This is a genomic window from Bacillus coreaensis (genome assembly GCF_050586445.1).
Classification (GTDB): Bacteria; Bacillota; Bacilli; order Bacillales; family Cytobacillaceae; genus Robertmurraya_A; species Robertmurraya_A coreaensis.
Map to the genome: position 1 here is coordinate 1 of NZ_JBOCCY010000007.1, position 57671 is coordinate 57671.

Annotated in this window: 50 protein-coding genes and 1 riboswitch (1 of these 51 running past the window's edge); of the genes, 42 read left to right on the forward strand and 8 right to left on the reverse strand. The window is 38.8% G+C overall.

From position 1 onward, the window contains the following. Positions 1-386 precede the first annotated feature (386 nt). The 16 genes from ACQ5H4_RS12420 to ACQ5H4_RS12495 all read left to right on the forward strand — a co-directional run bounded on the left by ACQ5H4_RS12420 (position 387) and on the right by ACQ5H4_RS12495 (position 21502). Entirely contained in the window at positions 387-1697 is a 1311-nt protein-coding gene (locus ACQ5H4_RS12420; protein WP_430775236.1) for a Gfo/Idh/MocA family protein, read from the forward strand. Positions 1698-1721: 24 nt separating this feature from the next. Then, on the forward strand, positions 1722-2744 hold the full coding sequence (locus tag ACQ5H4_RS12425; protein WP_430775237.1) for a glycoside hydrolase family 88/105 protein: 1023 nt from the start codon (positions 1722-1724) through the stop codon (positions 2742-2744). Between the two features lie 95 nt (positions 2745-2839). Continuing rightward, positions 2840-4927, forward strand: coding sequence for a glycosyl hydrolase 115 family protein (locus tag ACQ5H4_RS12430; protein ID WP_430775238.1), 2088 nt, complete (start codon positions 2840-2842; stop codon positions 4925-4927). Then, complete coding sequence (locus ACQ5H4_RS12435; RefSeq protein ID WP_430775239.1) at positions 4924-5619, forward strand: rhamnogalacturonan acetylesterase; 696 nt, start codon at positions 4924-4926, stop codon at positions 5617-5619. Before ACQ5H4_RS12430 ends, ACQ5H4_RS12435 begins: the two co-directional genes overlap by 4 nt. Before the next feature lie 31 nt (positions 5620-5650). Next, positions 5651-7648 carry a beta-galactosidase gene (locus ACQ5H4_RS12440; RefSeq protein ID WP_430775240.1) on the forward strand — a complete coding sequence of 666 codons (1998 nt, stop codon included), beginning with the start codon at positions 5651-5653 and terminating at the stop codon, positions 7646-7648. Beyond that, on the forward strand, positions 7645-7959 hold the full coding sequence (gene rhaM / locus ACQ5H4_RS12445; protein WP_430775241.1) for an L-rhamnose mutarotase: 315 nt from the start codon (positions 7645-7647) through the stop codon (positions 7957-7959). The genes ACQ5H4_RS12440 and rhaM overlap by 4 nt, the downstream gene beginning before the upstream one ends. A 102-nt stretch (positions 7960-8061) precedes the next feature. Continuing rightward, positions 8062-9813, forward strand: a complete 1752-nt coding sequence (locus tag ACQ5H4_RS12450; protein WP_430775242.1) for an ABC transporter ATP-binding protein — start codon at positions 8062-8064, stop codon at positions 9811-9813. Position 9814: 1 nt separating this feature from the next. Continuing rightward, entirely contained in the window at positions 9815-11596 is a 1782-nt protein-coding gene (locus ACQ5H4_RS12455; RefSeq protein ID WP_430775243.1) for an ABC transporter ATP-binding protein, read from the forward strand. Between the two features lie 243 nt (positions 11597-11839). Further along, positions 11840-13606, forward strand: coding sequence for a cache domain-containing sensor histidine kinase (locus tag ACQ5H4_RS12460; RefSeq protein ID WP_430775244.1), 1767 nt, complete (start codon positions 11840-11842; stop codon positions 13604-13606). After that, complete coding sequence (locus ACQ5H4_RS12465) at positions 13599-15158, forward strand: response regulator (protein WP_430775245.1); 1560 nt, start codon at positions 13599-13601, stop codon at positions 15156-15158. The genes ACQ5H4_RS12460 and ACQ5H4_RS12465 overlap by 8 nt, the downstream gene beginning before the upstream one ends. Before the next feature lie 25 nt (positions 15159-15183). Beyond that, positions 15184-16479, forward strand: a complete 1296-nt coding sequence (locus ACQ5H4_RS12470) for an ABC transporter substrate-binding protein (protein ID WP_430775246.1) — start codon at positions 15184-15186, stop codon at positions 16477-16479. 193 nt (positions 16480-16672) lie between these two features. After that, positions 16673-17974: an ABC transporter substrate-binding protein gene (locus ACQ5H4_RS12475; protein ID WP_430775247.1), complete on the forward strand. Its 1302-nt coding sequence runs from the start codon at positions 16673-16675 to the stop codon at positions 17972-17974. A gap of 90 nt (positions 17975-18064) precedes the next feature. Continuing rightward, the gene (locus ACQ5H4_RS12480; protein ID WP_430775248.1) at positions 18065-19024 is read left to right on the forward strand and encodes a carbohydrate ABC transporter permease; all 960 of its coding nucleotides are present in this window, start codon (positions 18065-18067) and stop codon (positions 19022-19024) included. Positions 19025-19026: 2 nt separating this feature from the next. Further along, positions 19027-19872 carry a carbohydrate ABC transporter permease gene (locus tag ACQ5H4_RS12485; RefSeq protein ID WP_430775249.1) on the forward strand — a complete coding sequence of 282 codons (846 nt, stop codon included), beginning with the start codon at positions 19027-19029 and terminating at the stop codon, positions 19870-19872. A gap of 117 nt (positions 19873-19989) precedes the next feature. Next, on the forward strand, positions 19990-20628 hold the full coding sequence (locus ACQ5H4_RS12490) for a YesL family protein (RefSeq protein ID WP_430775250.1): 639 nt from the start codon (positions 19990-19992) through the stop codon (positions 20626-20628). Positions 20629-20701: 73 nt separating this feature from the next. Then, a complete protein-coding gene (locus ACQ5H4_RS12495) occupies positions 20702-21502 on the forward strand; it encodes an alpha/beta hydrolase (protein WP_430775251.1) in 801 nt (266 codons plus the stop codon). Positions 21503-21649: 147 nt separating this feature from the next. Here ACQ5H4_RS12495 and ACQ5H4_RS12500 read toward each other — a convergent pair whose 3' ends face one another. Both ACQ5H4_RS12500 and ACQ5H4_RS12505 read right to left on the reverse strand, forming a co-directional pair. After that, positions 21650-23011: a PFL family protein gene (locus ACQ5H4_RS12500; protein WP_430775252.1), complete on the reverse strand. Its 1362-nt coding sequence runs from the start codon at positions 23009-23011 to the stop codon at positions 21650-21652. 17 nt (positions 23012-23028) lie between these two features. Then, a complete protein-coding gene (locus ACQ5H4_RS12505) occupies positions 23029-23304 on the reverse strand; it encodes an ACT domain-containing protein (protein WP_119707683.1) in 276 nt (91 codons plus the stop codon). A 90-nt stretch (positions 23305-23394) separates the two neighbouring features. Next, a riboswitch (glycine riboswitch) is annotated at positions 23395-23472 on the reverse strand. A 520-nt stretch (positions 23473-23992) separates the two neighbouring features. On the opposite strand from ACQ5H4_RS12505, the gene ACQ5H4_RS12510 reads away from it, so the two are divergent. The 3 genes from ACQ5H4_RS12510 (at position 23993) to ACQ5H4_RS12520 (ending at position 27586) form a co-directional block, all read left to right on the forward strand. Then, entirely contained in the window at positions 23993-24964 is a 972-nt protein-coding gene (locus ACQ5H4_RS12510) for an ABC transporter substrate-binding protein (protein ID WP_430775253.1), read from the forward strand. 88 nt (positions 24965-25052) lie between these two features. Then, the gene (locus ACQ5H4_RS12515; protein WP_430775254.1) at positions 25053-26609 is read left to right on the forward strand and encodes a sugar ABC transporter ATP-binding protein; all 1557 of its coding nucleotides are present in this window, start codon (positions 25053-25055) and stop codon (positions 26607-26609) included. Further along, positions 26609-27586, forward strand: coding sequence for an ABC transporter permease (locus ACQ5H4_RS12520; protein ID WP_430775255.1), 978 nt, complete (start codon positions 26609-26611; stop codon positions 27584-27586). The genes ACQ5H4_RS12515 and ACQ5H4_RS12520 overlap by 1 nt, the downstream gene beginning before the upstream one ends. A gap of 500 nt (positions 27587-28086) precedes the next feature. Here the strand turns inward: ACQ5H4_RS12520 and sstT are convergent, their stop codons facing one another. After that, a complete protein-coding gene (gene sstT / locus ACQ5H4_RS12525) occupies positions 28087-29310 on the reverse strand; it encodes a serine/threonine transporter SstT (RefSeq protein ID WP_430775256.1) in 1224 nt (407 codons plus the stop codon). 294 nt (positions 29311-29604) lie between these two features. On the opposite strand from sstT, the gene ACQ5H4_RS12530 reads away from it, so the two are divergent. Further along, entirely contained in the window at positions 29605-29946 is a 342-nt protein-coding gene (locus tag ACQ5H4_RS12530) for a hypothetical protein (protein ID WP_430775257.1), read from the forward strand. 93 nt (positions 29947-30039) lie between these two features. On the opposite strand, the gene brnQ is transcribed toward ACQ5H4_RS12530, so the two are convergent. After that, on the reverse strand, positions 30040-31377 hold the full coding sequence (brnQ, locus tag ACQ5H4_RS12535) for a branched-chain amino acid transport system II carrier protein (RefSeq protein ID WP_430775258.1): 1338 nt from the start codon (positions 31375-31377) through the stop codon (positions 30040-30042). Positions 31378-31592: 215 nt separating this feature from the next. Between brnQ and ACQ5H4_RS12540 the strand changes: the two genes are divergently transcribed. Then, positions 31593-32660 (forward strand): NAD(P)H-dependent flavin oxidoreductase, encoded by a 1068-nt coding sequence (locus ACQ5H4_RS12540; protein ID WP_430775259.1) that lies wholly within the window; start codon positions 31593-31595, stop codon positions 32658-32660. 55 nt (positions 32661-32715) lie between these two features. On the opposite strand, the gene hmpA is transcribed toward ACQ5H4_RS12540, so the two are convergent. After that, positions 32716-33954 (reverse strand): NO-inducible flavohemoprotein, encoded by a 1239-nt coding sequence (gene hmpA / locus ACQ5H4_RS12545; protein WP_430775260.1) that lies wholly within the window; start codon positions 33952-33954, stop codon positions 32716-32718. A gap of 194 nt (positions 33955-34148) precedes the next feature. Between hmpA and ACQ5H4_RS12550 the strand changes: the two genes are divergently transcribed. After that, the gene (locus ACQ5H4_RS12550; protein WP_430775261.1) at positions 34149-34577 is read left to right on the forward strand and encodes an Rrf2 family transcriptional regulator; all 429 of its coding nucleotides are present in this window, start codon (positions 34149-34151) and stop codon (positions 34575-34577) included. Between the two features lie 46 nt (positions 34578-34623). Here ACQ5H4_RS12550 and ACQ5H4_RS12555 read toward each other — a convergent pair whose 3' ends face one another. Next, on the reverse strand, positions 34624-35514 hold the full coding sequence (locus ACQ5H4_RS12555; protein ID WP_430775262.1) for a LysR family transcriptional regulator: 891 nt from the start codon (positions 35512-35514) through the stop codon (positions 34624-34626). 238 nt (positions 35515-35752) lie between these two features. Here ACQ5H4_RS12555 and ACQ5H4_RS12560 point away from each other — a divergent pair, with 238 nt between their 5' ends. The 6 genes from ACQ5H4_RS12560 (at position 35753) to ACQ5H4_RS12585 (ending at position 41472) form a co-directional block, all read left to right on the forward strand. Next, positions 35753-36799, forward strand: a complete 1047-nt coding sequence (locus ACQ5H4_RS12560) for a quercetin 2,3-dioxygenase (RefSeq protein ID WP_430775263.1) — start codon at positions 35753-35755, stop codon at positions 36797-36799. A gap of 2 nt (positions 36800-36801) precedes the next feature. Further along, positions 36802-37752 (forward strand): alpha/beta hydrolase fold domain-containing protein, encoded by a 951-nt coding sequence (locus ACQ5H4_RS12565; RefSeq protein ID WP_430775264.1) that lies wholly within the window; start codon positions 36802-36804, stop codon positions 37750-37752. Between the two features lie 158 nt (positions 37753-37910). Continuing rightward, positions 37911-38849 carry a fumarylacetoacetate hydrolase family protein gene (locus ACQ5H4_RS12570; RefSeq protein ID WP_430775265.1) on the forward strand — a complete coding sequence of 313 codons (939 nt, stop codon included), beginning with the start codon at positions 37911-37913 and terminating at the stop codon, positions 38847-38849. Continuing rightward, positions 38846-39820 (forward strand): VOC family protein, encoded by a 975-nt coding sequence (locus ACQ5H4_RS12575; RefSeq protein WP_430775266.1) that lies wholly within the window; start codon positions 38846-38848, stop codon positions 39818-39820. Before ACQ5H4_RS12570 ends, ACQ5H4_RS12575 begins: the two co-directional genes overlap by 4 nt. A gap of 4 nt (positions 39821-39824) precedes the next feature. After that, a complete protein-coding gene (locus ACQ5H4_RS12580) occupies positions 39825-41009 on the forward strand; it encodes an acyl-CoA dehydrogenase family protein (protein ID WP_430775267.1) in 1185 nt (394 codons plus the stop codon). A 16-nt stretch (positions 41010-41025) separates the two neighbouring features. Beyond that, positions 41026-41472, forward strand: coding sequence for a PNPOx family protein (locus ACQ5H4_RS12585; protein ID WP_430775268.1), 447 nt, complete (start codon positions 41026-41028; stop codon positions 41470-41472). Between the two features lie 643 nt (positions 41473-42115). Here the strand turns inward: ACQ5H4_RS12585 and ACQ5H4_RS12590 are convergent. Then, on the reverse strand, positions 42116-43048 hold the full coding sequence (locus ACQ5H4_RS12590; RefSeq protein WP_430775269.1) for an amidohydrolase family protein: 933 nt from the start codon (positions 43046-43048) through the stop codon (positions 42116-42118). A gap of 34 nt (positions 43049-43082) precedes the next feature. Further along, positions 43083-43856, reverse strand: coding sequence for an IclR family transcriptional regulator (locus tag ACQ5H4_RS12595; RefSeq protein ID WP_430775270.1), 774 nt, complete (start codon positions 43854-43856; stop codon positions 43083-43085). A 299-nt stretch (positions 43857-44155) separates the two neighbouring features. On the opposite strand from ACQ5H4_RS12595, the gene ACQ5H4_RS12600 reads away from it, so the two are divergent. The 14 genes from ACQ5H4_RS12600 to ACQ5H4_RS12665 all read left to right on the forward strand — a co-directional run. Then, positions 44156-45214 (forward strand): TRAP transporter substrate-binding protein, encoded by a 1059-nt coding sequence (locus ACQ5H4_RS12600; protein WP_430775271.1) that lies wholly within the window; start codon positions 44156-44158, stop codon positions 45212-45214. 27 nt (positions 45215-45241) lie between these two features. Then, positions 45242-45805, forward strand: coding sequence for a TRAP transporter small permease (locus tag ACQ5H4_RS12605; protein ID WP_430775272.1), 564 nt, complete (start codon positions 45242-45244; stop codon positions 45803-45805). Next, positions 45802-47106: a TRAP transporter large permease gene (locus ACQ5H4_RS12610; protein WP_430775273.1), complete on the forward strand. Its 1305-nt coding sequence runs from the start codon at positions 45802-45804 to the stop codon at positions 47104-47106. Before ACQ5H4_RS12605 ends, ACQ5H4_RS12610 begins: the two co-directional genes overlap by 4 nt. A gap of 26 nt (positions 47107-47132) precedes the next feature. Further along, complete coding sequence (locus ACQ5H4_RS12615; RefSeq protein WP_430775274.1) at positions 47133-48482, forward strand: aromatic ring-hydroxylating oxygenase subunit alpha; 1350 nt, start codon at positions 47133-47135, stop codon at positions 48480-48482. Continuing rightward, positions 48479-49003, forward strand: coding sequence for a 3-phenylpropionate/cinnamic acid dioxygenase subunit beta (locus tag ACQ5H4_RS12620; protein WP_340903317.1), 525 nt, complete (start codon positions 48479-48481; stop codon positions 49001-49003). The genes ACQ5H4_RS12615 and ACQ5H4_RS12620 overlap by 4 nt, the downstream gene beginning before the upstream one ends. A 169-nt stretch (positions 49004-49172) precedes the next feature. Beyond that, positions 49173-50636 carry an aldehyde dehydrogenase gene (locus tag ACQ5H4_RS12625; RefSeq protein WP_430775275.1) on the forward strand — a complete coding sequence of 488 codons (1464 nt, stop codon included), beginning with the start codon at positions 49173-49175 and terminating at the stop codon, positions 50634-50636. Positions 50637-50654: 18 nt separating this feature from the next. Then, positions 50655-51440: a 2-keto-4-pentenoate hydratase gene (locus ACQ5H4_RS12630; protein WP_430775276.1), complete on the forward strand. Its 786-nt coding sequence runs from the start codon at positions 50655-50657 to the stop codon at positions 51438-51440. A gap of 18 nt (positions 51441-51458) precedes the next feature. Further along, complete coding sequence (locus tag ACQ5H4_RS12635; protein ID WP_430775277.1) at positions 51459-52343, forward strand: acetaldehyde dehydrogenase (acetylating); 885 nt, start codon at positions 51459-51461, stop codon at positions 52341-52343. A gap of 18 nt (positions 52344-52361) precedes the next feature. Continuing rightward, positions 52362-53420: a 4-hydroxy-2-oxovalerate aldolase gene (dmpG, locus tag ACQ5H4_RS12640; protein WP_430775278.1), complete on the forward strand. Its 1059-nt coding sequence runs from the start codon at positions 52362-52364 to the stop codon at positions 53418-53420. Then, positions 53401-54189 carry a 2-keto-4-pentenoate hydratase gene (locus ACQ5H4_RS12645; protein WP_430775279.1) on the forward strand — a complete coding sequence of 263 codons (789 nt, stop codon included), beginning with the start codon at positions 53401-53403 and terminating at the stop codon, positions 54187-54189. The genes dmpG and ACQ5H4_RS12645 overlap by 20 nt, the downstream gene beginning before the upstream one ends. A 28-nt stretch (positions 54190-54217) precedes the next feature. Next, positions 54218-54403, forward strand: a complete 186-nt coding sequence (locus ACQ5H4_RS12650; protein ID WP_430775280.1) for a 4-oxalocrotonate tautomerase — start codon at positions 54218-54220, stop codon at positions 54401-54403. 22 nt (positions 54404-54425) lie between these two features. After that, positions 54426-55277, forward strand: coding sequence for a DODA-type extradiol aromatic ring-opening family dioxygenase (locus ACQ5H4_RS12655; protein ID WP_430775281.1), 852 nt, complete (start codon positions 54426-54428; stop codon positions 55275-55277). Positions 55278-55331: 54 nt separating this feature from the next. After that, entirely contained in the window at positions 55332-56549 is a 1218-nt protein-coding gene (gene pobA, locus ACQ5H4_RS12660) for a 4-hydroxybenzoate 3-monooxygenase (protein WP_430775282.1), read from the forward strand. Between the two features lie 52 nt (positions 56550-56601). Beyond that, a protein-coding gene (locus ACQ5H4_RS12665) for an MFS transporter (RefSeq protein WP_430775283.1) crosses the window boundary here: on the forward strand, positions 56602-57671 show its 5' portion. 190 nt of this gene lie beyond the right edge of the window; the window shows 1070 of its 1260 coding nt (coding positions 1-1070); it begins with the start codon at positions 56602-56604; its stop codon lies off the right edge, out of view.

Below are 57671 nucleotides of genomic sequence, written 5' to 3' on the forward strand. Positions count from 1 at the left end.
AAGTTCATGCGAGTAGGTTTTGAGTCCGAAAGCGTGGCTGATTCGGACAGGAAAGTTCATGCGAGTAGGTTTTGAGTCCGAAAGCGTGGCTGATTCGGACAGGGAAGTTCATGCGAGTAGGTTTTGAGTCCGAAAGCGGGTCTGATTCGGACAGGAAAGTTCATGCGAGTAGGTTTTGAGTCCGAAAGCGGGTCTGATTCGGACAGGGAAGTTCATGCGAGTAAGATTTGAGTCTGAAAGCGGGTCTGATTCGGACAGGAAAATTCATTCGAGTAGGTTTTGAGTCCGAAAGCGTGGCTGATTCGGACAGGAAAGTTCATGCGAGTAAGATTTGAGTCCAGATATTCTTTATAAATAAACTTTGGTTACTAATTGGGGGAAGAACCATGAAGAAAATTGTTGTATGCGGATTAAGTAATCGAGCATTAGGAATGTTCGTTTATTCCATCCTTCAACAATTTGGTTCACATAATCAAATTGTAGGATTACTTGATTCCGATAATCGAAGAATTGAACTTTGCAAAGAGCGCTTTCCGGAATTACTAGCGATTCCCACCTATGAACCCGATCATTTTCAACAAATGATCGACGAAACAAATCCTGATACGGTGATTGTCACAAGTAGAGATGATACCCATATCAATTATATATTGCAAGGATTAGAGAGAAACCTAGACGTTATTACAGAAAAACCAATGGTTACAAATGCTCACGATGCTAGAAGAATCATAGAAGCGGAAAAGATGAGCAAAGGGAAAGTGATTGTTGCCTTCAATTATCGATATAATCCGTTCCATCGAAAAATTAAAGAGTTGATTTTAGAAGGGAAAATCGGAAAAGTCACGTCTGTTGATCTGAATTGGTATATAGATACATACCATGGTGCCAGCTATTTCAAAAGATGGAACCGCAACAGGGAATTTTCAGGCGGATTATCGATTCATAAATCAACTCACCATTTTGACCTCGTCAATTGGTGGCTTGATCAAAAACCCGAAGAAGTGTTTGCCTATGGAGCCCTACATTATTTTGGAAAAGACGGAGAATTTAATCCAAGTCCAACAAACAACCGTTATTGCAGTACATGCGATGAAAAACAGTTGTGTCATTACTATATGCGCTGGTCCGACCGCAGAAATAATGTGAATGCGAAAGATGACCACATTAAAGCAGATAGCATTGAAAAGTCAGCACAAAACTATACGCATTATCGTCCGGATTCGTGTATTTTTGATCATTCTATTGAGATTGAAGATACATATGTAGCGACTGTAAAATATGACAAAGGTGCGTTCTTGAGTTATTCCGTAAACTTCTCTCTTCCGTATGAAGGCTATCGATTAGCGATAAACGGTACGAAAGGAAGAATTGAAACCACTGAATACCATGAGCCAAGCCGAATTCCGTTTGAGGTGCCTGAACAGACGATTGAGTTTTATCCGTTATTTGGCGGGGCCAAGGAGACGATTCATGTTCTCCAAACAGGAGGTGGCCATGGGGGAGGAGATCCAGTATTGTTGGAGGATCTGTTCTTAGGAGTCGATCAAATGCGCCCATATTCGATTTTAGCAGGTGCAGAAGCAGGAGCGTATTCCATTGCAGTTGGTGAAGGGGTTTGGCGTTCGGTAAAAGAAAATAAGCCATATAAGATAGAAGACTTATTACGAAATAATGCAGATGTTTCTTTAACGAAGTAGATAACCAGAAAAAGGAGGATAAGAATGCCACAATTAATTCTTGAGCAAAACAAAGTTTCACAGGCCATTGACCGCGTTGTTGAAAGGACCTTTCAAATGGATTTCGGATGGGATTGGCCAGGTGGAGTTGCTTTATTTGGTGTAGCAGAAGCATTCGAGGTAACCGGTGAGGAGAAGTACTTACAATATATCAAAGATTGGGTCGATGCCGAGTTAGAAGATGGTCTTCCAAGACTGACTGTAAATGCTTCTTCCATTGGTCATATTCTATTAACCTTGTACAAGGAAACGAATGAAGAAAAGTATATCGAATATGCCACTCAAATGGCAGACTATTTACTCCATGATGCCGAGCGCTTTGCAGATGGTGTCCTGCAGCATACCGTTAACGGAAGTAAATATCAATTTCCAGAGCAAGCATGGGTGGATACGATGTTTATGGCTGGGTATTTTCTGTTAAGAATTGGCCATCTGTTAGATAGGGAGGATTATTTCAACTTTGGATTAAAGCAATACCATGGACATGAAACCTTTCTCCAGGATGACATGACAAACCTATACTATCATGGATGGGATAATATTTCACAAAATCATATGTCCTCGATTTTTTGGGCAAGAGGAAATAGCTGGGCAGCTTATACAATGGCAAGAGCACTTGAACTCATTGAGGTTCAGCATCCGTCCTTTATGATTATCCAAGGATCATTACGTGATCAATTAAGTGCTTTGGTGCGCTTACAATCAGAGTCAGGTCTTTGGCATACGATTGTAGACGATCCTACCTCTTATCTTGAAACATCAGGATCAGCAGGGATTGCTGCTGCACTATTAACAAGAGGGAAACTATACAACAAATACATTCAAAAATCGGTTGAGGCAATCCTTGGTCAAATAAGAGAGGACGGTTCGGTGTTGGGAGTATCGGCAGGAACAGCTGTGATGTACGATACCAACGGATACAAAGAAGTTCCTTATAAGCGAGTCCAGGGTTGGGGACAAGGGCTTGTGTTAGCCTTTTTATCACTGCTTCTTAAAAGAGAAGAATAAAGACTTGTAAACATTGAAACCTGTGGTAGTAGAAAGCTTCCACAGGTTCTTTTAAATCAATAGATTCATGGATTGTGTGATAAAGGAGGAAGGAAATGAAACCTTCGTATGTGGTGATTGATGGAAATTCAATGATTTCTATCCCCAAAACCGTCTCAACAGCAGTCAGGCATGCAGTTGAGATGATTAGCCGGGATCATGAAAAGGTACTGGGAACATCACCTTTACTAGAAACAAATTTCACAGAAAAAGCAGATATGGTTATTAGATATTCTGAAACAGTTGATGAATGTCCTCAAAAACCTGAAGCCTTTGGTTTTCGGTTTCTGGAAAAGGACGGTAAAGGGTCCTGTCATATTATCGGGTATGACGATTTAGGAATCATCTACGGTTTGCTGCATTACAGCCAACAATACTTAGAGGTTGATCCTTTTTGGTATTGGGCGGAAATTCCGATAAAACCGAAAACAAACATACATATTCCAACGTCTGATTTTGATTCCCCAGAAAAAGCAGTAACGTACCGAGGCTGGTTTGTGAACGATGAAGTTTGTCTGATTGGTTGGAAGGAGGAATATCCACCTACGAAGGAGGTATGGTATCCCGTTTTTGAAGCGTTATTAAGATGCGGAGGAAATATGGTTATCCCTGGTACCGACCTTCCGAGGCATGGGATTCAAACGAAATTAGCTTCAGAAATGGGATTGTGGGTAACCCATCACCACGCGGAGCCGTTAGGAGCCGAAATGTTTTTAAGAGCATTTCCTGGTGAAAAACCAAGCTATAAGAAACATCCAGCGTTATTTGAGTCGTTATGGGAAGAAGCGATACAGAATCAGAAAGAGGACAAAATTGTCTGGGTGTTATCCTTTCGGGGTCAAGGGGATGCGCCATTTTGGCTGTATGATCCGGAATTCGATACACCTGAAAAACGGGGTAAGATGATATCTAAAGTGGTGCGACGACAGTACGACATGTTATGTGAATCTGTAGAGGAGCCTGTTTGTTCTATGGCTTTATACGGTGAAATTGCAGAGTTATACAAAGAAGGGCATATCGATGTGCCGGAGGGAATTATTAAGATTTGGGCTGATAACGGCTATGGAAAAATGGTGTCGAGAAGACAAGGGAATGAAAACTACCGAATACCGGCTTTGCCGACTGCGGATGATTTCGGTGAACATGGAATTTACTATCATATTACGTTTCATGATCTTCAGGCGTCTAATCATTTGACTATGTTTCCCTCTTCTCCTGAACTCATTAAGGAAGAAGTAGAAAAGGCTTTACATGCGGGCGCTAACTCGTATGTTCTGGTTAATAGCGGCAATATACGTCCTCATCTATACCCATTGGATGTAGTGAAAGAAATATGGACCTATGGCCAAGTAAAACTAGAAGAGCATATACAAACGTTCATGAATCGTCTGTATACATCACATACGAAAGAAATCTCACAGCTTTACAAAAGCTACTTTGAAAAAACAATCTCCTATGGTCCCCATTTAGATGACAAAGCAGGGGAGGAATTTTATCATCATCCAGCAAGAAAAATCATTGGGCATTGGCTAGGAGGAAAAATGAATATTCCTCATCCGAGACTGATCTGGGCAACTGGTGAGATTCCTTTTAAGGAACAAGTTTGCTGGTTTAAAGAAAAATGCGAAAGCGCTGTTGATGGGTGGGAACGGTTATTAGAACAATGTAATGAATTATCCAATCAGCTTTCTGAACAAGATCAAAATCGACTCTATGACCAATTTATCATACATGTTGAACTTCATGTGTCGGGCTGTAAAGGATTTATCGCGTTATGCAATGCCTATCTTTCCTATGTTAAGGAAGAATATCCGGTTGCATTTGTTCAGTTGTATCAGTCCTTGCGGGCTTATAAAAATGGTCAACTTGCTTTAAAACGTGCGGAAGTTGGAAAATGGGAAAATTTTTATCGAGCGGATTGGTTAACCAATATAGAAAGTACGATCTATTCTTTAGATGCAGCTCGGAAATTTGTCCGAATGCATGGAGATAGTCCGGAATTCTTTTTATGGTACAAGGAATATTTAATGCCAGAAACAGAGAAGCATATTTATTTGGAAAATACGCATCGAAATCCATTATCTGATGATGAATTAGCTAAAAGGCTAGAAGAGAAATTTTTCAGTAAGGAGGATAAGAGGTGAAAAGCGATGTAACAACTAATCGAATCAGGCTTTTTTTGGCTGGAGATTCGACCGTAGCAAACTGTCCTCGGAGTGAGGCACCAATGGCTGGTTGGGGCCAAGTGTTTCAGTCTTTTTTTACAGAGGATATTAAAGTTCTTAACTTTGCGAAGGGTGGAGCAAGTACCAATACCTTTATTGAGCAAGGGTATTTAGATATCATATTTGAGTTCATTCAGCCGAACGATTACCTATTTATTCAATTTGGACATAACGACCAGAAATCTTTTGGTACCGAGCCTTTTACAAGTTATCCGTTAAACTTGACGGAATATGTAAATGGGGCACGTGAAAAAGGTGCGATTCCGATTCTCGTTACTTCTGTTCATCGAAGAAATTTTGATGAACAGGGACGATTAGTTAATACTCTCGGGGACTATCCAAGCTCTATGATTCAATTAGCAGAAACTCTCGACGTACAACTGATTAACTTATGGGAAAAGACAAAAAAGCTCTATCAAGCATTGGGTCCGGAAGATTCGAAGAAATTGTTTGTTTGGTTTCATGAAAATGAACATCCCAATTATCCGAATGGACTTCAGGATAACACTCACTTTTGTGAGGCTGGAGCAAAGGAAGTAGGAAAGCTCGTAATAGAAGGAATAAAGGAGTTAAAACTGCCGATCATGTCTTTTATTAAAAAAGTAGATTGATAGACTGACAAAAAAGAAAAAGGTGATATATATGGGGAAAAAGTTATATCATGGAGCAGCCTATTACCCGGAGCTTTGGGATGAGAAGGTGATCGATGAAGATATTAAGCTAATGAAACAGGTAGGCATTAATGTAGTCAGAATGGGAGAGTTTGCTTGGTCAAGTATGGAGCCTGAAGAAGGAAAGTTTGAGCTAAGCTTTTTTGTGAAAATCATCGAAAGACTCTATGAAAATGGCATCGAGTCTGTCATGTGTACACCAACACCCACTCCACCCATCTGGTTCAGCCATGATCACCCAGAGCGTATGTATATGGATCGAGACAGGAAGGTGATGGGGCATGGTTCGAGACAGCATGCTTGTACCAACCATCCTTATTTTCGAGAAAGAGCCGCTATGATTACCGAAAATCTAGCAAAAGCAGTCGGAAACTTGCCTGGGGTAATTGGTTGGCAGATTGATAATGAGTTTAAGTGTCATGTGAGCGAATGCATGTGTCAAACATGTAAGGAACAATGGCATCTGTGGTTAAAGTACCGCTATGTAACAATAGAAAACCTAAATGACGCTTGGGGCACGAAGATTTGGAGTGAATATTACCATAGCTTTGAACAAGTGCCGCAGCCAGGTCCTGCTCCTTTCTTACACAACTCATCATTAAGTACGATGTACCAGATTTTTTCAATGGAGAAAATTGCTGAGTTTTCCGATGAACAGGCAGAAATCATTAGAGAGTATTCTGATGCACCTATTACCCATAATAGCTCTGTTTTTTTTAGTGTAGACAACGAAAGGCTTTACGAAAACTTGGACTTTGCTTCATTTGACACGTATGCCACCATCGATCATGTTGAAAATTATTTGATTAATCATGATTTGTGGAGGAACTTCAAAAAAGGAAAGAATTTTTGGGTCATGGAAACCAGTCCATCCTATGCGGCGTCGTTAGAAAGTCATTCTACTCCTCATCCGAATGGCTATCTAAAAGCAGAAGCAGCTGCTGCCTATGCATTAGGTGCTGGAGCGTTTTGTTATTGGTTATGGAGACAGCAGCGTGCAGGTTGCGAACAGCCGCACGGGTCTGTAATCAGCACATGGGGAAAACCGACCGTTGGATTCTCAAGTGTGTTAGAAGTGGAAGAAATGCGTAAAGAAATCGAACCATTTATTTTATCAACCACACCTTCTCAAGCAGAATTGGCTATTACGTATTCTGACCGGGGCAAGGCCTTCTTAAAGACCGAGCCGCATCGAGAATTGAATCATCGTACGTTAATCACAGATTTCTATAAACGAATCTTATCCATGGGAATTCATCGTGATGTCATTCCAGAAGGAGCGAGTTTAGACGGTTATAAACTGTTGTTCACCCCTTTTATCCCGTATTTATCAGCCGATTATATCGCTCGGGCAATCGAGTTTGTAGAAAAGGGGGGGATTTGGATTGCTGGGCCATTAACAGGTGGCCGGACCGAACATCACACGGTTCATACAGATAGAGCTTTAGGAGAATTAGAAAAGTATGCCGGTGTAGAAGTGCTTTACACCTACCCAATGGATGGTACTGGAAGCATCGGGCGTGCTTTTGATATGGCTGCACCACTAGGGAATTGGAGTTCCGTGTTCGAAGCAAATTCTAAGACTGCCGTTGGAATCATTGAGGAGGGGCTATCTAAAGGGAAAGCCTTCTTAACGGAGCATCAACTTGGAGCAGGAAAAATTATCATGCTTGGATCATTGCCACTAGGAGATGCAGGAGACTTGCTGTTACAGAAATTAGTCGATCACTATGCACAGGTAGCAAATCTTACGATGAGAACCGATGTTTCACAAGGTACCATCGTGGCCCCAAGACAACGAGATGGGTACACCGTTTGGTTTATCATCAATATGGATGGGAAAGGCGGTTCTGTAACAATTCCTAAAACAGGTGTAGATTTGCTGACGAATAGTGCAGTTGAGCCCGGAAAACTAGAGATCAGGAGCTTTGAATATAAGATGATCCAATTTAAGGAGGAGGAACGATGATTCGTAAAGCATCTGTAATGAAAGTGTTTCCTGGCTGTCATGGTGAATACAAAAAACGTCATGATGAATTATGGCCGGAAATGGAGCTTGAATTAAAGAGTCACGGAGCGCATCACTATTCCATTTTTTTAGATGAGAAGACTAATAGTCTTTTCGCATATGTAGAAATTGAGAGTGAAGAAAAGTGGAATCAGATGGCGAAAACGGATATTTGTCAAAAATGGTGGGCGTATATGAAGGACATTATGGAAACAAACCCGGATCACAGTCCCGTTTCAACAGAGTTAAAGCAGGTGTTTTATTTAGACTAGAAAAAAAGAGAGACTATTTACGTAGAGTTAATGGTCTCTCATTTTTAGTTTGAGTCTATTCATACAGATTGAAAGTTTATAACAATAACAGGGGGATAGTTTATGCATAGCTTACATTGGGCATGGAGCTATATCCGTCATTTTAAAGGAAAGTTATGTATTGGTTTATTATTAGCATTAGCTGTGTCAGCCCTTAATATGGTGAATCCATATCTAGCAGGGAGAATGGTTGATGATGTGATGTATGGAAAAAATATAGAAATGCTATGGACCTTGGTAGCGTTAATGGTCGGTACGACGATAGTGAGGACTTCCGTTCGATATGGATATCAGATCATGTTTGAAAAAATATCTCAAAATGTCATTTTTAAAATGAGAGAAAATCTTTATGATCGCCTTCTTCAATTGGATTTTACTTTCTATGATCGTACCAAAACAGGAGATATTATGGCTCGTATGACAGGTGACATGGAGGCCATTCGTCATTTTACCGCTTGGACGATTTATATGATCTTTGAAAATGCAACCATCTTTATATTTGCTATCGTTTTTATGTTTACCATCCACCCACCATTGGCATTCGCCATATTATCGATAGCACCGGTGATCGCATTTTTTGCCTTCCGATTATCGCGCGACGTTAAGCCAACATTTACGGATATTAGAAATCAGTTTGCGAAGCTTAATTCAGTCGTTCAGGAGAATATCAGTGGAAATCGGGTGGTTAAAGCGTTTGCGAAAGAAAGTTATGAAATTGAAAAGTTTTCAGTCGAAAACGAAGCTTTCATGGATCGAAATTTGAAGTCTGCAAAAGTATGGGAGAGATATTTACCTGTTCTTGATTCTCTTGCAGGTGTCTTAACGGTAGTAATGATCTTAGTCGGCGGTATTATGGTTATAAATGATTCACTCACGATTGGAGAACTCGTCATTTTTAATTCTTTGATTTGGGCGTTAAACAACCCCTTACGCATGGCAGGTTGGTTGATGAATGATGTACAAAGATTTATTGCCTCTGCTGAAAAAGTGGAGGAATTGCTACTAACAAAATCAAAGATGAAGAATGGTATGGAAAAAAGTACCACGCAGGAGATTTCAGCTACGGTTGTGTTTGACCGTGTTTATTTTAGCTATGGTGACGGAATGGTTCTAGAGGATGTGACCTTTGAAGCTCATCCCGGGCAAACTGTGGGAATCATTGGCCCAACTGGATCAGGAAAATCAACATTAGTGAATTTGCTTAGCAGATTTTATGATACATCCAACGGAGCCATTAAAGTTGGCGGAAGGAACGTTAAGGAATGGGATATTCATCAACTAAGGTCATCCATGGGAATGGTCATGCAGGATATATTTTTATTCTCTGATACCATTGAAGGAAATATTGCCTATGGCAATCCCAATGCAACACTAGAGGATGTTCAAGCGGCGGCTAGAAAAGCTGAAGCTCATGATTTTATTACAAGTCTCCCAGAAGGCTATGACACGATTGTTGGGGAAAGGGGAGTAGGATTATCAGGAGGACAGAAACAGCGGATCGCACTTGCAAGAGCCCTTTTGAAAGACCCAAGTATTCTCATTTTGGATGATACCACCTCAAGCGTGGATATAGAAACAGAGGAAAAAATTCAACACACTCTTCAAACTATTCAACGAAGCAAAACTTGTTTTATTATCGCCCATCGAATTTCATCTGTAAAAGAGGGCGATATCATTCTTGTAATGAATCATGGCAAAATCATTGAAAAAGGAAATCATGAAGAATTACTGTTAAAAAGAGGCTACTATTACCATGTTTTTCAAAACCAGTATGGAAACTTTGATATTCACCTAAGTGCAGGGAAGGTGAGATAAAGTGGCACGTAATAAGTTTAATGTAGATGAGGAGCTAGAAACACCTTTTAGTATCGTTCACCTAAAAAGATTACTAGTGTATGTGAAACCTCATAAAAGAACTATTCTATTAACTGTACTCATCATGCTTGTAGCAAGTGGTGCGAATTTAATTGGTCCATATCTAATCAAACAGGCAATAGATAAGGAAATTCCAGGTAAGGATATTAATGGGTTAATGATCTTAGCAGGGATTTATTTTGGGGCCTTAATTATTACTGGCATTTGTATGAAATACAGAATCCGAATGATGTCTCGAATTGGTCATGACGTGATAAAACAAATTAGAAAAGATTTATTTACACACTTACAAAGGCTTTCTTTTTCATTTTTTGATAGCCGGCCACATGGCAAAATATTAGTGCGAGTAGTTAATTATGTAAATGGTTTAAGTGATTTATTATCAAACGGGTTAATTAATTTAATTACGGATCTCTTTAGCTTGCTGGTCATTATCGGATTTATGCTTGCAATTGATGTCAAGTTAACCTTAGCTGCGATGGCTGGTTTTCCGATCCTTGCAGCAATTATTTTCTTAATAAAAAATGCTCAGCGGAAAGCGTGGCAAAATTTAAGCAATAAGCAATCGAATATGAATGCTTATATCCATGAAAGCATTAATGGAATTAAAGTAACCCAAGCGTTTGTCCAAGAGGAAGAAAACAGGAAAATCTTTCATGGAGTCTCCAATGGGTATAGAGGAACATGGATGAAAGCAATTAAGGTTCATTTCCTACTATGGCCTGCGATTGAAAATATTTCGGTATTAACCGTTTCTTTGGTTTACGTTATTGGCATCAGTATGATTGGAAACGGTATTACAGTAGGAGCCTTGGTTGCATTTGTCGGATATATTTGGATGTTTTGGACGCCGCTAACTAATATCGGAAACTTTTACAATGCGATTATCAATGCATCTGCTTACTTAGAACGAATTTTTGAGATGATGGATGAAAAACCGACGATCTTGAGTGAACCCGAAGCAACCGAATTAGGTGCTATTAAAGGTAAGGTAGAATTTGAGAATGTCATTTTTGGTTATGAAGAAAACGATAGAAACCTTGATCGTATCAACTTCAAAGTGAACCCGGGAGAAACCATTGCCATTGTTGGTCCAACAGGCTCCGGGAAAACAACGATTGTCAATTTGATTAGCCGTTTTTATGATATTAATAGTGGAGTCATAAAAATAGATGATGTTGATATAAAGTCTGTTAGTATTTCGTCCCTTCGGAAGCAGATGGGGGTAATGCTTCAAGACCCATTTATTTTTTCAGGAACCATTATGGAGAATATCCGTTATGGTAGATTAGAAGCTTCTGATGAAGAGGTCATGCAGGCTGCAAAGGCAGTGCAGGTACACGAATTTATTAGTCAGTTAAAAGAGGGTTATCATACGGAGGTAAATGAAAGAGGAACAAAGCTTTCAAATGGACAAAGGCAGCTGATTTCTTTTGCTAGAGCCTTGCTCGCTGATCCGAAGATCCTTATTTTAGATGAAGCGACATCTTCTATAGATACGGAGACAGAACTTGCTCTGCAAAAGGGACTTGAGGTATTACTTTCCGGAAGAACTTCCTTTATTATTGCTCACCGTCTATCTACGATTCAAAATGCATCCCGAATCTTTTTTATTGAAAAAGGGAAAATTCGTGAAGAAGGGACACACGAGGAATTAATTCAACAAAAAGGACTATACTGGAGTTTATATACTGCACAATATTCCTTATTAGTTGTTGGCTAATGTTTAGCCCCCGAGTTGAGTACTTGGGGGCTATTTTATATGTTTGAATATGGTACAACTATGTTCGGATTATTTAGAAAAATCCAACTCTTTAATTATTTCCTTTGAAAAATACTTTGATAATGGTAAAATTTAATTAACACGTACGTACAAATTTTTATAAGGAGTTCCTTGTGTTAAAATGACGACGCTTACATACGTACCTTTTTACCTACTATAATATGAAAATGGAGAATCACTCTAATGAAAAAGGCTTTTCGTCAATTAAAGAGGCGATATGACAATCTGAAAATAAAATACAAACTTTTTGTACTCGTTTCATGGATTATGGTTCTTTCATTTTCTTTTACATTCTTTGGATTAAGCTATGCCTTTAGAATGTATGATGAACAAATATATAGTAAATCCTCACAAGTGTTAAGTACATCTTCAAATAGTATAGAGAATGAATTAAAGAGGATGGAGGATGTTTCCTATAATATTTTAACGGATCCACAAATTCAACAATACTTATCATTAATTGTGGAAGATGGTACAGAGTATGAGAAATTTCGACTGCGTAACCAAATGAGTGATAAACTTCTTAGCTATGTTAATAAAGAAGCTTACATCCAATCGGTGTATCTGGTTGATGCAAATGGAGAGGAGTACTCTGTTGGACCGAAAAGCGTTAAATTAACCGAGAGACAAAAAAAGTATGTTACCGATATGGCCATAATTGCGGATGGGAGCAATGTTTGGCTTAATCCAAAGGAACATGATTTTACTATCGCAACGGCTCGAGAAATTAGACAATACAGAAACTTAAGTTTTGACACCTTAGGTACTCTCGTCATTTACATAAATATGGATAAGCTTGTAGGGAATATTTTAGAAGGTTCGAAAAGAATGGATGGTGAATTCTTTATTGTTGATAAGACTGACATTATCCTTCCTAAGGAGACCAATTTTCAAAAAGACTCTTTATTAGCATTAGACTCTGGCTATGAAATAAAAGAAATCGACAATAAAAATTACTTTCTAGTTTCTATTAAGTCAAATTACTTTGATTGGGGTTATGTAAACGCGATACCTTTTAATCAAATTTTCAACAATATTAATCTAGTAAAAACATTTTTAATCATTATATTTATTTTAATGTTTGCTGTTGTAACGGTATTAGGGATGAGGTTTGCAAGAAACATAACGATCCCTTTAGAAAATCTTGTAGCTGGAATGCAGCATGTTAAGGTTGGTGATTTTAAAGAGGCCAGAAAGGAAACGCTCAAATTTTCCACGACTCAGGATGATGAAGTAGGAAAATTGCAACAAAACTTTCAAACGATGATCCAACAAATTGACGAGTTGATCCATGAGGTTTTTTCTAAGCAGCTAACAATCAAGGAAACAGAGTTTAAAGCTTTACAGGCTCAGATTAATCCCCATTTTTTATACAATACATTAGAATCTATCAACTGGTTAGCCAAGGGTAATGGACAAACTCAAATTTCGAAAATGGTTGAGGCGTTAGGTTTTTTATTGCGCAATTCTATCTCTTTAAAAAAACCATTGATTACGGTAGAGGAAGAGCTTGATATCGTTAAAAATTATATTATTATTCAGAGTTATCGATTTGAAGAACGCTTGGATTTTGAATTGAATGTGAATACGGATCTTTATGGATATTCTATTCCAAAATTAACGTTACAGCCCCTTGTAGAAAATGCCATTCACTACGCCTTAGAACCAATGATAGATACTTGTAAAATTGAAGTGTATTCAATTGTTGATCGTGACTCTTTCCAACTTATTGTAGAGGACAATGGCCCAGGAATGGAGCCTGCCTTTATTGAAAAGTTAAAAAGGGGAGAAGTGAAAACTAGAGGACAAGGGCTAGGGTTATCAAATATAGATGAAAGAATAAAGCTTTCTTTCGGAGAAGACTATGGAGTAAGGATTGAAAGTATACCAAATGAAGGAACAAAAGTAATCATCGTACTACCGTTCGATAAGGGGGGAAATTATGTATAAGGTTTTATTAGTAGATGATGAAAGAATCATTACTGACGGAATGGCAAAGGTAATTGACTGGGAATCTATAGGTACCACATTAATAGGAACGGCAAGAAATGGCATCGAAGCATTCTGTGTAATTGAACAAAAACAACCAGATATCGTTATTAGTGATATCAAAATGCCTGGGATGAACGGGCTAGAGCTTGTTGAAAAAGTTAACAGCGTGTTTCCACACATACGATTTATTCTCCTATCAGGTTTTAGTGAATTTGATTACGCAAAACAGGCAATGGCGTATGGAGTAAAGCACTATCTATTAAAACCATGTAATGAACACTCGATTATGAATGCAGTTACCGAGCTTTGTGAAGAGTTAACACAAAGACAAAAACGGGAACAATTTGTTCAACAGATGAAAGTCACTCTCGAAAGTGTTATGCCCTATGCAAAGGAACAGATGCTAAAGGAGATTGTGACGAATCAATATGAAAACAAAGATTTAGGTTACTATCATAAACTATTTCAATTAGATTTACATTCTATTAAAGTAAGGCTCGTTTTATTCCAACTGGAGGGAGAATTCCATTTTGAGCATATGTTTGCAATTAAAAATATAGCGGAACATATTTTGGCCTCTTATATTCTCAGCTGTACAGTTGGGCAAAATGTATTGTTATTAATTGAAGATGATGATGACACCCTTAATTTTCATAGACTAATTGAAAACATTAAAAAGACATTTTTTCAATATTATCAATTGGATTGCACGATTGCTATTAGTGACGAAGGAAGCATTAGTCATGCCAATAAATTATACAAGGAAGCACTTGATTGTCTGGCATACCGGTTTTATTTAAATGAAGGAGGGATCATTACAACAAAGGATATCTCCAATCCATTCAATCTAGCAGAAGGAGATTTTTATTTTGATGATCAAAAATATTGTCGTCTAGTAAAATCGGGTTCATGGGAGGATGTTAAAAAAGAAATCAGTGCTTTTATTAATCATCTAATCTATTTAAAACTGGATATTCACACAACTAAGTCTTACGTTATCCAACTGTTTAATTCGATGATTCGTTTGTGTGAAGCAGAACAAATGAATAAGTATTTAGTCCAATTAACCGCCTTGCTAGAAATGGAAACGATACAAACGATGAAAAGCTTTTTTGAAAGCGTTGCCGAAGAAATAACATCTATATTTTATAACCAAAATAAGAAGAAACATTCTGCCATTATAAATAAAGTCATTGAAATTATTGATAAACATATTGGGAATCAACATTTATCCTTACATTGGGTTGCGAATGAGATGCTATATATGAATGCTGATTATTTAGGGAAGTTATTTAAAAAAGAAACTGGAGAAAAGTTTTCAAATTACCTAACCAAACAGAGGATTGAAATGGCCATTAAGCTTATTGAAAAAGAAAACGATGTAAAGGTGTTTGAAATAGCAGAAAAAATTGGGTATGGTGAAAACCCTCAATATTTTAGTCAGGTCTTTAAAAAACACACAGGATTCACTCCATCAGAATATAAAAGAGAATCGTTACAAGGGCTGTAAAAATAATATTAAAGGGGAAATAACAATGAAAAAACTATTATTTTCAACCTTATCCCTAGTAATGGTGCTTTATGCTGGTGGTTGTGGAAAATTCGACTTGCTCCATTCGGCAACAAGTAAAGGTCAGGATAGAGTTACAATCAAAATTGCGTGGTGGGGGGAGCAGCCCAGACACGATTATACAATGGAAGTAATAGAATTGTTTGAAAGAAAATATCCACATATAAATATTGAACCAGAGTACGCGTATTGGGATGATTATTGGAAAAGGCTGGCTCCGTTAGCTGCTGCAAATCAACTGCCAGATATCGTGCAAATGGATCTCCTATATTTGAAAACATACAGCGAGAATAATCTGCTTGAGGACCTGTCACCTTTTATAGAAGAAGGAGTGATTAATACAGAGGATATAAGCGAGGATGTTCTTCTGGGTGGAAAAGTTAGTGGAGCATTGTATGGATTTCCACTAGGCGTGAATGTACCTGCGATTATTGTAGACCGTGAGTTACTGTCATCAGCCATAGATTCATTTCCAGAGTCCAACTGGACATGGGCCGACTATGAAGAAATTGTTTCCAAGGTGCATAATACAAAGGGGATATATGGAACCAATGGAATGAAATCCGTCGACGTGTTTTTTTCGTATTATTTACGAACAAAAGGAATGAATTTATATAATAATAGCGGTACAGGATTAGGCTATGAGGAAGATCAGCTGTTTGTTGACTACTTTGAAATGCAATTAAGATTGCTAGAAAAAGGTGCCTTTCCAAGAGCGGATGAAGAAGATCAAATAAAGGGAATAGAGAATGGATTACTTGTAAATAAATTAGCGCCTATGACCTGGGCGTATTCCAATCAATACATTGGTATTTTAGAAACTGCCAACCGCGAACTTGATCTCATTCCCCCTCCCGGTCCAGGGCAAGGTGAAGGACTTACATTAAGACCAAGCATGCATTTTTCTATTTCTAAGAGTTCAAAAAATAAAGACGCAGCAGCCCTATTTATAAACTTTTTTATCAATAATATTGAAGCCAATCAAATCATAAAAGGAGATAGAGGAGTACCTGTTTCTTCAACAGTTGCCGAGAAAATCGTGACCATACTTTCCGAAGACCAGAAAAAAGTGTTTGATTATGTATATCACGTAAAAAATAATAATCCTAAAGTGGAAAAAGTAGATCCGTTAGGCTCTATCGAGGTAGTCAGTTTATTACAGGATATCTCTGACCAAATTCTATTTAAAAAGATTACCCCAAGTGAAGGGGCGAAAATGTTTAGATCCGAAGCAAATAGTATTCTTTCGAAGAAAAACTAGATCTTTTTCCTGTTGTAAGGACTCTTTTGAACAAGAAATATTACTTGTTCGAGGAGTCTTTTTTTGTTTTCAAATAAATGTCTGATTTTTAAACAAATAGGACGGAAAAATGGATTCAGAATAGTTAGAATTGGTTGCATAATAAAAATGTAAACACTTACATAAAAGTGTGAGAAAAGAAGGGGGAAAAAGAATGAAAAAGTTTTTAGTATTAATCTTTACTTTTGTTTTAGTTTTTTCCTTAGCAGCATGTAACAGTAGTTCACCTAGCAGCAATGAGTCTGAAGAACCAAAAGAAGACAATAAAGATGAAAAAGTAACTCTTCGAATTGCCTGGTGGGGTTCACAACCACGTCATGATTACACGCTTAAAATAATTGAAATGTATGAAGAAAAAAATCCAAATGTAAAAATCGAAGCAGAATATGCTGCGTGGGATGACTATTGGAAGAAGTTAGCTCCACAAGCTGCTGCAAATGAACTTCCAGATATTATCCAGATGGATTTATCTTACTTCTCACAATATGCTCAAAACAACCAAATCGCTGATCTTACTTCTTATGTAGGTAATGAAATTAACACAGCAGATATTTCTGAAAACGTTATCGATGGTGGGAAAATAGGGGATAAGCTTTATGGAATTAACGCAGGTGTGAACGTGGTTGGTTTCCACTATGATCCAGCAGGACTGCAAAAAGCTGGTGTAGATTCAATTCCTGACAACTGGACTTGGGATGATTATCTGGATATCGCAGCAAAAGCGAAAGATGCAGGATTATTCGTTGATACAAGTATGAAAGCCGATGTATTTTTTAACTACTATTTAAGAACGAAGGGTGAGTCTTTATACGGCAAAGATGGAGCTTCTTTAGGATATAAAGATGACCAATTGTTCATCGATTTCTTTAATATGAGATCTGATTTAATTCTGGACAAAGCAGTTCCAACTCCAGACTTTATGGCTCAACTGAAAGGGATTGAAGATGATCCTGTAGTTACACAAAATGCGATTGGTATTTGGCAATGGTCTAACCAATTCGTAGGTTTACAACAAGTTGCGAATAGAGATCTTGCTATTGCTCCAATGCCAGGTCCTGACAGCGATAAAGGCCTATATTTAAAGCCAAGTATGTTCTGGTCTGTTGGAAATAATTCGAAAAATAAAGAAGAAGCTGCAAAGTTTATTGACTTCATGATCAACGATATCGAAGCGAATAAATTAAATCTTGGTGACCGTGGTGTTCCTGGTTCAGCAACTGTTAAAGAAGCATTAAAGCCACTACTTTCTCCAGCACAAGTTCAAGTATTTGACTATGTGGAGTGGGCAGAAGGAAACAGCTCTACATTTGATGGTCCAGACCCAGTAGGTGCTGGTGAAATCATCGAGACCCTAGATAGTTTAGCTGAACAAATGGCTTATGGAAATCTTAAAGTGGAAGCTGCAGCAATACAGTTTAGACAGCAGGCTGAAAGCGTCTTATCGCAAAACAAATAATAAATTCCAAAGATAGCTGATCACCTTTTCGATCAGCTATCGTCCTTTCATCTTATGGAAACGAGGTCAAAGAATTAAGGAGATGAACCAATGAGTACACCTGTGATAAAGGGAAATACAAAAGCAGATCTTCCCATCCGCTCTATAAGCAAAAGAAGCCGTATCATCAAGGAAAACTTGACAGGTTATGCCTTTATTAGCCCTTTTGTTATTGGATTCCTAGCTTTTACATTCATTCCAATCGTTGCATCTTTATACTTATCATTTACAAACTATAACCTATTTGCACCACCAAAGTGGATAGGATTAGACAACTACATAAAAATGTTTACAGGCGATCCCCGCTATTGGCAATCATTAAAAGTCACACTTATATACGTGTTTGCTGGAGTACCTTTACGACTCGCATTCGCATTGTTAATTGCCATGATGTTAAATACCGCTTCAAAAGCAGTAGGATTATATCGCTCATTATTCTATTTACCGTCTCTCATCGGAGGCAGTGTTGCTGTTGCGATTATGTGGCGTAATGTGTTCGGTGATATTGGTATTGTTAATATTTTACTAGAATTAATTGGAATTCCAACCGTTAGATGGTTTGGTAATCCGACAGCAGCATTATGGATGCTTATCTTCTTATCTGTATGGCAGTTTGGTTCTTCGATGCTAATCTTCTTAGCTGGATTAAAAGGAATTCCAAAGAGTTATTATGAAGCAGCGAGCGTGGACGGAGCAAATGGAGTTCAGAAATTCTTTAAAATCACTCTTCCTATGCTAAGCCCAGTGATCTTATTCAACACGGTCATGCAGACAATTGCTGCATTTATGACGTTTGTTCCAGCCTTTATTATTTCCAAAGGTACAGGGGGACCGTTAGACGGAACGCTTCTGTATTCTTTATATCTATTCATTCAAGGATTCGAGTTCTTTAATATGGGTTATGCTTCCGCAATGGCATGGGTCATGCTGATTATTGTGGGAATTTTAACGGCCGTCATATTTAGTACTTCAAAATACTGGGTTCACTATGAATCAGAAGGAGGCAGATAATCATGACATTGAAATTAAAGTCACCAAGATGGTGGATCTATCATATACTTGTTGGCGGATTTGCTATATTGATGCTGTATCCAGTTATTTGGCTCCTAATGAGTTCATTTAAGCCTAGTGACACAATCTTCATTACGGCGAAATCACTTATCCCAGATCCTTGGATTTGGACCAACTTTGCAGAAGGATGGAAAGGGATTGGCGGCAACTCCTTTGGGGTGTTTATTAAAAATACAGCCATTCTGGTGGTTATTACACTAATTGGACAAGTAATATCATCGGCCTTTATTGCCTTTGGGTTTGCACGATTACAGTTTAAAGGAAAAGCGCTTTGGTTTGGAATCATGATGGTAACCTTAATGCTTCCACACGATGTGTTAATGGTTCCTCAATATATTATCTTCTCTAAGTTAGGTTGGCTTAACTCCATTAAGCCACTGGCCATTCCAGCTTATTTTGGACATCCGTTCTTTATTTTCCTCCTAGTACAATTTATTAGGACGATTCCGAGAGAGTTGGATGAAGCGGCGATTATTGATGGATGTGGTACCTTTAAAATATTTACAAAGATTATTTTGCCATTAATTAAACCAGCATTAGCTACGGCATCAATTTTCTCATTCTATTGGACTTGGGAATCATTATTAGGACCGGTATTATACTTGAATAGCCCGTCAAAGTATACTGTTTCCATGGCATTAAATATGTTCCTGAGTAATGAAACAGTCTCTAACTGGGGCTCCATGTTTGCGATGTCGGTTGTCACGTTAATTCCTGTATTTGTTATTTTCTTTCTCTTTCAACGTCATGTTGTGGAAGGAATCAGTACGAGTGGACTTAAAGGCTAATAGGGACATCCAATTCTGTAATTTTCCTTATGTCTTTGCCGCTTCTTAAATGGAAGTGTAAGCAAACCCGAAGTGGTAAAGACATATATAGTTTTAGGAAATGAGGAGGGAAGAGAAATGGAAAACTCTGCTTTTATGGGCGGTTTTTATAAACTATTGGAATGGATATCAAGACTGGCTTTCTTAAACATACTTTGGATTTCATTTTCCTTATTAGGACTTATCCTTTTTGGTTTTTTTCCAGCAACAGTGGCTATGTATTCGGTTGTTCGAAAGTGGATGTATGGAAAAGAAGATGTATCTATTTTTAGGACCTTCTGGACTGCATATAAACAGGAGTTCGTAAAAAGTAATCTTCTCGGATTGATTATTTTTACGATCGGAGTCATTTTGTATATCGATTTTCACTTTGTAATTCAAGCAACGAATAGCTTCGTGTCGATCCTTTATATTCCATTTTTATTAATTTTTTTTATCTTAGTTTGTATGTTGTTTTATATGTTTCCAATTTTTGTACATTATGATATGAAAATTGGTCAGGTGATTAAGAATTCTTTTTTTGTCATGATTATGAATCCTCTATCCACTTTTTACATGTTAATTGGTAGTTTTGGTATTTGTTTTGCTCTCTCTTATGCACCGCCAATTTGTATCCTTTATAGTGGAAATCTACTTGCGCTATTTATCATGAAACCTGCAACCATGGCCTTTGAGAAAATAGAACAAAAATCAAAATTACTACTACAAGGACAGTAAAATCCGGGCTCTCAGTTTATTGAGACCCGTTTTTTAATGACTTGCCTAAACCATTCAGAGAGAAGGGAATGTAATGGAGAAAGATGTTTCAAAACAAGTACTACTATGGAAATCAACAAACATCAAAGATAATGATAGAGAGGAGTCTCCTAATATAGAACTGTTTTTATTAGACGGGGAAGGCTCCCATCCAGTCATGATTATAGCACCGGGAGGAGGCTACTCTCATCGAGCAAGCCATGAGGCTTATCCAGTTGCTAATTGGCTCAATTCAATAGGGATTTCTGCGATTGTTCTTAATTATCGTGTCGCTCCTCATAAACATCCACTTCCACTTCGTGATGCTCAAAAGGCGATTCGAATGATAAGATACCAATCTACTAATTGGAGAATCGATCCAAACCGGGTAGGGATATTAGGATTTTCTGCCGGAGGACATTTGGCATCCACCGCAGGAACACATTTTGATTTAGGAAATCCGGCGGCCGAAGAGCCTATAGAACGGATTAGCTGTCGGCCTGATGTCACGGTTCTTTGTTATCCCGTGATCACAATGGGAGAATCCACTCATGCCGGAAGTAAGCTAAATATTTTAGGTGAAAACCCAAGTGAAAAACTAATTTATCTGTTATCGAATGAATTACATATTAATGAGCATACACCGCCAGCATTTATTTGGCATACAGCTGATGATGCATCAGTAGACGTGGAGAACAGCTTCCTCTATGCAAAAGGGTTAAGGAGAAATTCCGTTCCTCTTGAACTACATGTATTTGAAAGTGGTCGACATGGATTAGGGTTAGCGGAGGATCATCCAGAAGTAAAAGTTTGGCCAAATCTTTGTGAAAAATGGCTAAGAAAAAGGGGATTTTAAACCTTAATTGCAATTTACTAGGCGAGGATGGTGACATACGAAGCTGTTAAAACTATTAACGGCGAATTTGGCAAACTAGTTGTAGTAAAATGAAAGAAAAAACTGTGTACCAAATAGGTAACACAGTTTTTCTTTACTCTAAGAAGTTTAATTAATCAGTGCTTGTAGGGGTGCGGGAATTCTTCCGCCGCGATTGATCATTTTTTGTGAACTGAATGGATTTACACCCATAACTGGTGCTCTCCCAAGAAGTCCTCCAAATTCAACCATTTCTCCTTCTTGTTTTCCAGGCACAGGGATAACCCTTACTGCTGTTGTTTTTTTGTTAATCATTCCGATGGCCGCTTCATCTGCAATCATTGCGGAAAGGGTAGCAGGGGTAACATCTCCTGTTATAGCAATCATATCAAGGCCCACTGAACAGACGCATGTCATTGCTTCAAGCTTTGATAAACTTAAAGCACCGTCGATAATTCCTCGAATCATTCCATTATCTTCACTGACCGGGATAAAAGCACCGCTTAATCCACCAACATAAGAACTGGCCATAGCTCCACCTTTTTTTACCGCATCATTCATGAGGGCCAAGGCTGCAATCGTTCCATGAGTACCCACGCGCTCAAGACCAATTTCCTCTAAAATTTCTGCCACACTATCATTAATGGCGTTGGTAGGAGCCAAAGAGAGGTCCATAATTCCAAACGGAATTCCGAGCCTCTCGGCTACCACTCTACCAATAAGCTCACCTGCACGTGTAATCTTGAACGCTGTTTTTTTAATAATATCAGATACTTCTCCAAGGTCAGCTTGTGGGTGTTTTTTTAACGCGTTCAATACGACACCAGGGCCGCTAACACCAACGTTAATAACAACTTCTCCTTCTCCAGCTCCATGAAAAGCTCCTGCCATAAATGGATTATCTTCAACAGGATTACAAAATACGACTAGCTTAGCACAAGCTATTCCATTTTGATCCTTTGTCCGCTCAGCTGCTTCTTTGATAATATAACCTAATTGCTTAACCGCATCCATATTGATACCGGTACGAGTGGTGGCCACTGAAACAGAGGAGCAAACTCGCTCTGTTACACTAAGGGCTTCTGGCAAAGCTTTAAGTAGGGTCTCATCACCTTTAGAAAATCCTTTGTGAACAAGAGCAGAGAATCCTCCGATAAAATCTACACCTAATTGCTTTGCGGCTAGGTCAAGCGTTTTTGCAAGCTCCACGGTTTGTTCAACGGTTGCACATCCTAGGATTTCAGCAATCGGGGTAATAGATATACGCTTATTAATAATCGGAACGCCAAATTCCTTTTCTGCTTCTTCTGCTACTTTCGTTAAATCCTTCGCATAAGTAGTTATTTTATGAAATACATTTTGCTGCATTTTATCGAAATCTGAATCCGCACAATCACGGAGACTGATTCCCATTGTTACTGTTCGGATATCAAGGTTTTCCATTTGAACCATTCGTATTGTTTGAAGGATTTCATCCATTGCAATTGTCATATACAGTCACCACCTAACTAAATTCTATGCATTGCTTGAAAAATCTCTTCAAGCTGAATGTTTATTTTTAAGTCCATTTCCTCTCCAACTAAATCCAGTTGGTCACGGAGTTTTGACAAATTTTCATTTCCAGTCACGTCAATAATCATCATCATGGTAAAAAAGTCTTGTAAAATAGTTTGGCTGATATCCAAAATATTCATATTATTTTCAGCGAGAATAGTTGTCACTTTTGATATAATGCCAACCTTGTCCTTTCCAATCACACTTACCACTGCACGTCTTCTTTCCATTCGTTCCACCTCATTGTTTTTTTGAAATAAAAAAAGATTGGAGTATCTCCAATCTCGGGTAAGAAGAGTGTGCAAAATATTATTATGCAAACATTCTCTTCTGTCCTTTTGCCTGAGATTGTGAATCCTTCGGCGCCGCATACATACGGTCTCTCCAGAAGCTGCTCCGGTAATAGTATGATCCACTACCATCATGGCGGCTGTATTGAATTAAGTTAGATATTATCAATAAATAATAATTCAGTCAATTAAAATTTGTGAAAAATAAAAAAAGACCATATTGATTTTGACTTTTCTGAAAATTGTTATTGAAAAATGGTAAAAAAGAACATATAATCAAAAATGAGCATAAACGAGCAAAAACATCCACGTTTATGAATGAATGTAAACGATTTATGAAAGCGCTCTATTTTTGGAGGTGAGGCTTATACATAATAAAGGAAAAATCTACTAAATACTGAATTTCTATTTTCCGGTAACAAAAAAGCAAGAAAAAAGTACGATTCAGGGGAACCCACGACCAAATGGAAAAAAACCCCTAAATCATACCTCTATTTGAGTATGCCTAAAATTCTTTAGAATTTTAGAACTCATTTTTATGGTATGGCAAAACAAACTTTTTTTCAAGATTTGTATTTTGAAAAACAACTATTATTTTAGGAAATTATTATTTGGAGGTTTTGATACCATGAAAAGTATGAAGAAATTTCACATTATATTATTCGTATTACTCTTAACTTTATTAAATGCTTGTAGCAGTGGAGAGAGCTCTTCAACCAATGCTACGGATGAAAATAATACTGATGATAAAGAAAAACAACTAAAGATTGGGTTGACCGTTCCAACTTTAGGGAATCCATTCTTCGTAGCCATGTCCAAAGGGGCTGAAGAAGTTGCTGCTAAGTATGATGCTGAAGTCATTACAGTGAGTGCAGATCATGATCTGGCAAAGCAAACGGCTCAAATTGAAGATTTTATTACAAAGAAAGTGGATCTCATTTTACTAAGTCCATTTGATTCGGCTGGGATTGCAGGTGCAGTTAGTCAAGCAAAAGCAGCTGGAATTCCGGTTGTCGCTCTTGACGGTTTTGCAGAAGGTGGTATCGACTCAGTTGTGATGTCAGATAATGTTCAAGCGGGGAGATTAGCTGCCGAGTACCTAGTAGAGCAATTGAATGAAAAAGGAAATATTGTCATTATTGATGGACCTCCGGTATCAGCTGTCACAGATCGAATTAAGGGCTTTAATGAAGTGATAAGCAAATATCCTGACATTAAAGTGGTTGCTAACCAGAACGGTGAAGGTAACCGTGAGAAGGCGCTAACTGTAATGGAAGGAATATTATCCGCAAATAAGAAAATTGATGCCGTTTTTACCATTAATGACGAAGAAGCTGTCGGAGTACAAATTGCTCAAGAACAAGCTGGAAGAGAAGATGAGTTCTTTCTCGTAAGTGTTGATGGTGCTCCTGCTGCAGTTGATGCACTGAATAAAGGTGGTAGCTTTGCGGGTACTTCAGCACAGTTCCCTAATCAAATGGTGATTGATGGTGTAGCTTTAGCATTAAAAATAATAGATGGAGAGAAAGTAGATTCAGAAGTTCTTATCCCTACTGAATTCATTACTCAAGAAAATGTTGATTCATATAGTGGGTGGTAATCCATACCCCTCGGAATGAAAAGATAAACATAGTGCTCTAATATCGAGCACTATGTTTACACCAAATGTAATGTAGGGAGGGGCAGTAATGAACGGAACGAAAGAGAAACAAACGAAGCATCAATCTATAAATGAACAACCTATTATGAGTATGAAGGATGTATCAAAGCAGTTTTCTGGTGTGAAGGTGTTACAAAACGTTGATATTAAACTTTTTAAAGGGGAAGTTCATGCATTAATGGGTGAGAATGGTGCAGGGAAATCTACTTTAATGAAAATAATGGCAGGTGTGTATCAGTCTGATGGCGGATCGATCGTCTTCAAAGGTGAAGAAGTGCGGTGGAATCATCCCATGGATGCTAGAAGCAAAGGCATTAGTGTTATTCATCAAGAAATAAGCTTATCGCCCAACTTATCCATTGGAGAAAATATATTAATGGGTACCAGGTTGAAGAAAAATAGAATGGGTTTAATTAGCTGGAATGATATTTATGAAAAAGCTGAAAAAATTTTAATTTCCATTGGTTCTTCATTGGATCCTCGAGCGGATGTTAGTTCATTAAGTGTCGCTCAACAACAAATGGTGGAGATTGCTCGTGCATTATCACTTAACTCAGAAATATTAATCATGGATGAACCAACGGCATCTCTTACTGATAAAGAAATAGAAAAGCTTTTTACGATTATAGACGAATTAAAAAGAAAAGGTGTTGCAATTGTTTACATTTCCCACCGAATGGACGAAATTTTTAAAATTTCCAATCGTTTTACCGTACTTCGAGATGGTCGTTTGGTCACGAGTGCTCCAATATCGGAAACAAATCCTACGCATCTAGTAAAACTTATGGTAGGACGAGAATTAAATGAGCTGTTTGTAAGAGAGAGAAGCGAAAATGATACAGAAGCGAAGAATCAACAACCAGTACTCGAGTTGAAAGGTGTCTCCGACAATAAAGTCGTGAAAAATGTCTCGTTGAAAATTTATCCTGGGGAAATTGTTGGTTTAGCAGGACTTGTTGGAGCGGGAAGAACCGAACTGGTGAGGACCATCTTTGGTTTATCCGACCTGTCAGAGGGTCAAATCATCATGGACGGAAAGTCTGTTCAGATAAGGAACCCAATGGATGCGATGAAGCTTGGGATCGCCCACGTACCTGAAAGCAGGAAAGAACAGGGTTTATTACCCAATCTTTCTGTCAAAGAAAATATCATGATGGCACAATATCCCCTGTACCGTAAATTTGGGGTTTTACAATACAAAAAAATCAACCGTGAAGCTGATCGTTATATTGAGGAACTTGGAGTCAGAACGGCATCAAAAGAACAAAACGTAATGGGCCTTAGCGGAGGAAATCAGCAGAAAGTCGTAATTGCAAAATGGCTTTCCATTGGTCCAAAGGTACTGCTGCTCGATGAGCCTACACGTGGGGTAGATATAGGTGCAAAAACAGAGATTCATAAAATTATTAATCAACTAGCTGAAAAAGGACTTGCTGTATTGATGATCTCTTCTGAACTACCCGAAATACTTGGAGTGAGTGATCGGATCGTAGTAATGCACGAAGGCAGACTAAGAGCTGAACTTTCACATGCGGAAGCAACACAGGAAAAAATAATGTTTTATGCTACAGGAGAGGTTAAATGATGAATATAAATGTACAGTCTACTAGACCAACAGTTGTTACATTCAAAAATCGTTCCAAACAAATATTTAATCAGCTGGGTATGTTAATCATTCTTGCTTTATTAATCGTAGTTATGAGTGTGATCGCACCAAATTTCACAGATTCAAGTAATATATTAAACGTATTGAAGCAAAGCTCGATTACAGCAATCCTGGCTGCTGGAATGACGGTAGTTATTTTAACGGGTGGGATAGATTTATCTGTTGGATCGACTCTCGCTTTAAGCGGTGTTATATCTGTTTTACTATCAAACGCTGGAGCACCTGTTGGTTTAGCGATGTTAGCTGGAGCTGGTGTTGGATATGTGGCTGGGGCGATTAACGGTTATTTAACAGCAGTACCCAAACTACCTGCGTTTATCGTCACCCTTGGTAGTATGACATATTTAAGAGGATTAGCGTATGTCATTACAGGTGGTTATCCCGTAGTTTTAGCATCAGAGAAATTCAAGTTTATTGGAGCAGGTGAAATATTCGGAATACCTACTCCGATCTATATCATGGCCATTGTTTATCTCATCATGTTTGTCGTATTGAAATATACGATGTTTGGACGTCATGTCTATGCGATTGGTGGCAATGAAGAGGCTGCCCATTTAACAGGAATTAAAGTAAATCGTACATTAATAAATGTCTACTCGATCAGTGGGTTACTGGCAGGGATTAGTGGAGTGGTGATGGCAGGACGATTATTCTCAGGACAGCCAATGGTAGGTATCGCGTTTGAACTGGATGCGATTGCAGCTGTCGTTCTAGGTGGTACTAGTTTTGTAGGAGGTCGCGGGAGAATACAAGGTACCATCATTGGGGTGTTAATTGTGGCTGTATTAACAAATGGAATGACCTTACTTAACGTAGATTATTACTGGCAACAAGTTGTAAAAGGGATAGTCATTGTGATTGCTGTTCTTCTTGATCGTCTGCGAAGTAAAAATTAAGAATGAATGAAAAAATGGTTGTGATAATGGGAAATGCTACGTTTCTAATGAGGAACGTAGCATTTTTGGTTTAATCATCCACTAATTTGGTCATAAAGAATAAAAAAGTGGATGTGATTACAATGGAAGAACGTGAAGGGAATTTTGCAAAAGGATTTACGTGGTCTTTGGTGATTAGTCTTCCTATATGGATAGGGATTTTTGGGATTATTAAATTCATTTCAAAGTGATGATTGTCGTGTTTGAAATTTTTTAGATTTGGGTAAAGTCCAACACGTTAATCTAGGATAGGAGCGGTACATATGACGTTAATATCTAAGATACTGTATAGTTGGCACAACTTTCGAATGAATTATCATTTTTTATTAGTGGAGAGCTGTTTGGATGATGACTTGAGAAGTAAACTAATAAAAAAAATTGAATATCATAAAGAAAAGGTAAATCAGTTAAAAACCAACCCCCATTCACTAAGATGAATGAGGGTTGGTTTCATTTGATGATTACGCACTTATTTTAACAACTTTGCGCTTCTTTGCGTATTCAGCAGTAGCGGTATAAAGGACGTCAGATGAGGAGTTAAGAGCCGTTTCACAAGAGTCCTGTACCACGCCGATGATGAAACCAACTGCTACTATCTGCATAGCCACATCATTAGAGATTCCAAACAAGCTACAAGCTAGAGGAATAAGCAGGAGTGAACCACCTGCAACACCTGAGGCACCAGCAGCGGAAACAGCTGCCAAGACACTAAGGATTAGGGCAGTACCAATGTCTACTTGGATACCTAGAGTGTGAACTGCTGCAAGAGTAAGGACAGAAATCGTAATTGCAGCACCAGCCATATTAATGGTAGCACCTAAAGGGATAGAGACAGAATACGTGTCCTTATCAAGATCTAGTTTTTCACATAATGTCATGTTAACTGGAATATTTGCCGCTGAGCTACGAGTAAAGAAGGCAGTAATTCCACTTTCTTTTAAGCATTTAAATACTAATGGATAAGGGTTTGTACGAATATTTACATAAACAATGATTGGATTCACCACTAGAGCCACAAAGAACATGCAACCAACAAGAACAAGTAGTAATTTTCCATAGTCTAATAAAGCAGATAATCCGTTTGCTACAATGGCATCATACACAAGACCCATAATACCAATCGGTGCTAAGTTAATCACCCATTTAACAAGTTGAGAGATCGCATTTGAAAAGCTTTCTAACAAGTTTTTTGTTGAGTCATTGGCACTGCGTAAGGCAATTCCAAGAAGGATAGCCCAAGTAAGAATACCAATATAGTTGGCATTAATTAAAGCATTTACTGGATTATCAACAATATTAAATAATAATGTTCTAAGGACTTCAACAATACCACCAGGAGGGGTAAGGTCCTCAGCTCCAGATGAAAGAGTTAAGCTAACTGGGAAAACAAAGCTTGCCACAACCGCAACAAGTCCTGCTAAAAATGTACTTGCAGCATACAACCCAATAATAGATTTCATATTGGTTTGTTGACCACTTCTGTGCTTAGAAATGGCATGCATAACTAGGAATAAAACTAACACTGGGGCAACAGCCTTTAGTGCACCTACGAATAATGAACCGAAAATAGATACCCATTTTGTCGCATCCGGAATAGCTAAAGCAAGGATGATTCCGATAATCATACCTACGAGGATACGTTTTACAAGGCTCACTTCGTTCCACTTAAGAAATAGATTTTTCATTTGACCCTCCAATTTTTATAATATTATTATGAAGACTAAGAACAAAGCTATTTTGCTTTGCTGCGTTAATATCTGTTAGTTTAACACGAATATTATAAATTGTGAAACAAATTATTATATTGAAATATTAGAATTTTTGTTTAATTTACCTTTATAGTGTTTAGTTATAAATATTTAAATGTTCAGAAAATTATACGAATATTCCTCGCAGAATAATAATCTTGATTTTTAGTGTTATAGGAACATCTTCAGTCATACACTTTTCTTAATAGTATTTCTAAGGAGATGAAGGGTATGATCCATGAGATGCAAAAAGCACTTCTACTCGCAGAAAATATAAAGGGTTTTATTCGGTTTGTTGAAAAACATAAAAACAGCTTCATGGTAGAAACAGATAAAATGTATCAAGTAAAACTATTTATTAACGAATATAAATTTAAAATTATTGCGGATGAACTTCATAGAATCAACCAGTTTGAATGGGACCGAAAGTACACACACTATTTAGTTGATAGTTTTCAAAAAGGAATCACCACTATTGATGAATATGTAAAACTTAACTACAATGATTTGTTTATATTGACCGCCAGACTGTATACACTTAAGAATCTTAGCCATTCTTTTCAAATTGTATAGTCACCTATAAAACCGCTCGAATACGTTCGTATAGACGGTTATAGAAAAAGAAAAAGAGGAAGTTCTTTGGAACTTCCTCCTTTCTATTATTCATTATTTCGCTTTACTCGGCCAAATCAACCCGATGATCACGCCAATAAAAGCGGGCAGCATCCACCCAAGGCCAATTTCATAAAGTGGTAAAAATTTCACATAGAAAGTTTTAACACTTTCAAACAATCCTACAGTCGTACCAGGTAAATAAGCAGCTAAAGTGCTATACCCATCAATGATACTGACAAAGAAAGTGAGTAGCATCGAAGCAGCAAAAACGCTTTGTTTTCCTTTAAATAAGGGTGAAAATAAAGCTAATAAGATAAGAACAATCGCTAACGGATATAAAAACATTAATACTGGGATCGCAAACAAAATGATATTGTTCAAACCGAAATTCGCTATGGCAAAAGAAACGACACATAACAAAAGTACAAACCAACGGTAACTTACTTTTGGAAATACATTATGGAAAAATTCACTACATGCGGTAATTAGTCCAATACTCGTTTTTAAACAAGCGAGAACAATAATAATCGCTAATAAAATGTTACCGAATGATCCGAAGTAATGCTGAGAAACGGCAGCAAATATCTCCCCGCCATTCGTAAAGGTTCCAACTGCGGTTATACTCGATGCCCCCATATACGTAATAAGACCGTAAATAAGGGTCATAAGTCCCATTGCAAACACACCAGATTGCCAAGTTGCTTTGGCAATCGCTTTTGTTTGAGTGATGCCTTGGCTTTTAATCGTGTTGATGACTACGATTCCGAAAGCAAGGGAGGCAAGGGCATCCATTGTGTTATAGCCTTCTTTAAAGCCTGTCATAAAGGCTAAGTTTTTATAGTCACCAGTTGGTTCACCAAAGTCACCCATCGGCTTCAAAATCGCAGTAACAATTAAAATAAATAAAAATACTAAAAAGGCAGGTGTTAAATATTTTCCAACGTAGTCCATAATCTTTGCTGGGTTTAAAGAGAAATAATAAACAATAGCAAAAAATACAAGGCTAAACAGTCCAAGCCATAAACTTGCAGAGTCTGGATCGATATACGGTTCAAAGCCAACAACAAATGGTACCGTTGCCGTACGTGGGATCGCAAAAAATGGTCCAATTGTTAAGTAAAGGGCCATCGCAAATACGACACCAAAAAGTGGATGCACGCGGCTTGCTAAATCACGAAGGCCTGTACTGCCAGATAGGCCAATTGCTAGGATTCCTAAAAAGGGAAGGCCAATCGCTGTTACTAAAAAGCCAATCAATGCCGGCCAAAAGTTCGTACCTGCAAGTTGTCCTAATTGGATCGGAAAAATTAAATTTCCTGCTCCAAAATAAAGACCGAATAGCATTGTACCGATCAATGCGTAAGTGGAAAATGGTATTTTCTGTTGCATGTTGATACTCCTTCTAGATGTTTTTTTGATTAAACTACTATATTACAAACATATTTTAGTAGTCACAATAAATTCGAATATATAGATTTATCGTTCTATTGTCAATCCGATTATTCGAATAATAACGATCCCAGACAGAAGGAAAGTGAGATATTATAAGCGAATTTAAATAGAAAATAAATGAAATGGTCAAAGTGGTTGAAAGGGTGATATTGATGTGGTACCAAAATGAAATAACTAAACTACTAGGATTGGATTATCCGATCATTCAAGCACCTATGGCAGGAGGTGTAACAACTTCTAGGCTTGTCTCTTCGGTGTCAAACGCCGGTGCCCTAGGGATGATCGGTGCTGGATATATGCAGCCCGATGAGTTACGTCATCAGATAAGGGAAGTAAAAGCTTTAACTACTAGAACATTTGGAGTTAACTTATTTATACCAGAAATACCAAAGATTTCAGATGAAGAGATTAACGAAGCAAACGAACTCTTACAACCTTTTAGAAACCTATTAGGGATTAAATTAGAATTACCTACATATGAAAACAGCTCTATATTTGAAAAAAAACTAAAAATTATCATTGAAGAAAAGGTGCCTGTGTGCTCGTTTACATTTGGGATCCCATCAAAGGAAGTAATAAAAGAATTAAAAAAACATAAGATCATTGTCATTGGAACAGCCACAACTGTGAATGAAGCTATCATCAATGAAAATATTGGGATGGATGCTGTTGTGGTTCAAGGAAGTGAAGCTGGGGGGCATCGGGGAACTTTCGCAATAGATGCACAAGAAAGCCTAGTTGGCCTAATGGCATTAGTACCTCAGGTTGTGGATCATGTCACCATTCCCGTCATTGCCTCCGGCGGGGTGATGGATGGGAGAGGTTTGATAGCTTCTATGTTTTTAGGATCAGAAGCAGTTCAAATGGGGACAGCTTTTCTCACTACGACAGAGAGTGGAGCACATGAACAGCACAAAAATGCTATTCTACAAGCAACCGAAGACGAGACAATGTTAACTACCGTATTTTCAGGAAAACCGGCTAGAGGAATTAACAATCAGTTTATGAAAGAGCTGAAGAGCAGAGAAAACTTATTACCAGCTTATCCTGTTCAACATTACTTAACTAGTCATATTAGAAAAGAAGCTGCTAGACAAAATAATCCTGAGTATATGTCTCTTTGGTCAGGCCAAGGGGTTAGGATGAGTCAACGTCAATCTGTTTATGAACTTATCACTGGTATAGTTTCTCAGGTCGATCAGTTGTTGAAAGAATTTTGAGTGTAAAAAGCCATTCAGCTATATACCAGCTAGAATGGCTTTTTTATCTTAATACTTAATTTAACTGATCAGCTGGACCAAAGAATTCAAAATGAATCTTATCAGAAGGAATTCCTAAGTCTTTTAATGCGTTATTTACAGATTTCATGAATGGAATCGGACCACAGAAGTAGAATGAAGCGTTTTTATCTTTAACGATAGAATCAATCCAGGGTAGGTCAATATATCCTTCTTTATCAAACTCTTTTTTCAATGCATCTATTTCTGTTGGCTTTTCATAGCAGAGATGATACTCGATATTATCCGATTGATTAGAAAGTTCTTTAACATGTTCATGCATAGCGTGAGTTGTTCCGTTAATAGCGGCGTGAATAAATGTGACTTTCCGGTTTGGCTGTTGAGAAGCAATGGTATTTAGCATACTAATCATCGGTGTAATACCAACACCACCGCTTAAGAATACAACAGGCTCGGCAGATTCTACATCTAAAACAAAGTCACCAGCAGGAGCTGTCACTTCTAAAGTATCTCCTTCTTGGATGGTATCGTGTAAGTAAGTGGATACTTTCCCGTTTGGGATATGTTCAGAAGAAGAGGTTTCCTTTTTTACACTAATACGATAGTACTCTTTTTCAGGACTGTCAGATAAGCTATACTGACGAATATGTGTGTACTCTTCGCCGGCAATTTGTACACGAATGCTAATATACTGTCCAGGAGTGAAAGTAGGAATTCCCTTACCATCCTTTGGCTGTAAGTAGAAAGAGGTGATTACTTCACTTTCTTTTACTTTCTTAGCGACAGTGAAGTCTCTGAAATCATTCCAGCCACCAGATTGAGAAACCGTTTCTTCATACATTTCATTCTCTACTTGAATAAATACATCAGCAATGACACCATACGCTTTTCCCCAAGCGTCAATAATGTCATCGGTCGCAGCATCGCCAAGTACATCTTTTATCGCCAATAATAAATGTTTTCCGACGATAGGATAATGCTCAGCTTTGACTTGTAAACTTCTATGTTTATGGGCAATTTGTCTAACAACGGGTAGAATGGCTTCTAAATTATCAATATATGCAGCGGCAGCATAGACAGTATTCGCGAGTGCTTTAGGCTGTCTTCCTTGTTTTTGATTGGCATGGTTGAAGATATTTAACAACTCTGGATGATTTGAAAACATCATCTCGTAGAATCTCTTGGTAATGGCTTCCCCATGTTGTGCTAAGACAGGAACCGTAGATTTAATAATTTCAATCGTTTTCGTATCTAATGGACTTGTGGCTGTTGTCATGTTAATCTCCCCTTAATAATATTCTCACAGTGATAAAGATATATTTTAAATACATGTTTATTTTAGACGTTGATGATTACTTAAAGCAATATTTTGAATACATGTTTAACAGAATGTTCACATTTATGATAAGAAAATGTTATTTATGTTATATTTAAATTACTAAAATGCAATTGAGAACAAGGGTGATTACCATGCAATTAACCGCATATACAGACTATACATTACGTGTACTAATCTATTTAGGAATGCAATCGAGCGGTGAAAAATCAAATATTAAAGAAATTTCAAGTTTTTATAACATATCGAATAACCATTTAAGTAAAGTGGTTTATGAATTAGGGAAGCTTGGATTGATTGAAACGGTTAGGGGACGAAACGGAGGAATTCGGCTAGCAAAGGAGCCAGTTCAAATAAATATTGGGTCAATTGTTCGTCTGACAGAGAGCCCTATTAATATGGTTGAATGTTTTGATGAGACGAGAAACACTTGTCGAATTAGTCCAGCTTGTAAATTAAAACATGTATTAAATGAGGCATTACACTCTTATCTGAAGGTTTTAGACGGATATACGTTAGAGGATTTGCTTCAAAATAAGGAAGAGTTAAAGACACTATTTTAATATAAGTAAAAGGTTGCTCTGGCAACCTTTTATTATTTTCCTTCATCTAAAAAACCGATCTTAGTACCTTCAAAAACAGCGATAAGGATGGATTCAAATGGTTCTTTTTCCAAGCAATGACAAGCTCAAAGTCTTGGTCATCAAATTGATCAATTTCCACAAAACGAAGCGAGGAGCTAGAGATCGTTTCAAAGCTTTTAGGTAAAATGGAGATCCCCATTTCTGATTCAACAAGTATGGGTACCGTATCAACAAAGCGGGGCTGGCTGACTATTTTGGGAGTGAAGCCATGTTGCTCGCATATCTGGACAATAAAATCGTACGAACCGACAGGTGAATCGTGACGATTATGTATGATGAAGGGTTCCTGTGCCACATCTGATAAAGTGATTTTTTTGTTGTTTACTAGTGGATGATTTTTGTGCATAACAATGCAATACGGTTCTTTGGCAACCGTTTCAATTTCAATTTCTTCTATTCGATGAAGACCGGAGGGGAGGGTTAGAGCGAAATCTAGTTCCCCATGTTCTAATTCATCTTTTAGCATTTTACTAGGAAAGTGATTCAAATGGAGTTCAACTTTTGGATATAATTCACGAAATCGTTTGATGACTTCAGGTAGGAAACTTCGAACATGTACGGCCAAAAAGCCAATAGAAAGACTACCGATGATACCTTCATCCGTTTGCTTTGCCTTTTCAATGGCCCCAGATGTTTTTTCCACTATCTCAATGGCTTCTTTGAGAAAAACAGAGCCTGCAGGGGTGAGCTTGACGGAGCGTTTGTTTCTGATAAATAGTTTTACGCCCACTTGATCCTCTAAATCCGCAATTTGCTGGCTAATCGCGGATTGAGCAACATACAGTTGATTGGCAGCTTTCGTAAAATTTAAATGCTCGGCAACAGTGATAAAATAACGCAATTGGCGAATATCCATAAGACCCTCTCTTGTCATGATTTTTCTATTATTTTATCATAGAATAAGAGAATAAAAGGATAGGGAAGGAAAGTTTCCCATATATCAAACAGATGTCTACCACAATAAAATAGCAAGAGTAATCAGAAATCGTGATTACAGAAATCAAACTCTAATATTTCCAATTCTTTCGATTTCGTTTTATGGTTAAATGTGAAAGCGCTTTATAATATAAAATATATGCTAGGGGTGTGGTGAAATGGTCGTACAGGTCGTTGGAAAATTACCTAATGAAGGCAAACCATATTATGTTCGAAATGGTGAGGGTGAAAGGTACTTATTCGGAACACAAGTAGCTTCGGTCGTTGCTACAGCAAAAAGTACTGGTGATATGCTAGAAATCGTTCAATTATCAGGCGGAAAAGGGGACTATTTTCCAGCACATATACATGAACAAGCCCAGGAAGGAATTGTCGTCCTTGATGGCAGACTTGAGGTAGAGATCAATGGAAAAAAGTATCTACTAACAGCAGGAGATTATGTTCACATTCCTGCAGGCACGGTTCATTCGTATTGCATGCAAAGTCATCGAACACGCTTTTGGTCTTTTACCATTAACGGAACTGTGGCTGAGCTATATCCACTTATTGGTGAGCCTTATGATAAATTTGAACGTCCACCGGTTTGTAAAAATCCCCTAGAATTAGACTGTCTAGCAAACATTCCTAGTAATATTGATATAAAATTGATTGATCGAAAGCAAGTATCCGGGCTGGCTCAGTTGGTGAAAGGGTGTGCGATACCAAAGGAGCCTAAACCATACGTTCTTGAATCTGGAGAAGGAGTACATCTTTTGAGTGGAGATACGGTTCATTCCCTTCTTACTACGAAAGAGGCGACTGACGGTCATTTTATTGCTTTAGTATCGGAGGGACCAAAGGGGTTGCCGATTGGAGAACACGCACATGAGTTTACAAATGAAACCTTTATGTGTCTGCAAGGAGAAATGACTCTCTGGGTAGATGGAGAAGAATTGCATCTCTTGCCAGGAGATTTTGCTTACGTTCCAGCAAAAACGCCTCATCGCTTCCGTTGTGGTGCCCACTACACGAAGTTTCTAGGGGTATTAACACCAGGAGATTTTGGGGATTTCTTTCGAATTCTAGGAGATGAATATGAACATCCTATTTTTCCTAGCGAACCTGCACCTTATCGGTTTGATCGAGTCATTCAGCGAATTCAGGAAATTGATTTGACGCTATTAGGAAAGCCTCCACGTCCCTCTGATATTGAAGAGGTTAGTTGAATATGAGTTATCGAGTTAGAGTTGTACCAGACCTTGTGTTTTCCTCCCCAAAAGGAAAACCGTTACTGCTAGATTTATATTTGCCACAGCATGCAGAGGAACCTTTTCCCGTTATTGTATGGATACATGGGGGAGGTTGGAGAATTGGGGATCGGAAGCTTGGGCCGGATTTTTGCCAATTTTTTGCCGAAAAAGGCTTTGCGATGGCGAGTGTAGAGTATCGTTTGAGCGGGGAAGCCTTGTTTCCAGCACAAATTCATGATGTGAAGGCAGCCATCCGATGGCTCCGTTCGGTTGCTGATGAATATCATTTAGATAGCGAAAATATAGGGTTATGGGGTTCATCTGCTGGCGGACATTTGGCTGCATTAGCCGGAACAACAGGATCTGGAGTTCTTGAAGAGTTGGAGCATGGATGTGCTGATTTTTCCTGTAATGTCCAGGCAGTTGTGGATGGATATGGTCCAACAGATTTCTTGCAAATGGATCTTCAGCATACATCTGAGAGGCCTTCCAATGATCCAGAAACGGACCGTCTTCATCCTACCCGACATCACTCTGATCTGGATTCTCCAGAATCTCAATTACTTGGAGCTCCTATTCATTCGGTACCTGACCGTGTACAGGAAGCCAATCCCATCACGTACATTAAAGGCGGAGAACCCCCTTTTCTGATTATGCACGGAACAAATGATACGGCAGTACCGGCACATCAAAGTGAATTACTTTATCAAGCTCTCTTAGAAAAAGGTAATGATGCCACGCTATGTTTAATAGATGGTTTTGGCCATGCCTTTTTCAACAACAATGATTTGGACAATCATGAACCTTATTCTGCTAGGCTTCGTACGACTCGGGCAGGGGAGAAAGAGAAGACAGAAACCACCCACGTTAAAATATTTGAAATGATTGAAAGGTTTTTTGGAAAACATTTAATGAAAATGGACTATTAGGTACTCCGTTCAGCGGAGTATCTTTTTTTACGCATCAATCATCTGAAATTGCGATTTCTCAAATAACATCTATGTATTTCAAAAAAGTTTTATTCTGTCTTATCATTTTAATTACAAGCTAACACAATGGCTAGATTGAAAAACGAGGAGGAGTTTTCTTGAAATTACTAACATATTCCGTAAATAATGATTCACTCAGACTAGGTGTTTTAGTAGACGAAAATACGATCATCGATCCACACCAAGCGTATATAGAGCAGCTAAAGCAACAAGGACAACAAAGGGCGGAAGAAATTGCGAACGCTTTACTTCCAACTAACCCTGTGGAATTTATTGCGAACGGAGATATGGCCCTACAATCGGCAAAAGAAGCCATCGACTATGCCCTAGGACATTCTGAAAATACATCGGCTATTTATAAAAAAGACTCGGTAGAAATTGGACCACCGGTGATAAAGCCAAATAAGATCATCTGCGTAGGACTAAATTACAAGAATCATATTATTGAAATGAAGCGAGATTTCCCAGCTCACCCGGTTATCTTTGCTAAGTTTGCAACAGCGATTGCAGCTCCTAACGACGTCTTTCCACTTAACTCTGAGTTAACGAAGAAGCTAGATTATGAGGCAGAATTGGCATTCGTGATTGGGAAGGAAGGAAAGAACATAAAGGCAGAAGATGCTTTGGATTATGTGTTCGGTTACACAGTAGCTAATGATATCACCGCTCGTGATATGCAAAAAAGAACCATTCAATGGCTGCAAGGAAAAACTCTTGATAAAAGTCTTCCATTAGGACCAGTTATAGTAACGAAGGATGAAATTGCAAATCCCCATGCGCTAGATATTTCTTTAACCGTAAATGGTGAAGTAAGACAACAATCGAATACGGAGCAGCTGTTATTTAACGTAAATCATCTAGTTGAATTTTTATCTGGGATTTGTACGTTAGAACCAGGTGATATTGTTTGTACGGGAACTCCAGGTGGTGTTGGTGAGGCGCAAAATAAGTTCCTTCAAGATGGAGATGTTGTAAAAGTCGAAATTTCAGGGATTGGAGCGATCTTGACGACGATTAAGGAGGAGAGTGTCTCATGACAATTTTTCAAGAGCCGATTCGGGATATTGCTCATTTAGCTCATATAGAATTGCTATCACCTAAGCCAAATGAAAGTCTTGAATTTTTCCATGAACTACTTGGGATGACCGTCATTAAAAGTGAGGGACAATCCGTCTATTTACGTGGCTGGGGTGATCAGCAGCTTTATAGTCTGAAGCTAACGGAAGCTAAGCAAGCTGGCCTTGGACATGTGGCGATGAGAACCTACTCTTCACAAGCGCTTGAACAACGTGCGAACCATCTTAAGGATAGTAAGTACGGTATCGGTTGGACTGACGGAGATTATGGACATGGTCCTTCCTATCGTTTTATGGATCCAGCTGGACATAAAATAGAAGTCTTTTACGAAGCGGAAAAGTACATGAGACCGGATCATTTAAAGCCAGGGTTAAAAAATATGCCACAAAAATATTCTGCGAGGGGTGCAGCAGTTACACAGCTTGATCATATTAATTTGTTTAGTCCTGATGTGGATGCGGATAGTTTGTTTTATCGAAAGTACCTCGGTTTCAAATTAAGTGAGCAAGCGGTAACAGAAACAGGGAAACAAACAACGGCTTGGCTACATGTGACCAATAAGTCGTATGATATGGCGATTTCATTAGATAAAACAGGTGCCCAGGGCCGCTTTCATCACGCCGCCTTTAAAGTAGAGACTACAGAAATGGTTCTGCGAGCAGCAGATGTGTTTTTAGATAATGGAATTTATATTGAAGCTCCTCCTAACAAACATGTGGCAGGGCAAACGATATTTGTGTACGTGTATGAACCAGGAGGCAATCGAATTGAAGTATGTTCGGGTGGATTTTTAATTTATACACCTGATTGGGAAACGGTAACATGGACTCCGGAAGAACGAAAAAAAGGATTAGCTTGGGGATCGCCTCTCCCAGCTACTTTCCACACATATGGTACACCAGATATTGAGAAATCAATTACAGGAGGGTGAGGGAATGAACAAGATGTTAAATAAGTTAACTCATGAGGAAGCCATTGAGCGTGCAAGGGAATTATCTGTCGTGATACGTTCTCGTTCACGAGAAGGGGAAAGCTTGAGGCATCAACCACAAGAGAACATTGACGATTTTATTGCATCAGGATTAGTTCGCTCGCTGGTGCCTAGTCGTTGGGGAGGACATGAACTTGATTGGAAAACATTAGCTGGTAGTGCAATTGAGGTATCAAAAGGGGATGCCTCTGCGGGTTGGTGCTATTCCTTATTACTTCTTCATAGCTGGATGCTTGCCTTTTTCCCGAACGACGCTCAGAAAGATGTATGGAAGGACAATCCAGATGCTTGTCTAGCGACCTCCATAAATCCAAGTCCGAATTCTGAAATCCTAAAAGAAAAAGATGGATATCGTCTAACTGGGAAATGGGGATTTTCTTCAGGTATTAACCATTGTGATTGGGTCATGATTAGTGCGGCAGCTCCACAAGAAGATAGCCAGAAAGAGAAAAAGATGTTGTATTTTCTTGTACCGAAAAGCGAATTGAGAGTAATTGATGTATGGCATGTTGTGGGAATGAGAGGAACAGGTAGTAACGTACTAGAATTAACGGATGTATTTGTCCCTGAATACCGCACAATGGAGTTGAATCCATGGAACCTTCATGGCATTTCTCCTGGTATGGAACAAAATAAGGCTCCACTTTATCGGATTCAACTGTCAGCAGTTATGCCTGTAACATTATTATCTGTTATTTTAGGAGCAACAAAGGGGGCATATGACTTATGGCGCGATATGGTGATTGGAAAAAATAAATCCCGTAAAGGAGAGCCTGTCGCAAACTTAACACATCAACAAATTCGACTATCTAGAGTAGCAGCTAAGCTGGAAGCGGTAGATGCCCTCCTTCATAAATCGTTGGAATTAGTAGAATCCGGACGAGTACTTGATTATAAGGAACGAGTTAGTTTGAGAAGAAATTATTGCTATTGTGCGGAACTCTGTACCGAAGCAATGGAAACCATTTATACAAGCAGTGGAGCAGCAGCATCTGCCGAAAGCCATCCTTTACAACAATTTTGGCGTGATATCCACGCGGGAGCTCAACATACCGCATTTAATTTCGATTGGGTAGGAGAGCTTTATGGGAAGTTGGAGCTTGGACTTCCTGTGAGTGTAGAATACTAGAAACGGAGGAGTGAAGATGACTGTAAGTGCAGACAAGTTGACGGCTGACTTGATTTCTTCTTTGCAGGGAGAAACCATGGTTTCTTTAATCACAATGAATGCGGAAACTAATTTACCACAGTTAAGTGTAGTTTCGTGGGTCCATCCTGTAGCTGATGGAAAGAGGATAAAAGTGGCGCTTGGCTATAAAGCATCTAGTATAGAAAATATTCGAAGCAATTCTAATGTAGTATTAGGGGTGATTGGGGCTGGAAGCTGTTATTCGGTACAGGGTAAAGCATCCGTCTCTGAAATAAAAGAACTCACGATGAAACTATATGTCGTCACCATTGAAGTGGAAACAGTGGAGAACGTGATGTTTTACGGAGGTAAGATCACAACAGAACCTGCTTATGAGAAAACCTATAATAAAGACTTAGCTATTAAATTGGACACAGAAGTTTATGAGCTCCTACGTGAGTAACCTCAGTTATTTGCGATCCGGTTAATGTATCAAAATGAGGTTCTCTTGAATTTTTGAGATAAAACTCACTCTCTTTTAAATAAGATGTCATGTCCTTAATTCAGTAATGAGAAAATAAGCGGAGATTTTTCGGTTAAATGCAGAATGGAGCTCGTTTCGGGGTAAATAAGGGAAGATTTTCCGCTTATGCAAAGAATTCTCTCCTATTTTCGAATTTTTTGAGCCTATAGGCGGAATCTCTCCGTTTATTTAAGCTTTTTTTAATAACAATTACTAATTAAACGGAATTTCTCCGTCTATTCATCAGTTCGGGTGCTTATCCTGATCCCCAACCGAAAAGTGGGGACCATCTTTACCCTAGATGTGGTAATCAGCAGGTTTTTATTGACCAGCCTATTAACTCAAGTAAATTGGTACTCAAAACGGCACTGCAAAGGACATAAATTTTGACCTTTTTTTAATTGCACAATACTTATTGTCCATCTTAATAATGATGTCAATTGCTGTGTCAAAGTTAATGGGATTTAGTAGAAACGTTAATAAAAAAGGAAAAGACGTATGCCAAAATTCATACGTCTTTTCTTTGTCTTTTAATAAGAAAGCACTAGAAAACGGAACCCTACTTTTTGTGTGGCGGTTTTTTTTAATCGAGCAAAGATTGAACTCCCTTTGCAAAAGACACCTTTGGCGGCCAAGCGCAAAGATCGAAAGGAAAATCAGAACCTGGAACGACTCGTTCTTCACCTACTGAATCCACTAGAAAATCTATGCTTGCAGGATTCCATAAGACTGTATCATACCAGAAGCGTTTTAAGTACTCTGATGGCTTTCCTTGCAGGTTGGAGGAAACAGCTCCCCATTGTTCATATCCTTTATCAAGTCTACCGATTTGATAAGGAAGGAACCCTCCGCCATGAGCAAATAATATTTTAATGTTAGGGTAATGGTCGATCAAACCGCTTAATAGAAGATCAGTTGCACACACGGTTGTTTCCCATGGGACACCAATTAGATTCGGCATCATCCAATTTTTTAATCGTGGATCTTCACTTAGCAATGGATGGATGAAGAGAATGGCTTTCAACCGGTTTGCTTCCTCAAAAAATGGAGTGAAAAAGTTGTCTGAAAGCATTTTTCCAGCTGCTGAAGGTCCAATGATTGCTCCTTTAAGCCCTAGGTTCATTGCGTCATGTAAAATTTGTGCAGCACGCTCAGGGTGGTTGAGAGGAACGGTGCCAAGAGCGGATAAGCTTCTAGTTTGTGTAACGAGTTTTGACAAAGATTGATTGTATACTTGGGAAATGTCAGCGGTGATGTTTTGTGAGAAGTCATACATAAAAAGCTGTGGAATCGGTGAAATCAAGGAATGAGAAACACCAGCTTCTTTTTGTTTATGAAGATACAGGTCTATGTCGATAAAGGATTGTTTTAATTCAAAGCCCCATTTTTCATTGACTACTAAAAAATCATCTTTGTTCTCTTCCTTTTTAATCCATTTGGCATTGACGAGATCTTTATGTTCCTTTAACCAAATAAGAACATCAGCTGGGATAAAATGAGTGTGAAAATCGTGCATTTTACGGATTCTCCTTTATAATTTTAATGGAATTTTACCAATAACCCATACGGTTTGATATTTCCATAGCGGCTTGAATCACTTTCTTTGAGTAGCCTGGAACTTTGTTTGCTTGTATCCTTTGTTTCGGTCCTACAATTGCTAGTGCAGCGATGACCTTTCCTCGATAATCATAGACAGGTGCAGCGATCGAGTTCACCCCTTCGAGAATTTCTTCACTGCTAAAAGTGTAACCGTTTTCTTTTATTTGGTTTAAATGGGTTCGAAGTTTACTAGGGTCGGTAATGGTGTTTTTCGTATATCTTATTAAGCCTTTTTCAATGACTCTATCAACTAGTTGATCATCCGAATAGGCTAATAACACCTTACCCGAGCTCGTGCAATAAGGAGGATTTCTTTTTCCAACATTCGTTAACACACGAACAGGGTGGTGGCAATCGACCTTTTGAAGATAAATGACTTCATCATTATCAAGTACAGAAATATGGGCGGTTTCACCTATACTTTCGACCAGGCGGTTTAATACGGACTGTGATTCTTTGTAGATGTCCATATGACTATTAACGATTCCGCTTAAAGAGAGGATGGATAGACCGAGTCGATACTTTCTTGATTCTGGATCTTTATAGACAAAACCCTCGGAAGCTAACGTAGCCATGGTCCTACTAACCGTGCTTTTATTAATACCTAGAGAAGTAGATAAGTCACTAATCTTCTTTTCTGGTTCTTCCATCGTAAAGCTTCTTAATATTCGCAAAGCATTTTTTACGGATGATAAATGCTGGTCTTCTTGTTTTTCCGTAACCATCTTGTATCCTCCTTTTTTCATCATTAGAAACAGAATAAAGATTGTTTCTCTATAGTGGAGAATATAGCAAATAAATCCAAATAAATAAAGTGAATATTTATAAAGTTTAAAATAAAATAAATTTTTTGTGTTTTGTTGCGTATAGAGAAACTTTGATGTTGATAGCGTAAAAAGTAGTGAGTAAGATTAAAAATGTGAAGATTGATAACTTTTAGGAGAATCCTTTCCAATTTAAAAGAAGAGATTTTTCTAAATAACAAAATGTAAGCGTTTTAATTAAATGAAGAGGGGGATGTAAGATGTTGAAAAGAGGGATGAAGCTTAGTTTTACAATGTTAACCTTGATTTTACTAGTATTTGTGTCAGCTTGTTCGAAAAGTTCTGGGGGAGAACAAGCTGCATCGGATACGAAATCAATTACCTTTAAGATGGGGCATATGAACTCTCCTGACCATGTTCAAGATTCGAAGGCAATGAAACCGTTCAGTGAAGAAGTAGAAAAACTTACTGATGGTCGAGTGAAATTTCAAATCTATCCGGGGGGAGCACTTGGTGGCCCTAAGGATACATTAGACAATATTACAACTGGAATTATGGATGCGGGTTGGGGGTTACATGGGTATAACGCAGGAAAGTTTCCAACCCACTCTGTTCTTCAGCTTCCATTCCTTGCAAACGGAACGGGAGAGGAGTTAAGTGTTGTTGCTCAAAAGCTTTATGATACGTTCCCTGAAATCCAAAAAGAATATGACGATTTAAAGCTGTTATGGGTTCACGCAGCTGATCCGTACGCGATTATCACAAAAGGAAAAGCGGTCAGAAGCTTTGAAGACGTGAAAGGTTTAAAGCTTAGAACGCCGTCTGTTGAAGCAGGTGAAATGATTAAGTCATGGGGAGCAACCCCAGTTTCCTTACCGGCACCAGAAATTTATGATGCACTTCAAAAGGGAGTCATAGATGGGGGTGTCTTACCTGTAGCAGCTATTAAAGATTTTAACCTTACCGATTTAGTAGATTACGTTACATTAGGAAACTTCAACACTAGTATTTTCTACGTTGCTATGAACAAAGATAGCTGGAATAAGATTTCTCCAGAAGATCAAAAGCTCATTGAAGATGAACTGCTAGGTGAGCCAATGGCGAAAATGGCGGGTGCAGCGTTTGATTATCAAAAGGGCTTAGCGGAAACAGAAGCGAAGGATGCAGGTGTTGAATTTATTAATCTGGAAGAGAGTGAACTGCAAAAATTTAAAGATAACTCTGAGGATGTAAAGGGAAAATGGCTATCTGATATGGAATCAAAAGGGGTAGATGGACAAAAGATATACGATGAAACAGTAAAGCTTATTGAAGAATAATAGTCTTCCAATTTGGAGGTGTTGGCAATGGAACAAGAAGTAAGAAAGGAGGTTTCGTTGAGAGCTAAGGCTCTTGACGAACTTTCCTTTTTAGAAAAAGTTATTTATCCATTCGAGAAAGTTGTTCTTACTTTAAATAATGTTCTTCATAAGGTTTCAAGTGTCATTTTGTTTCTATTAATGTTTCTTACGACAGCAGATGTGTTTGGTCGATATTTTTTTAATAGGCCTATTACAGGTACGTACGAACTGACAGGATTGGCACTAGCCATGATCATCTTCTTTAGCCTTGGTTCAGCACAACTGAAAAAAGATCATATTGAAATTGATTTTTTAACAAATATGATGCCAGCAAAGGTTCAACACGCACTTTATGCCTTTACTTCCCTCATCTTATTTATTCTTATGTCTCTAACCTCTTGGCAATTATTTGAGTATACGAAGAGAATCTATTTCGGAAATGAATTAAGTGGAGATCTTGGTTTACCTCTTTATTTGTTCGTAATATTTGCGACAGTCGGTGCGATTTGTTTTACATTAACGTATCTAGTCGATTCGTTAAAATCCTTTCTAAAGGTGGTGGAAAAATGAGTCCAGAAATGATAGGTGTACTAGGGATTGTGTTACTCTTGGTTCTCATCTTATTAAGGGTTTCTGTAGGACTTTCATTATTTTTAGTAGGGTTTTTAGGTGTATCTTGGCTTTCTGACTGGCAAGTAGGATTGTCACAGCTTGGATCCTCTGCTTTTGGAACTTCCAATAACTATGGGTTAAGTGTTATACCACTGTTTATATTAATGGGAATGTTTATGTCTAACACAGGTCTTGGGAAGGATTTGTTTAATGCAGTTGATAAGTGGATTGGGCATTTTCGGGGTGGTCTTGCCATCGCGACTGTCGGGGCAGCTTCCATTTTTGCAGCCATATCTGGATCTTCCAACGCAACGACGGCTACTTTGGCGAAGATCACCATTCCAGAAATGAAAGAATACAATTACCGGACGACCTTTTCTACGGCAGCAGTTGCAGCAGGTGGTACTCTGGGGATTTTAATACCTCCCAGTGTTATCTTGATTTTATATGGAGCATTAACATCAGAGCCAATCGGTCCTCTATTAATTGGAGGTTTGGTACCGGGAATCATCATGACTCTTCTTTTTATGCTGATGATCAACATCCAAGTTCGCTTAGACCCTTCCATTGCCCCTACCAAAGTGGAGAAGGCGACCATCGAGGAAAAATTCTCTTCTTTAAAAAGTGTTTGGCCTTTTCTTTTAATATTTGCGATTAGTATCGGGGGAATTTACTTTGGGGTTTTCACGCCAAGTGAGGCTGGTGGCATTGGTGCCATTGGTGCCTTCTTCCTCACTCTATTAACAAAGCGATTGAGTTTTAAGGGGCTTATTTCTTCCTTAGATGAATCGATCCGATTGACGGTAATGTTGTTTTTAATTTTAATCGGTGCATCATTATTCGGAAAATTCTTAGCGTTAAGCCAAATTCCGAAGTATTTAACAACGACTGTCGGATCACTAGACGTTTCTCCTTATCTCATCATGGCAATGATTCTTGTAGTCTACTTTATTTTAGGAATGTTTTTAGAGGGAATTGCCATCATGGTCCTCACTCTTCCTATTGTTTATCCTTTGATTACTCAATTAGGATTTGATGGATTATGGTTCGGAATCATTATGGTGATGGTGTTGAATATTGGAGTTCTTACACCCCCTCTTGGATTAAGCATTTACATTATTAGTGGTGTGGTAAAAGATGTTCCCATTCAACAAATTTTCAAAGGAGTTATCCCAGCTATTGTTACCATGGTTGCATTTACCATTGTTCTAATTATCTTCCCAGAAATCGTCACCTATTTACCAGGTTTGGTTGAATAGGGAATCTAAAGGAGGAGTTAATCCGGATGATCAAGAAAACATTGGATGAAAGAGCATTTCACTTATTAAAAGAAAAAATGGAGGAAGGACTACTTCCACAATGGGTCTTAACGGATCCAGATATCTTTGAGCTTGAAATTGAAAAAATTTATGGACATTCCTGGCAGTTTCTTGGACACGAAACGGAAATCAAAGATCCTGGGAGTTATGTGACACGCTGGATGGTCAATGATCCGGTACTGTTAGTTAGAACTCGTGAAGGTGAAATTAAAGCATTTTTAAATTCATGCACCCATCGTGGGACACAGCTATGTACAGCTGATCGTGGAAATAAAAAAACCTTCACATGTCCCTACCATGGGTGGAGTTATAATTTGAACGGTGAATTAGTGGGGATTGTAGCCGGAAACAAAGTGTATGGAGAAGAAATGGATAAATCAGAGTGGGGGTTAAGACCAATCCCTCAAGTTGAAATGTATCAAGGAATGATCTTTGGAAATCTTGATAAAAATGCAGAACCTTTAGAGGATTATCTAGGGGAGATGAAGTGGTACTTAGATATTCTTCTTGGCAGAAGTGGCGGGATGGAAGTTCGAGGTCTACCGCAGCGCTGGGTAGCGAAAGCGAATTGGAAGGCGACTGCTGAAAACTTTGCTGCTGATCCGTATCATGTACAAACAACTCACCGCTCCACGGTTGAAATGGGAATAAGTCCGGAAGATCCTCTTTATGCCGGCTATGGACATCAGGTAGTAATGAAAAATGCTCATGGTATTAATGTGATCACCTCAAAGACAGGAAAAGCAAGAGTACCATTCCAAGGAATGCCTGAATCTATGTGGCCATTGTTTGAGAAGCATTTAACCCCTGAACAGCTAGAGGTTCAATCGAAAGTCACTGTTTTCGTAGGGGGAGTTTATCCCAATCTATCATTTGTAAGTCCCATTCACGGAACGGAAGGTCACTTACATAATTACTTGAACTTTCGAATGTGGAGGCCACTTGGTCCAGATAAGGTTGAGGTTTGGTGCTGGTTTTTAATTGATAAGGCAGCACCGGAGGAATATAAAGAGGCTGCCTATAGAGGGTATCTAGGTTCTTTTGGACCTAGTGGAACACTAGAACAAGATGATACCGAAACATGGGCCCGTATTGTTGAAGTAAGTAAAGGCTTAATGATGAGAGACAAAGAACTGAACTACAATAGTGTTAGTAATTATTTAATGGGGTACTCGCACGTGGAACCGGACGAGAATTTCCCTGGACCGGGGACTGCTTATCCAACGACTTATATAGACGCTTTATCAAGACGGATGCACGAACAATGGCTTGAAATGATCTCCAAGGGGCTCTTTAAAGAGGAGGTTAAGCAATGAATCTAGATATTCAGAGAAAGGTGACACCTGAGCTCCATCTTGAGATCACGACATTACTTAATAGAGAAGCGTATTTCCTCGACAATCGTAAATACAAAGAATGGTTGGAATTACTTACAGATGACCTCGTATACAGAATGCCATTGAGAGAAACGGTTGAAGGTGTAGGAGTGGATGATATTTCTAAAGATATGGCTTTCTTTGAAGAAACGAAGGTCTCTCTAACTACTAGAGCAAACCGCTTGTATACGAAATCTGCTTGGGTAGAAAACCCGGCAACTAGGCAGCGACATTTTATTACTAATGTAACTGTAGAGGGAACGGAAAAGGAAGATGAGTTCAAGGTAAGAAGTTATTTCTTATTTATGAGAAGCAGAGCCTCTACTACCGATATTGAACAAATGTTTGGGGAGCGAAATGATATCATTCGAAAAGTAAATGGCGTGTGGAAAATCTCCTCACGTACAATTTTTCCAGACCAATCGGTAATCACTACGATGAATATGAGTATGTTTCTCTAAAAACAGTATTAACTAATACACTGCCTCCTGATAAAAAGGAGGCATTTTAATTAAATTTTCAAAAAAATATAGGTTGTTGCTTATAGAGCAACAAGAACGTTGTTGGTGCGGAGAGTAAACGATACCATATAGTTAATAAAAATAATTTATTATTAGGAGGACACACAGCATGCAGGTAGAAACGAAAGTAAAAGCGATCAATTGCTTACATTTTATTAATGGTCAATTTGTTGAATCACAAAATCATAAAACCTTTGAAAATATCAATCCTGCAACAGAAGAAGTATTAGGCACAGTGGCAGAAGGAGGAAAAGAGGAGGTGGATTTTGCCGTTCGTGCAGCAAGAAGAGCATTAAATGGACCGTGGAAGAAGATGACCTTGGTTGAGCGCTCCAAAATCCTTCGCCGCATTGGTGATTTGATTCTTGAAAGGCAAGAAGAATTGGCGATGCTTGAATCATTGGACACAGGGAAGCCATTTTCCTTAGCAAACAAAATTGATGTTCCGCGTGCAGCGTATAATTTTCACTTCTTCGCCGATTATATTACGTCAGTTGGAACAGATGCGTACCAACAGGACGATCAAGCGATTCATTATGCTTACCGTCGACCAGTAGGGGTTGTTGGAATTATTAAGCCATGGAATCTACCATTGTTACTTCTCACCTGGAAACTGGCTCCTTGCCTTGGTATGGGGAACACGGCGGTTATTAAACCAGCAGAATGGACACCAATGACAGCAACGGTACTTATGGAGATTTGTAAAGAGGCAGGAGTTCCAGATGGAGTCGTAAATTTAGTCCACGGTTTTGGTCCAAATTCTGCTGGTGGAGCAATCTCCGAACACCCAGATATTGATGCTATTTCTTTCATTGGAGAACCAAGCACTGGGGCTAGCATTATGAAAGCTGCAGCTGACTCTTTGAAAAAACTTTCGTATGAGTTAGGCGGGAAAAATCCAAATATTATTTTTGCTGATTCTGATCTTGATGAAGTGATTGAAACAACGATAAAATCTAGCTTCATTAATCAAGGGGAAGTTTGCCTTTGCGGATCTCGCATTTATGTTGAACGACCAATTTACAATGAATTTATAAATAAATTTGCTGAAAAAGTAAGAGAATTACGAGTGGGTGACCCATTAGCTGAAGCCACCAATGTGGGTGCTTTAGTTAGCAAAGAACACTATGAGAGAGTTAATAGTTATATCGAGATTGCTCGTAATGATGGAGCGAATATTCTCACCGGTGGAAAGCGACCAGAAGGAATGGAAAAAGGGTATTTCCTTGAGCCAACAATTATCACTGGCTTAGATCGCAATTCTCGTTGTGTTCGTGAAGAGATATTTGGACCGGTTGTAACGGTTATGCCATTTGATATGGAAGAAGAAGTGATCATGCAGGCAAATGATACACATTACGGGTTAAGTGCAACCATCTGGACAAATGATCTGCGTCGTGCACACCGAGTAGCACACCAAATTGAAGCGGGTATTATTTGGGTGAACACATGGTTCCTTAGAGACCTAAGAACTCCATTTGGTGGAATGAAAAATAGTGGGATTGGTAGAACCGGAGGAATGCATAGCCTTGATTTTTACTCTGAATTGTCCAATATTACGATCAAACTGTAGGGAAGGTGTGAGAAGGAAATGTCAATTGTAACAAATAAAATAAAAGAATACGCTGCCCTTTTATTTGATGCTGAAAAGACAGGTGTAGGGACCAATCCCCTTACGACCTTAGATCCAAGTCTTTCTGTAACGGAAGCGTATCATATTCAACTAGAAAACATTCAAATGAAAGTGGAACAAGGAAAGAAAATTATTGGGAAGAAAATCGGACTCACCTCTCTTGCTATGCAAAAGCTTCTCGGGGTGGATGAACCTGACTATGGTCATTTGCTAGACAGCATGGAAGTAACAAATGGGGGTACGATTTCAATCGAGAAAGTCTTGCAACCAAAGGTAGAAGCCGAACTAGCTTTTGTTCTAAAAAAGGACTTAATAGGCCCAAATATTACGACACTCGATGTCTTACAAGCAACGGATTTTATTGTCCCTGCACTCGAAATTGTAGATAGTAGAGTGAAAGATTGGAAGATTAAGCTTCCTGATACGATTGCAGATAACGCCTCTTCCGGTTTCTACGTACTTGGAGACAGAAAAGCTAAGGTGGACGAAATCAATCTCGAATTGCTTGGCATGGTGCTTTCGAAAAACAATGAAATTGTGAATACCGGAGTGGGAGCTGCTGCTCTTGGAAACCCAGCTACATGTGTTGCTTGGTTAGCAAACAAATTATCTGAATTTGGAATTCCTCTGAAAGCAGGAGAAATTATTTTATCTGGCGCACTATCGGCAGCTGCAGATGCGAAAGCTGGAGATTTATTCTCTGCTAGATTTGCTCATCTTGGGGAAGTAAAAGTTCATTTTTAATAGGAAAGGATGGGTGTTATGGGCAAAGTGAAAGTGGCAATTCTTGGATCAGGGAATATCGGTACAGATCTCATGATGAAGCTTGGTCGGTCAGAGGTTCTAGAGTTAACGACGGTAATTGGAATAGATCCTAATTCTGACGGGTTAAAAAAAGCGAGAGAGCTTGGATATGAAACGATTGATAGTGGATTAAATGGATTCTTAGAACGACCAGAACTCGCAGATATCGTGTTTGATGCAACGTCAGCGAAAGCGCATATAAGGCATGCAAAGCTTTTACGTGAGGCAGGAAAACAGGTGCTTGATTTAACACCAGCAGCGGTGGGGCCACTTGTTGTCCCGCCTGTAAATATAAAAGAGCATGTAGACGCAGATAATATTAATCTGATAACGTGTGGGGGCCAGGCGACGATTCCAATGGTTCATGCGATACACTCTGTCCAACCAGTGGAATATGCGGAAATTGTTGCAACCATATCTAGTAAAAGTGCGGGTCCGGGAACAAGGGCAAATATTGATGAGTTCACAGAAACGACCGCTCGTGGAATTGAAAAAATTGGTGGTGCAAGAGTGGGAAAAGGGATCATTATCCTAAATCCAGCCGAGCCTCCAATCATGATGAGAGACACCATCCATGTTATAGTAAAAGGCGATCAGGTGGATGAAGAGGGGATTACTCGTTCCATCAAAGAAATGGAAAAACAAGTGCAAGAATATGTACCTGGATATAAGTTAAGACAGGAACCCATCTTCAATGGAAACCATGTGACGGTATTTATTGAGGTAGAAGGTGCAGGTGATTATTTGCCGAAGTATTCTGGAAATTTGGATATAATGACGGCAGCAGCTGTAAAAGTAGCGGAAGAATGGGCAAAACGTAAAATTTCACAAGCCATTGTATAACAGAAAGGAGGAGCTAAAATGGAAGAAAAACGGGATGTAATATTGACGGAGGTTGCTTTAAGGGATGGTAGTCATGCGATACGGCATCAATTCACAGTGGAGCAGGTTACTCAAGTGGCAAAGGGGTTAGATGAAGCAAATGTTCCTTATATTGAAGTATCACATGGAGATGGATTAGGTGGGTCCTCATTGCAATATGGATTTTCTCGAACGAATGAAATGGAATTAATTGAAGCAGCGGCTGCAACAGTAAAAAAGGCAAAAATCTCTGTTCTTCTTATTCCTGGAATTGGAACGAAGCAAGAATTAAAGCATGCGGCACAGCTTGGTGCCAAGATGGTGAGAGTGGCGACTCATGTGACAGAGGCCGACGTCGCCCCGCAGCATATTGCTCTTGCAAAAGAATTAGGCCTTGAAACGGTAGGCTTCTTAATGATGTCTCATATGGCTCCTACCGAAAAGTTGGTGGAGCAAGCAAAACTAATGGAGAGTTACGGTGCGGATACAGTGTATGTGGTTGATTCTGCAGGAGCTCTTTTGCCACATGAAGTGAAGGAGAAAATCCGTGCACTTAGACAAAGTCTTTCAATTGATATTGGGTTTCATGCCCATAACAACTTATCGTTGGCAGTGGCAAACAGTATTACCGCGATTGAAGAAGGAGCTAGACGGATTGATGGAAGCATCCGCTGTCTTGGTGCTGGTGCAGGAAACACTCAGACTGAAGTACTCGTAGCTGTGCTCGACCGTTTAGGAATTCAGACAGGAGTCGATCTTTACAAAATGATGGATGTAGCGGAGGACATCGTTGCTCCTATCTTAGAAAAACCACAAGAAATCACAAAAGACGGTTTGGTGTTGGGGTATGCAGGCGTCTATTCTAGCTTTCTATTACACGCTCAGGCTGCAGCAAGAAAATTTGGAATTGACTCCCGTGATATTCTCGTTGAGCTTGGGAAAATGAAAGTGGTTGGCGGTCAGGAAGATATGATTCTTGATGTAGCGGCGGAACTTGCCCCAAAAACTGCAAACGGCCGGATTATAAGGAGGAAATGTAATGGCGACAGTGGAATATAAAGAGATTGCTAAATATTTGATTGCTGGTGAAGAAGAGAAACGCGAGGTCGTAAAAGTAACGGAGAATATCAAACCGGATCTTTCTGTGGAGGAAGGATATCTCGTCCAACAGGAGCTCGTTAAAATTAAGCTAGAAGAAGGGAGAAGAATTGTCGGACCTAAAATGGGTTTAACTAGCAAAGCAAAGATGCAGCAAATGAATGTAAACGAGCCCATTTATGGATATGTGTTTGATTATATGTTGATTGACAATGGTGGAAAGGTTCATTTACAGGACATGATTCACCCAAAAGTAGAAGCAGAGATTGCTTTTGTAATTGGAGAGGACATTGAAGGACCAAACGTAACAGCAGCAGATGTGTTGTCAAAAACAGAATATGTTATTCCAGCTCTTGAACTGATTGACAGTCGGTATGTCAATTTCCAATTTACTTTACCAGACGTAATTGCAGACAATGCTTCCACATCTAGAGTTGTTTTCGGTACATCTTTTCATAAGCCGGATAAATTTGATCTTGATTTAGTAGGTGTGACACTTTCTATTAATGGTGAAATAAAGGAACTAGGTGCAGGAGCAGCTGTACTTGGACACCCAGCGGAAGCGATTGCGATGCTAGCAAATATGCTATCGCGTAGAGGGGAAAGGGTTCGAAAGGGCGATGTGATTTTATCTGGAGCGATTACCAGTGCCATTTTGCTAGAAAAAGGAGATGTTGTCACGGGCCGATTCGATGGATTAGGTGAAGTATCTTTCGTGGTGACAGACTAGTTTTAAATGAAGAGAAAGGAGGCACCTTATGCCAATCATTCAGGTTCAAATGATGGAAGGAAGACCAAAGGATAAAATCGCAGAAGTGATTCACAATATTACAAATACAGTTGCTGAAACATTGGACGCTCCAAAAGAGAGTATTCGAGTGTTAGTGACAGAGATTCCGAAAACTCATTGGGGAGTAGCCGGAGTTCCAAAGTCAAAATCGTAAAGACTATAATAGGAGGTTCACTATGACTGTTGAGTTATGTACATTAGTTCCACATGTTCCAAGTATCTGTCATGAAGATGGAGTCCCGGATTTTCAAAGAAACATGGTAGAAGGATTAAAAGAGGTGGCAAAGGATATCGAAAGAATTGCTCCTGATGTCATTGTGTTAGTATCCTGCCATTGGCCATCTACTTTTTTCCATTATGTAGATTGTACACCCGAGCATAAAGGGATATTAACAGCCTATGAAGCTCCCGATCTCATTAAGGATCTTCCTTATTATTATCCAGGAGATGCTGATTTGGCTAATCAGCTAGTTCAAGCTGGGGTGAATGCTGGATTACAGGTTCAAGGAGTAAATGATCCCTATTATATTTGGGATTACGGAACAGTTGTCCCACTAAGGTATCTTGTACCGAAAGAAGATATTCCTATCATTAATTTATCAGTTACTCTAGCTGCTAGTATTGAAGAAACATATAAATGGGGTCAAGAGATTGCTAAAGTTTTGCATTCAACCGAAAAAAAAGTTGTCTTTGTATCTAGTGGAGCTTTATCACATAATTTAGTACGCGGCCGACATAATAAGCCAACCGTAGCGGAGCATTCTCTTGATAAACAGTTCATGGAGTTCGTCATGAACAAAGACTACCAATCTGCTTACGACATGCTACCCGAGTATGCAAGAATGGCTAGGGTTGAGTCTGGTGGACGTCATCTGGCTATGTTGTTTAGCATGCTTCATGAAGATAGTGAGGTAGCCTACTTAGCAGATGGGCAATCCTCAGGAAGCTGGAACGTATTGCTAACCTTTGACTCCAAAAGGGTGTTAGGCGTGGAAGAAATGGAAGATAGTAAAGCGGTAAAGAAATAAATGATTTTAAATTAGCAGATTTGAAAGCGTTAACAATAAAAGGAGTGTGGTTTTATGCGAACAAAAGTAGGGATCATTGGAGCGGGGCCAGCTGGATTGATGCTGTCCCATCTCCTGCATCTTCAAGGAATTGACTCTATTATCCTTGAAAGTCGTTCGAAGGCTGAGATTGAGGGGACGATTCGTGCAGGAGTGCTCGAGCAAGGAACAGTTGATTTGCTTAATAGTACAGGGATTGGAAGCAGGATGATGAGAGAAGGGCATATTCACCATGGAATTGAACTTCAGTTTAATGGTCGTAGACATAGAATTGATATGAGTGAATTGACCGATGGAAAGAAAATAATGGTTTATCCTCAACATGAAGTGATCAAGGACTTGCTTGAAGCTCGCCTAAAGGTTGATGGAAAGATCTACTTTAATGTGAAGGACGTTCAGCTTCATGATATAGAAACCCAATCTCCTAGCATAAGCTTTATACAGGAAAATGGGACTGAGGTAGAACAAATTGAATGTAATTTCATAGCAGGCTGTGACGGGTTTCATGGACCAAGCCGTCAAGCGATTCCAAAAGAAGAAAGAGTGGAAAAACAAAAAATCTATCCCTTTGGTTGGCTAGGGATTCTTGCCGAAACTCCACCAGTACATCCAGAACTTATCTACGCTCACCACGACCGAGGCTTTGCACTATTAAGTACTCGTACCCCTAAGATTCAACGCCACTACCTTCAAGTTGATCCCAAAGATGATATTGCCAATTGGTCAGATGACAGAATTTGGTCGGAGCTACATGCAAGGGTTGATACTTTAGATGGATGGAAAATAATTGATGGACCGATTATTCAGAAAAATATTGTTGCAATGAGAAGCTTTGTTTGTGAAACGATGCAGTATGGAAGATTATTTCTAGCGGGTGATTCCGCACATATTGTACCGCCAACTGGTGCAAAGGGATTAAATCTAGCAGTGGCTGATATTCAAGTATTAGCGAAAGGAATCAATGAATTTTATCATTCAGGAAATGAAGATACGTTGAGGAATTATTCCCCCATTTGCTTACAAAGAATATGGAAAGCCCAGAGATTCTCTTGGTGGATGACCACAATGCTTCATAGAAATGTGGAACAGACTCCATACGAATATGGAATTCAAATCGCTGAGCTCGATTATGTTACTTCTTCCAAGGCGGCTGCAAGAAGTTTGGCTGAAAATTATGTTGGTTTGCCGATGGAGTTTAAAGGATTGGAGTTTAATCAGCAAATCCTAAACTAAAAAGGGTAAGGGTAGTCCCTATAGGTAGAATCATAAAAAGGGGTGTTGGGCTGTGAGTCAAAAAAAGCAATCTTTTTTCCGATATGAAAATGGTATATTATTCGTGTTGTTTCTGGTTTTTGGCTTGGTATTTATGGATCGACTTAGCATTATCTACTTATTCCCTTTTGTCGCACCAGAGTTAGGACTGAATAACACACAAATGGGGATGATCGTTGGAGCGACCTCTATTGCCTGGGGATTATCAACCTTATTATTTGCTAGTTTATCTGACTTTCTTGGAAAAAAGAAAAAAACCTTAATTATTTTTATTCTCATCTTTTCAGCTGCAACCTTTACTTCTGGACTTGTTGGAGGGCTTGGCTCCCTTATCCTTGTTAGACTATTAATGGGAGCATCTGAGGGACCGGTTATTCCATTAGTTCAGTCTTCGATCATGGCAGAATCTACTCCGAAACGAAGAGGATTTAACATGGGCTTTATTCAAAGCTCTGGGCCGCTATTAGGAAATGCGATTGCGCCTGTCCTGGTCGTGGCCATTGCAGCGGCAACAAATTGGCGCTATTCCTTCTTTGCTCTTGCAATTCCTGGAGTAATCCTTGCTATCATATTAATGTTTTACATGAGAGAGCCACTCCTACATTCCACTGGAAAAAGTGGAGAAAAACAGGAAAAACCAACTTTTAGCGAATATAAAAGTGTTTTTAAAACAAGAAACGTATGGGTAGGCATGCTAATAGCTATTTTTTACATGATGTATTTATTGGTATTCACTAGCTTTATGCCATTATTCTTATCAGGGGTATCTGGATACAGTGAAGCACAATACGGAATTGTATTAGGTATTTTAGGAATTGCTATGTTCTTTTGGCAGTTATTTATTCCTTATTTATCCGATAAGGTTGGGCGTAAAGCGGTCATCACCCCAGTGACATTTGTAGCTATTTTCCTACCGTTAGCCATTGCTAATTTTCATAGTAATTTTGCCTTACTAGCTATTTCTGTCTTCATACTAGCTATCGGATTCGGAGGTCAACCGCTTTATCTAGCCATTATTCCCTCCGAGTCAGTACCAAGAACGTTCGCGGCCACTGCAATAGCAGTTATTGTTTTAACTGGAGA

Coding starts and splice junctions, on each gene's coding strand:
- ACQ5H4_RS12420 (WP_430775236.1), top strand. CDS start 387: ATGAAGAAAATTGTTGTATGCGGATTAAGTAATCGAGCATTAGGAATG.
- ACQ5H4_RS12425 (WP_430775237.1), top strand. CDS start 1,722: ATGCCACAATTAATTCTTGAGCAAAACAAAGTTTCACAGGCCATTGAC.
- ACQ5H4_RS12430 (WP_430775238.1), top strand. CDS start 2,840: ATGAAACCTTCGTATGTGGTGATTGATGGAAATTCAATGATTTCTATC.
- ACQ5H4_RS12440 (WP_430775240.1), top strand. CDS start 5,651: ATGGGGAAAAAGTTATATCATGGAGCAGCCTATTACCCGGAGCTTTGG.
- rhaM (WP_430775241.1), top strand. CDS start 7,645: ATGATTCGTAAAGCATCTGTAATGAAAGTGTTTCCTGGCTGTCATGGT.
- ACQ5H4_RS12450 (WP_430775242.1), top strand. CDS start 8,062: ATGCATAGCTTACATTGGGCATGGAGCTATATCCGTCATTTTAAAGGA.
- ACQ5H4_RS12460 (WP_430775244.1), top strand. CDS start 11,840: ATGAAAAAGGCTTTTCGTCAATTAAAGAGGCGATATGACAATCTGAAA.
- ACQ5H4_RS12465 (WP_430775245.1), top strand. CDS start 13,599: ATGTATAAGGTTTTATTAGTAGATGATGAAAGAATCATTACTGACGGA.
- ACQ5H4_RS12470 (WP_430775246.1), top strand. CDS start 15,184: ATGAAAAAACTATTATTTTCAACCTTATCCCTAGTAATGGTGCTTTAT.
- ACQ5H4_RS12475 (WP_430775247.1), top strand. CDS start 16,673: ATGAAAAAGTTTTTAGTATTAATCTTTACTTTTGTTTTAGTTTTTTCC.
- ACQ5H4_RS12480 (WP_430775248.1), top strand. CDS start 18,065: ATGAGTACACCTGTGATAAAGGGAAATACAAAAGCAGATCTTCCCATC.
- ACQ5H4_RS12485 (WP_430775249.1), top strand. CDS start 19,027: ATGACATTGAAATTAAAGTCACCAAGATGGTGGATCTATCATATACTT.
- ACQ5H4_RS12490 (WP_430775250.1), top strand. CDS start 19,990: ATGGAAAACTCTGCTTTTATGGGCGGTTTTTATAAACTATTGGAATGG.
- ACQ5H4_RS12495 (WP_430775251.1), top strand. CDS start 20,702: ATGGAGAAAGATGTTTCAAAACAAGTACTACTATGGAAATCAACAAAC.
- ACQ5H4_RS12500 (WP_430775252.1), bottom strand. CDS start 23,011: ATGACAATTGCAATGGATGAAATCCTTCAAACAATACGAATGGTTCAA.
- ACQ5H4_RS12505 (WP_119707683.1), bottom strand. CDS start 23,304: ATGGAAAGAAGACGTGCAGTGGTAAGTGTGATTGGAAAGGACAAGGTT.
- ACQ5H4_RS12510 (WP_430775253.1), top strand. CDS start 23,993: ATGAAAAGTATGAAGAAATTTCACATTATATTATTCGTATTACTCTTA.
- ACQ5H4_RS12515 (WP_430775254.1), top strand. CDS start 25,053: ATGAACGGAACGAAAGAGAAACAAACGAAGCATCAATCTATAAATGAA.
- ACQ5H4_RS12520 (WP_430775255.1), top strand. CDS start 26,609: ATGAATATAAATGTACAGTCTACTAGACCAACAGTTGTTACATTCAAA.
- sstT (WP_430775256.1), bottom strand. CDS start 29,310: ATGAAAAATCTATTTCTTAAGTGGAACGAAGTGAGCCTTGTAAAACGT.
- ACQ5H4_RS12530 (WP_430775257.1), top strand. CDS start 29,605: ATGATCCATGAGATGCAAAAAGCACTTCTACTCGCAGAAAATATAAAG.
- brnQ (WP_430775258.1), bottom strand. CDS start 31,377: ATGCAACAGAAAATACCATTTTCCACTTACGCATTGATCGGTACAATG.
- ACQ5H4_RS12540 (WP_430775259.1), top strand. CDS start 31,593: ATGTGGTACCAAAATGAAATAACTAAACTACTAGGATTGGATTATCCG.
- hmpA (WP_430775260.1), bottom strand. CDS start 33,954: ATGACAACAGCCACAAGTCCATTAGATACGAAAACGATTGAAATTATT.
- ACQ5H4_RS12550 (WP_430775261.1), top strand. CDS start 34,149: ATGCAATTAACCGCATATACAGACTATACATTACGTGTACTAATCTAT.
- ACQ5H4_RS12555 (WP_430775262.1), bottom strand. CDS start 35,514: ATGGATATTCGCCAATTGCGTTATTTTATCACTGTTGCCGAGCATTTA.
- ACQ5H4_RS12560 (WP_430775263.1), top strand. CDS start 35,753: ATGGTCGTACAGGTCGTTGGAAAATTACCTAATGAAGGCAAACCATAT.
- ACQ5H4_RS12565 (WP_430775264.1), top strand. CDS start 36,802: ATGAGTTATCGAGTTAGAGTTGTACCAGACCTTGTGTTTTCCTCCCCA.
- ACQ5H4_RS12575 (WP_430775266.1), top strand. CDS start 38,846: ATGACAATTTTTCAAGAGCCGATTCGGGATATTGCTCATTTAGCTCAT.
- ACQ5H4_RS12580 (WP_430775267.1), top strand. CDS start 39,825: ATGAACAAGATGTTAAATAAGTTAACTCATGAGGAAGCCATTGAGCGT.
- ACQ5H4_RS12585 (WP_430775268.1), top strand. CDS start 41,026: ATGACTGTAAGTGCAGACAAGTTGACGGCTGACTTGATTTCTTCTTTG.
- ACQ5H4_RS12590 (WP_430775269.1), bottom strand. CDS start 43,048: ATGCACGATTTTCACACTCATTTTATCCCAGCTGATGTTCTTATTTGG.
- ACQ5H4_RS12595 (WP_430775270.1), bottom strand. CDS start 43,856: ATGGTTACGGAAAAACAAGAAGACCAGCATTTATCATCCGTAAAAAAT.
- ACQ5H4_RS12600 (WP_430775271.1), top strand. CDS start 44,156: ATGTTGAAAAGAGGGATGAAGCTTAGTTTTACAATGTTAACCTTGATT.
- ACQ5H4_RS12605 (WP_430775272.1), top strand. CDS start 45,242: ATGGAACAAGAAGTAAGAAAGGAGGTTTCGTTGAGAGCTAAGGCTCTT.
- ACQ5H4_RS12610 (WP_430775273.1), top strand. CDS start 45,802: ATGAGTCCAGAAATGATAGGTGTACTAGGGATTGTGTTACTCTTGGTT.
- ACQ5H4_RS12615 (WP_430775274.1), top strand. CDS start 47,133: ATGATCAAGAAAACATTGGATGAAAGAGCATTTCACTTATTAAAAGAA.
- ACQ5H4_RS12620 (WP_340903317.1), top strand. CDS start 48,479: ATGAATCTAGATATTCAGAGAAAGGTGACACCTGAGCTCCATCTTGAG.
- ACQ5H4_RS12625 (WP_430775275.1), top strand. CDS start 49,173: ATGCAGGTAGAAACGAAAGTAAAAGCGATCAATTGCTTACATTTTATT.
- ACQ5H4_RS12630 (WP_430775276.1), top strand. CDS start 50,655: ATGTCAATTGTAACAAATAAAATAAAAGAATACGCTGCCCTTTTATTT.
- ACQ5H4_RS12635 (WP_430775277.1), top strand. CDS start 51,459: ATGGGCAAAGTGAAAGTGGCAATTCTTGGATCAGGGAATATCGGTACA.
- dmpG (WP_430775278.1), top strand. CDS start 52,362: ATGGAAGAAAAACGGGATGTAATATTGACGGAGGTTGCTTTAAGGGAT.
- ACQ5H4_RS12645 (WP_430775279.1), top strand. CDS start 53,401: ATGGCGACAGTGGAATATAAAGAGATTGCTAAATATTTGATTGCTGGT.
- ACQ5H4_RS12650 (WP_430775280.1), top strand. CDS start 54,218: ATGCCAATCATTCAGGTTCAAATGATGGAAGGAAGACCAAAGGATAAA.
- ACQ5H4_RS12655 (WP_430775281.1), top strand. CDS start 54,426: ATGACTGTTGAGTTATGTACATTAGTTCCACATGTTCCAAGTATCTGT.
- pobA (WP_430775282.1), top strand. CDS start 55,332: ATGCGAACAAAAGTAGGGATCATTGGAGCGGGGCCAGCTGGATTGATG.